At 73.2% G+C, this 55,445-nt stretch carries 54 protein-coding genes and 1 pseudogene; 19 read left to right on the forward strand and 36 right to left on the reverse strand.

Translation table 11 applies throughout. The features are described 5' to 3' along the window. Both ABZ861_RS28300 and ABZ861_RS28305 read right to left on the reverse strand, forming a co-directional pair. The coding region (locus tag ABZ861_RS28300; protein WP_361635784.1) for a maltotransferase domain-containing protein at positions 1-686 on the reverse strand (686 nt) is incomplete at its 3' end. A 201-nt stretch (positions 687-887) separates the two neighbouring features. Then, positions 888-1,193, reverse strand: a complete 306-nt coding sequence (locus tag ABZ861_RS28305; protein WP_361635787.1) for a DUF5133 domain-containing protein — start codon at positions 1,191-1,193, stop codon at positions 888-890. Between the two features lie 351 nt (positions 1,194-1,544). Between ABZ861_RS28305 and ABZ861_RS28310 the strand changes: the two genes are divergently transcribed. The 3 genes from ABZ861_RS28310 to ABZ861_RS28320 all read left to right on the forward strand — a co-directional run bounded on the left by ABZ861_RS28310 (position 1,545) and on the right by ABZ861_RS28320 (position 5,660). Next, positions 1,545-2,054, forward strand: a complete 510-nt coding sequence (locus ABZ861_RS28310; protein ID WP_361635790.1) for a pep a2 — start codon at positions 1,545-1,547, stop codon at positions 2,052-2,054. Continuing rightward, on the forward strand, positions 2,051-4,237 hold the full coding sequence (gene glgX / locus ABZ861_RS28315; protein ID WP_361635792.1) for a glycogen debranching protein GlgX: 2,187 nt from the start codon (positions 2,051-2,053) through the stop codon (positions 4,235-4,237). The genes ABZ861_RS28310 and glgX overlap by 4 nt, the downstream gene beginning before the upstream one ends. A gap of 235 nt (positions 4,238-4,472) precedes the next feature. Continuing rightward, positions 4,473-5,660: a DUF4158 domain-containing protein gene (locus ABZ861_RS28320; RefSeq protein ID WP_361635795.1), complete on the forward strand. Its 1,188-nt coding sequence runs from the start codon at positions 4,473-4,475 to the stop codon at positions 5,658-5,660. 118 nt (positions 5,661-5,778) lie between these two features. Here ABZ861_RS28320 and ABZ861_RS28325 read toward each other — a convergent pair. The 9 genes and pseudogenes from ABZ861_RS28325 to ABZ861_RS28365 form a co-directional block, all read right to left on the reverse strand. Continuing rightward, a pseudogene (locus ABZ861_RS28325) lies at positions 5,779-5,976 on the reverse strand (recombinase family protein); the annotation flags it as partial. Positions 5,977-6,261: 285 nt separating this feature from the next. Further along, entirely contained in the window at positions 6,262-7,425 is a 1,164-nt protein-coding gene (locus ABZ861_RS28330; protein WP_361635798.1) for a GNAT family N-acetyltransferase, read from the reverse strand. A 9-nt stretch (positions 7,426-7,434) separates the two neighbouring features. After that, positions 7,435-7,965, reverse strand: coding sequence for a MaoC family dehydratase (locus ABZ861_RS28335; RefSeq protein WP_361635800.1), 531 nt, complete (start codon positions 7,963-7,965; stop codon positions 7,435-7,437). Beyond that, complete coding sequence (locus ABZ861_RS28340) at positions 7,962-8,807, reverse strand: CoA ester lyase (RefSeq protein ID WP_361635803.1); 846 nt, start codon at positions 8,805-8,807, stop codon at positions 7,962-7,964. The genes ABZ861_RS28335 and ABZ861_RS28340 overlap by 4 nt, the downstream gene beginning before the upstream one ends. Before the next feature lie 8 nt (positions 8,808-8,815). After that, positions 8,816-9,046: an acyl carrier protein gene (locus tag ABZ861_RS28345; protein ID WP_361635806.1), complete on the reverse strand. Its 231-nt coding sequence runs from the start codon at positions 9,044-9,046 to the stop codon at positions 8,816-8,818. Next, positions 9,036-10,043, reverse strand: a complete 1,008-nt coding sequence (locus ABZ861_RS28350) for a beta-ketoacyl-ACP synthase 3 (RefSeq protein ID WP_361635809.1) — start codon at positions 10,041-10,043, stop codon at positions 9,036-9,038. The genes ABZ861_RS28345 and ABZ861_RS28350 overlap by 11 nt, the downstream gene beginning before the upstream one ends. Beyond that, complete coding sequence (gene dmpG, locus ABZ861_RS28355) at positions 10,040-11,065, reverse strand: 4-hydroxy-2-oxovalerate aldolase (protein ID WP_361635812.1); 1,026 nt, start codon at positions 11,063-11,065, stop codon at positions 10,040-10,042. The genes ABZ861_RS28350 and dmpG overlap by 4 nt, the downstream gene beginning before the upstream one ends. A 14-nt stretch (positions 11,066-11,079) precedes the next feature. Further along, positions 11,080-11,949: an acetaldehyde dehydrogenase (acetylating) gene (locus ABZ861_RS28360; protein WP_361635815.1), complete on the reverse strand. Its 870-nt coding sequence runs from the start codon at positions 11,947-11,949 to the stop codon at positions 11,080-11,082. Positions 11,950-12,025: 76 nt separating this feature from the next. Then, positions 12,026-12,817 carry a fumarylacetoacetate hydrolase family protein gene (locus ABZ861_RS28365; RefSeq protein ID WP_361635818.1) on the reverse strand — a complete coding sequence of 264 codons (792 nt, stop codon included), beginning with the start codon at positions 12,815-12,817 and terminating at the stop codon, positions 12,026-12,028. A gap of 191 nt (positions 12,818-13,008) precedes the next feature. Between ABZ861_RS28365 and ABZ861_RS28370 the strand changes: the two genes are divergently transcribed. Continuing rightward, positions 13,009-14,382 (forward strand): hypothetical protein, encoded by a 1,374-nt coding sequence (locus ABZ861_RS28370; protein WP_361635821.1) that lies wholly within the window; start codon positions 13,009-13,011, stop codon positions 14,380-14,382. Positions 14,383-14,384: 2 nt separating this feature from the next. Here the strand turns inward: ABZ861_RS28370 and ABZ861_RS28375 are convergent, their stop codons facing one another. From ABZ861_RS28375 to ABZ861_RS28385, 3 genes are all read right to left on the reverse strand, one after another. Next, positions 14,385-15,125, reverse strand: a complete 741-nt coding sequence (locus ABZ861_RS28375) for an NUDIX domain-containing protein (RefSeq protein WP_361635824.1) — start codon at positions 15,123-15,125, stop codon at positions 14,385-14,387. A gap of 212 nt (positions 15,126-15,337) precedes the next feature. Next, complete coding sequence (locus tag ABZ861_RS28380; protein WP_361635826.1) at positions 15,338-16,141, reverse strand: VOC family protein; 804 nt, start codon at positions 16,139-16,141, stop codon at positions 15,338-15,340. Positions 16,142-16,294: 153 nt separating this feature from the next. Beyond that, a complete protein-coding gene (locus ABZ861_RS28385) occupies positions 16,295-17,086 on the reverse strand; it encodes a SigB/SigF/SigG family RNA polymerase sigma factor (RefSeq protein WP_361635829.1) in 792 nt (263 codons plus the stop codon). A 1,341-nt stretch (positions 17,087-18,427) separates the two neighbouring features. On the opposite strand from ABZ861_RS28385, the gene ABZ861_RS28390 reads away from it, so the two are divergent. Beyond that, positions 18,428-18,955, forward strand: a complete 528-nt coding sequence (locus ABZ861_RS28390; RefSeq protein WP_361635832.1) for a hypothetical protein — start codon at positions 18,428-18,430, stop codon at positions 18,953-18,955. Positions 18,956-19,016: 61 nt separating this feature from the next. Here ABZ861_RS28390 and hemC read toward each other — a convergent pair whose 3' ends face one another. Together hemC and ABZ861_RS28400 are read right to left on the reverse strand one after the other, a co-directional pair. Then, on the reverse strand, positions 19,017-19,952 hold the full coding sequence (hemC, locus tag ABZ861_RS28395; protein WP_361635834.1) for a hydroxymethylbilane synthase: 936 nt from the start codon (positions 19,950-19,952) through the stop codon (positions 19,017-19,019). A gap of 43 nt (positions 19,953-19,995) precedes the next feature. Continuing rightward, on the reverse strand, positions 19,996-20,979 hold the full coding sequence (locus ABZ861_RS28400; protein WP_361635837.1) for an ATP-dependent DNA ligase: 984 nt from the start codon (positions 20,977-20,979) through the stop codon (positions 19,996-19,998). A 160-nt stretch (positions 20,980-21,139) separates the two neighbouring features. On the opposite strand from ABZ861_RS28400, the gene ABZ861_RS28405 reads away from it, so the two are divergent. From ABZ861_RS28405 to ABZ861_RS28415, 3 genes are all read left to right on the forward strand, one after another. Beyond that, positions 21,140-21,520: a hypothetical protein gene (locus tag ABZ861_RS28405; protein ID WP_361635840.1), complete on the forward strand. Its 381-nt coding sequence runs from the start codon at positions 21,140-21,142 to the stop codon at positions 21,518-21,520. Then, positions 21,517-21,981 carry a peroxiredoxin gene (locus tag ABZ861_RS28410; RefSeq protein WP_361635843.1) on the forward strand — a complete coding sequence of 155 codons (465 nt, stop codon included), beginning with the start codon at positions 21,517-21,519 and terminating at the stop codon, positions 21,979-21,981. The genes ABZ861_RS28405 and ABZ861_RS28410 overlap by 4 nt, the downstream gene beginning before the upstream one ends. 626 nt (positions 21,982-22,607) lie before the next feature. Next, positions 22,608-23,585, forward strand: coding sequence for a TauD/TfdA family dioxygenase (locus tag ABZ861_RS28415; RefSeq protein WP_361635846.1), 978 nt, complete (start codon positions 22,608-22,610; stop codon positions 23,583-23,585). A 59-nt stretch (positions 23,586-23,644) separates the two neighbouring features. Here ABZ861_RS28415 and ABZ861_RS28420 read toward each other — a convergent pair whose 3' ends face one another. The 3 genes from ABZ861_RS28420 to ABZ861_RS28430 all read right to left on the reverse strand — a co-directional run bounded on the left by ABZ861_RS28420 (position 23,645) and on the right by ABZ861_RS28430 (position 26,807). Continuing rightward, positions 23,645-25,147, reverse strand: coding sequence for a metallophosphoesterase (locus ABZ861_RS28420; RefSeq protein WP_361635849.1), 1,503 nt, complete (start codon positions 25,145-25,147; stop codon positions 23,645-23,647). A 138-nt stretch (positions 25,148-25,285) separates the two neighbouring features. Next, on the reverse strand, positions 25,286-26,041 hold the full coding sequence (locus ABZ861_RS28425; protein ID WP_361635852.1) for a dienelactone hydrolase family protein: 756 nt from the start codon (positions 26,039-26,041) through the stop codon (positions 25,286-25,288). A 145-nt stretch (positions 26,042-26,186) separates the two neighbouring features. Then, complete coding sequence (locus ABZ861_RS28430) at positions 26,187-26,807, reverse strand: L-threonylcarbamoyladenylate synthase (protein ID WP_361635855.1); 621 nt, start codon at positions 26,805-26,807, stop codon at positions 26,187-26,189. Between the two features lie 1,007 nt (positions 26,808-27,814). Between ABZ861_RS28430 and ABZ861_RS28435 the strand changes: the two genes are divergently transcribed. Beyond that, entirely contained in the window at positions 27,815-29,353 is a 1,539-nt protein-coding gene (locus ABZ861_RS28435; protein WP_361635980.1) for an MFS transporter, read from the forward strand. Between the two features lie 246 nt (positions 29,354-29,599). Here the strand turns inward: ABZ861_RS28435 and ABZ861_RS28440 are convergent, their stop codons facing one another. The 3 genes from ABZ861_RS28440 to ABZ861_RS28450 all read right to left on the reverse strand — a co-directional run bounded on the left by ABZ861_RS28440 (position 29,600) and on the right by ABZ861_RS28450 (position 32,730). Then, entirely contained in the window at positions 29,600-30,715 is a 1,116-nt protein-coding gene (locus tag ABZ861_RS28440; RefSeq protein WP_361635857.1) for a PP2C family protein-serine/threonine phosphatase, read from the reverse strand. 233 nt (positions 30,716-30,948) lie between these two features. Beyond that, positions 30,949-32,142, reverse strand: coding sequence for a glycoside hydrolase family 64 protein (locus ABZ861_RS28445; protein ID WP_361635860.1), 1,194 nt, complete (start codon positions 32,140-32,142; stop codon positions 30,949-30,951). 369 nt (positions 32,143-32,511) lie between these two features. Further along, positions 32,512-32,730: a hypothetical protein gene (locus ABZ861_RS28450; RefSeq protein ID WP_361635863.1), complete on the reverse strand. Its 219-nt coding sequence runs from the start codon at positions 32,728-32,730 to the stop codon at positions 32,512-32,514. A gap of 217 nt (positions 32,731-32,947) precedes the next feature. On the opposite strand from ABZ861_RS28450, the gene ABZ861_RS28455 reads away from it, so the two are divergent. Continuing rightward, complete coding sequence (locus tag ABZ861_RS28455; RefSeq protein ID WP_361635866.1) at positions 32,948-33,766, forward strand: SAM-dependent methyltransferase; 819 nt, start codon at positions 32,948-32,950, stop codon at positions 33,764-33,766. A gap of 196 nt (positions 33,767-33,962) precedes the next feature. Here the strand turns inward: ABZ861_RS28455 and ABZ861_RS28460 are convergent, their stop codons facing one another. Together ABZ861_RS28460 and ABZ861_RS28465 are read right to left on the reverse strand one after the other, a co-directional pair. Continuing rightward, positions 33,963-34,880, reverse strand: a complete 918-nt coding sequence (locus ABZ861_RS28460) for a helix-turn-helix transcriptional regulator (RefSeq protein ID WP_361635868.1) — start codon at positions 34,878-34,880, stop codon at positions 33,963-33,965. Positions 34,881-34,996: 116 nt separating this feature from the next. Then, complete coding sequence (locus ABZ861_RS28465) at positions 34,997-35,227, reverse strand: DUF397 domain-containing protein (RefSeq protein ID WP_361635871.1); 231 nt, start codon at positions 35,225-35,227, stop codon at positions 34,997-34,999. Between the two features lie 261 nt (positions 35,228-35,488). Here ABZ861_RS28465 and ABZ861_RS28470 point away from each other — a divergent pair, with 261 nt between their 5' ends. Both ABZ861_RS28470 and ABZ861_RS28475 read left to right on the forward strand, forming a co-directional pair. Beyond that, entirely contained in the window at positions 35,489-36,028 is a 540-nt protein-coding gene (locus ABZ861_RS28470) for a hypothetical protein (RefSeq protein ID WP_361635874.1), read from the forward strand. 681 nt (positions 36,029-36,709) lie between these two features. Then, positions 36,710-36,970 carry a DUF5133 domain-containing protein gene (locus tag ABZ861_RS28475; RefSeq protein ID WP_361635877.1) on the forward strand — a complete coding sequence of 87 codons (261 nt, stop codon included), beginning with the start codon at positions 36,710-36,712 and terminating at the stop codon, positions 36,968-36,970. A 78-nt stretch (positions 36,971-37,048) separates the two neighbouring features. Here the strand turns inward: ABZ861_RS28475 and tgmB are convergent, their stop codons facing one another. From tgmB to ABZ861_RS28490, 3 genes are all read right to left on the reverse strand, one after another. Further along, a complete protein-coding gene (gene tgmB, locus ABZ861_RS28480; protein ID WP_361635879.1) occupies positions 37,049-38,032 on the reverse strand; it encodes an ATP-grasp ribosomal peptide maturase in 984 nt (327 codons plus the stop codon). 15 nt (positions 38,033-38,047) lie between these two features. Further along, positions 38,048-38,239, reverse strand: a complete 192-nt coding sequence (gene tgmA / locus ABZ861_RS28485) for a putative ATP-grasp-modified RiPP (protein WP_361635882.1) — start codon at positions 38,237-38,239, stop codon at positions 38,048-38,050. 121 nt (positions 38,240-38,360) lie between these two features. Continuing rightward, the gene (locus tag ABZ861_RS28490) at positions 38,361-38,702 is read right to left on the reverse strand and encodes a YkvA family protein (RefSeq protein ID WP_361635983.1); all 342 of its coding nucleotides are present in this window, start codon (positions 38,700-38,702) and stop codon (positions 38,361-38,363) included. A gap of 159 nt (positions 38,703-38,861) precedes the next feature. On the opposite strand from ABZ861_RS28490, the gene ABZ861_RS28495 reads away from it, so the two are divergent. Next, the gene (locus tag ABZ861_RS28495) at positions 38,862-40,529 is read left to right on the forward strand and encodes a hypothetical protein (RefSeq protein ID WP_361635885.1); all 1,668 of its coding nucleotides are present in this window, start codon (positions 38,862-38,864) and stop codon (positions 40,527-40,529) included. Positions 40,530-40,881: 352 nt separating this feature from the next. Here ABZ861_RS28495 and ABZ861_RS28500 read toward each other — a convergent pair whose 3' ends face one another. Together ABZ861_RS28500 and ABZ861_RS28505 are read right to left on the reverse strand one after the other, a co-directional pair. Then, a complete protein-coding gene (locus tag ABZ861_RS28500; protein WP_361635888.1) occupies positions 40,882-42,255 on the reverse strand; it encodes a hypothetical protein in 1,374 nt (457 codons plus the stop codon). 143 nt (positions 42,256-42,398) lie between these two features. After that, on the reverse strand, positions 42,399-43,301 hold the full coding sequence (locus tag ABZ861_RS28505; RefSeq protein ID WP_361635891.1) for a hypothetical protein: 903 nt from the start codon (positions 43,299-43,301) through the stop codon (positions 42,399-42,401). 188 nt (positions 43,302-43,489) lie between these two features. Here ABZ861_RS28505 and ABZ861_RS28510 point away from each other — a divergent pair, with 188 nt between their 5' ends. Further along, the gene (locus ABZ861_RS28510; protein WP_361635894.1) at positions 43,490-43,723 is read left to right on the forward strand and encodes a chaplin; all 234 of its coding nucleotides are present in this window, start codon (positions 43,490-43,492) and stop codon (positions 43,721-43,723) included. Positions 43,724-43,840: 117 nt separating this feature from the next. On the opposite strand, the gene ABZ861_RS28515 is transcribed toward ABZ861_RS28510, so the two are convergent. Further along, complete coding sequence (locus ABZ861_RS28515; protein ID WP_361635896.1) at positions 43,841-45,013, reverse strand: YihY/virulence factor BrkB family protein; 1,173 nt, start codon at positions 45,011-45,013, stop codon at positions 43,841-43,843. 162 nt (positions 45,014-45,175) lie between these two features. Continuing rightward, positions 45,176-46,540, reverse strand: coding sequence for an FAD-dependent oxidoreductase (locus ABZ861_RS28520; protein ID WP_361635899.1), 1,365 nt, complete (start codon positions 46,538-46,540; stop codon positions 45,176-45,178). Positions 46,541-46,767: 227 nt separating this feature from the next. On the opposite strand from ABZ861_RS28520, the gene ABZ861_RS28525 reads away from it, so the two are divergent. Then, positions 46,768-47,694, forward strand: a complete 927-nt coding sequence (locus tag ABZ861_RS28525) for a DMT family transporter (RefSeq protein WP_361635902.1) — start codon at positions 46,768-46,770, stop codon at positions 47,692-47,694. A gap of 227 nt (positions 47,695-47,921) precedes the next feature. On the opposite strand, the gene ABZ861_RS28530 is transcribed toward ABZ861_RS28525, so the two are convergent. Then, positions 47,922-48,767, reverse strand: coding sequence for an RNA polymerase sigma factor SigF (locus tag ABZ861_RS28530; protein WP_361635905.1), 846 nt, complete (start codon positions 48,765-48,767; stop codon positions 47,922-47,924). A gap of 237 nt (positions 48,768-49,004) precedes the next feature. Beyond that, entirely contained in the window at positions 49,005-49,550 is a 546-nt protein-coding gene (locus ABZ861_RS28535) for an ATP-binding protein (RefSeq protein WP_361635908.1), read from the reverse strand. 401 nt (positions 49,551-49,951) lie between these two features. On the opposite strand from ABZ861_RS28535, the gene ABZ861_RS28540 reads away from it, so the two are divergent. Beyond that, positions 49,952-51,466: an MFS transporter gene (locus tag ABZ861_RS28540; RefSeq protein WP_361635910.1), complete on the forward strand. Its 1,515-nt coding sequence runs from the start codon at positions 49,952-49,954 to the stop codon at positions 51,464-51,466. Positions 51,467-51,573: 107 nt separating this feature from the next. Further along, on the forward strand, positions 51,574-51,747 hold the full coding sequence (locus ABZ861_RS28545; protein ID WP_361635913.1) for a CsbD family protein: 174 nt from the start codon (positions 51,574-51,576) through the stop codon (positions 51,745-51,747). Between the two features lie 145 nt (positions 51,748-51,892). Here the strand turns inward: ABZ861_RS28545 and ABZ861_RS28550 are convergent, their stop codons facing one another. After that, positions 51,893-52,429 carry a hypothetical protein gene (locus ABZ861_RS28550; protein ID WP_361635915.1) on the reverse strand — a complete coding sequence of 179 codons (537 nt, stop codon included), beginning with the start codon at positions 52,427-52,429 and terminating at the stop codon, positions 51,893-51,895. A 147-nt stretch (positions 52,430-52,576) separates the two neighbouring features. Then, a complete protein-coding gene (locus tag ABZ861_RS28555) occupies positions 52,577-53,113 on the reverse strand; it encodes a DoxX family protein (protein WP_361635918.1) in 537 nt (178 codons plus the stop codon). A gap of 312 nt (positions 53,114-53,425) precedes the next feature. Here ABZ861_RS28555 and ABZ861_RS28560 point away from each other — a divergent pair, with 312 nt between their 5' ends. Continuing rightward, positions 53,426-53,995 carry a hypothetical protein gene (locus tag ABZ861_RS28560; RefSeq protein ID WP_361635921.1) on the forward strand — a complete coding sequence of 190 codons (570 nt, stop codon included), beginning with the start codon at positions 53,426-53,428 and terminating at the stop codon, positions 53,993-53,995. 243 nt (positions 53,996-54,238) lie between these two features. Further along, entirely contained in the window at positions 54,239-54,802 is a 564-nt protein-coding gene (locus ABZ861_RS28565; RefSeq protein WP_361635924.1) for a hemerythrin domain-containing protein, read from the forward strand. Positions 54,803-54,889: 87 nt separating this feature from the next. On the opposite strand, the gene ABZ861_RS28570 is transcribed toward ABZ861_RS28565, so the two are convergent. Beyond that, positions 54,890-55,282 (reverse strand): STAS domain-containing protein, encoded by a 393-nt coding sequence (locus ABZ861_RS28570; protein ID WP_361635926.1) that lies wholly within the window; start codon positions 55,280-55,282, stop codon positions 54,890-54,892. Positions 55,283-55,445: the final 163 nt, after the last annotated feature.

The raw sequence follows: 55,445 nt of genomic DNA on the forward strand, positions 1-55,445 counted from the left end.
GCGGTGGCGAACGTGCCGTGCGGCACCTGATCGGTGCCCTCGGAGCGGGGGAAGAACTCATACCACGCCCCGTACAGGGCCCGCTCCCGCTCGACAAGGAGGGGCAGCGGCGCGGAGGCGGTGACCAGCTCCCGCAGCGGATGCGCGGCCAGCGCCGCGTCCGCCTCCGGCGTCAACGCCCCCGCCCACCGCGACGTCACGGGCAGCGCGTCGTCGCGCAGCACCCCGGCCGCGGCCAGCACGGCGTCGCGCCCCGCGCCCTCCGGGACCCCGGCCGCCGCCCGCTCGTACAGCTCGCCGCCCTCCTCCAGGACCAGCCCGGCGTCGATCCCCGCCGGGATCTTGATCTGGGCGGTGTGCCGCCAGGTGGCGACCGGGTCGCTCCACGCCTCCACGTGGTACGTCCACCGTCCGGGCGCCCCGGGCGTGACCTCCGCGCCCCAGCGGTCGGTGCCCGGCGCCAGCTCGTGCATCGGCGTCCACGGACCGGGCCGGCCCTCCGGGTCCACGAGCACGACGTTCGCGGCCACCGCGTCATGCCCCTCACGGAACACGGTGGCGCTGACCTGGAACGACTCACCGGTCACCGCCTTGGCCGGGCGCTTGCCGCACTCCACGGCCGGGCGGACGTCCCGCACCGGAACGCGGCCGATGACCGGGGCGGTCGTCCTCGGGGTCGAACTCATGGTGTCACCTCCACCGTGTGTGAGGCCGGGCTCGCGCCCGGCCGGGATTCCGTGTCCTTCTCGGAGTCCTCCGCGTCCTTCTCGGAGTCCTTCCGAGACCTCCTCCGACGTCCCGGCGGGCGCTCCCCTCGTTCTGCCAGGGAGGGGAGCGGGCGTGCCTGCTGGGGGAGAGGGGCCATGCCCGCTGGGCGGACGCGGCGCCTAGGTGGCGGCGCGGGAGCGCCGGATCTCCACCGCGCGTCGGCCCCGCAGGGCGATGGAGCCGCCGTCCTGCGGCCGCCCGCTCCGGCCGCCCGCGGAGGCCACGCGCCCGGTGCGCAGATAGCGCTCCGCCGCGTCCGCCGCCTCCCGCGCGCAGCGCTTGCCCATCAGCACGCACAGCGTGTAGCCGGAGTCCTCGAACGCGGTCCGCTTCCTGCGGTCGTCGGGGGAGGCGAGCGTCGCGCGTTCCCATGCCCGGTAGCGCCGCAGATGCCGTGCGACTTCGGCCTTGGCAGGTAGCAGCATGGCGCCGTTCCCCTTTCGGAAGCGCTCGATGGGCTCGACTCCCCGACGACCGGGGCGGTGAGCGCGCACGCGGAGGCACCCGGTGCCGCTCCCGGCGCTTGAGACTTTCACTCATGGTGCACGCTCGACGACGCATCGTCTTGTTGGAGCTTCAACCAGTTCAGATCCGTGTGCGAGCCCGCTCGCCGCCGCCCGGCCGCCGCCCGCTTCCGGCCTCCGGTTGCACGAATGGCGTAGCGCACGCAGGGTGGGATGTGACTCAGAGGCAAACTACGCTCACGCTCCGCACTCGGGGGCTGTGCCCAGCCAGGGCCGCGGAGCGTGGACCTCGCCGGTGAGGAGCGAACGACGATGAAGACCGCAGTGCCCTGCTACTACCACCTCGACGTGGAAGTCAGCCCGGAACGGGTCGGACGGGTCAGGCGCATCCTGGCCGCTCACCTCCGGTTCTGGGACCTGGAGGACCTCGTCGACGCTGTGTGCGGCGGCGCCGAGCTGCTGCTCAAGGCCATCGACGAGCACGCGAGGGACAAGCACACGTCCATCGAGATGTGGTGGACCGGCCAGCACCTCATCACCGCCGTCGGGGAGAACAACCACGACCTGCGCCCCGACCAGGACCTGCGGAGCTGCCTGGCCCGCATCGCGGCGACGAGCGACGGCTGGGGGTGCTGCGCCTCCGAGACCGGGGGCAAGATCATCTGGTTCTCGCAGCGGGCCCGCGCCGGTGTGCGCGTCCCGCTGGTCCCGAAGCCGCCGGCCCCGACCCTGCGCGAGGGCCTGACGCCGCCCCGCGCGCCGCGGGTGTCCGCGCTGGCCGCTCCCGCCGCCCCCGACGCCGTTCTGGAGGGAGCCCGGTGACGGCGCGCAGGCGCCGCACGCCGGGAACGCCCGTCTGGAGCGGCCGCCCCTATCCGCTGGGCGCCTCCTACGACGGCGAGGGAACCAACTTCGCGCTCTTCAGCGAGGTCGCCGAACGCGTCGAACTCGTCCTCGTGGACGAGTCCGGCGGCCACCGCGCCGTCCAGCTCACCGAGGCCGACGGCTTCGTGTGGCACGGCTACCTGCCCGGCGTCGCCCCGGGCCAGCGCTACGGCTACCGGGTGCACGGCCCCTGGCACCCGTCGGCCGGCCACCGCTGCAACCCCAAGAAGCTGCTCCTGGACCCCTATGCCAGGGCGGTGGACGGCCAGATCGTGGAGCACCCCTCGCTCTACGAGCGCTCCCCGGACGGCCCGGACCCGGCCGACAGCGCCGGGCACACCATGCTCGGCGTGGTCACCGACCCGGCCTTCGACTGGGGCGACGACCGGCCGCCCCGGCTGTCCTACTCCGACACGGTGGTCTATGAGGCGCACGTGCGCGGCCTGACCCGCACCCACCCCGCGGTGCCGCCGGATCTGCGCGGCACCTACGCCGGCCTGGGACACCCCGCGGTGATCGAGCACCTGACCTCGCTGGGCGTGACGGCCGTCGAGCTGATGCCGGTCCACCAGTTCGTGCAGGACGGGGTGCTCCAGGGCCGGGGCCTGTCCAACTACTGGGGCTACAACACCATCGGCTTCTTCGCGCCGCACAACGGCTACGCCGCCCACGGCACGCGCGGCCAGCAGGTCGCCGAGTTCAAGTCGATGGTGAAGGCGCTGCACGCGGCCGGCCTCGAAGTCATCCTCGACGTGGTCTACAACCACACCGCGGAGGGCAACGAGCAGGGCCCCACGCTGTCCTTCCGGGGCATCGACAACTCGTCGTACTACCGCCTCGTGGACGGCGACTGGTCGCACTACTACGACACCACCGGCACCGGCAACAGCCTGCTGATGCGCAACCCCTACGTGCTCCAGCTCATCATGGACTCGCTGCGCTACTGGGTCACCGAGATGCACGTCGACGGCTTCCGCTTCGACCTCGCGGCCACCCTGGCACGGCAGTTCCACGAGGTGGACCGGCTGTCGGCGTTCTTCGACCTGATCCAGCAGGACCCCGTGATCAGCCGCGTCAAGCTGATCGCCGAGCCCTGGGACGTGGGCGAGGGCGGCTACCAGGTCGGCAACTTCCCACCGCTGTGGTCGGAGTGGAACGGCCTGTACCGGGACGCCGTACGCGACTTCTGGCGCGGGGAGGAGTACACGCTCGGCGACTTCGCGTCCCGGCTGACCGGCTCCGCCGACCTGTACGCCCACAACCGCCGCCGCCCGCGCGCCAGCGTCAACTTCGTGACCGCGCACGACGGTTTCACGCTGCGCGACCTGGTGTCGTACAACGACAAGCACAACGAGGCCAACGGCGAGGAGAACGCGGACGGCGAGAGCGCCAACCGGTCCTGGAACTGCGGGGCCGAGGGCGACTGCGACGACCCGGACGTCCTCGAACTGCGCGCCCGCCAGCAGCGCAACCTGCTGGCCACGCTGCTGCTCTCGCAGGGCATTCCGATGCTCTGCCACGGCGACGAGCTGGGCCGCACCCAGGGCGGCAACAACAACGCCTACTGCCAGGACAACGAGGTCTCCTGGATCGACTGGCGGCTGACCGACGAGCAGCGCGACCTGGTGGACTTCACCCGCCACGTCATCGGGCTGCGCGCCGGCCACCCCGTGCTGCGCCGGCGCCGCTTCTTCCAGGGCGAGACGGCCACCCGGGACGACCAGCCGCTGCCGGACCTCATGTGGATGCTGCCGGACGGCCGCGAGATGGGCGAGGAGGACTGGCGGCGCTCGGACGGCCACTCCGTCATGGTCTTCCTCAACGGCGACGCCATCGCCGAACCCGACCCGCAGGGCCGGCGCGTGGTCGACGACTCCTTCCTGCTGCTGCTCAACGGCTACTGGGAACCGGTCGACTTCGCTCTGCCCGACGCCTCCTACGGCGACCGGTGGACCACCGTCATCGACACCGCCGAGCCGCTGGGCGTGCCGGACGAGGCGGAGCACAAGCCCTGCGGCGACCTCCGGCTGGCGCCCCGCAGCCTGGTCCTGCTGAGCCGCCCGCCGCGCACCGCCGCCTCGGATACAGCCAAGGTAAGTCCAAAAGCCGCCACGAGATGATCTTGAAGCCGTGATCCCCTGTCGCTCCTCTATCACCGTGTCCTGGTGGGTGTGCTGGGTTCCGCGGTTCTGATCTTCCCGGCCTTGTCGCACCAGTCATGATCGCGCGGGCGTGTGTGGCACCCCTGTATGGCTGGGCGTCGAGTGGGGTGGGGATGACCTCGATCGAGCGGACCGCGTATCCGCGGTTTAAGCGGCTGATCACCGCGCGTGAGCTGCATGTGTTCGGTACGACGTGCCGGACGAGGTGGTGGAGTTCGTGCACCGGGCGGCGGAGCTGCCGGAGAGCACGCTGCCGGTGTATGTCTCCGGTCGCACGGCGGAACGGCACCGGTCGCTGGCGCGTGAGCGGTGCGGAGTCCGCTACGACGGCCAGGCCGCCCGCGCTCTCGCGGAGGAGACGATGCGGGTGGCGGCGGCGTCGAAGAACAACCCGGCGGACCTGGTCAACATCTCGCTGGAGAAGTTGGTCGAGGCCAACTTGGAGATAACCCGGTTCTCCACGCTGGACGCGATGGCCTCCACGGTGCGGGGCCAGGTAAGCGGGGAGATCCTGGCCGGGGTCCGGGGCCGGATGACCCTGGCCAAGATGTTCTGCAAGCGTATGGCGGCGAAGGCGAAGAAGGCCCGCGAGGAGCTGGCCGAGATCCACCGCCAGCAGCAAGAGATCGTCGTAGCGCTGATCGGCAACTACCGCACCCTGCTCCAACAGGTCGACAAGGAGGGTCCCGCGCAGACGGCCCGGTCGAAGGCGGCGGCGCTGACCAAGGATGCCTTGGACGCGCTGGAGGGCCTGGACGAGGAGTCCAGCCCGGCCGAGGTCGCCGAGCGGCTGGAGGGGAAGGTCTCGCTCGCCTTCCTGTTGCTGGCCGAGGGGCTGATGGTGCAGTCAAACGGGCTGGGCTCGCTGCTGTCCGCGGTGGACAAGCTGGGCGGGTTCGAGGCCCAGTACGCGCAGATCGAGAAGGTCTCCGCCCACCACGGCGACGACTGGGAGGTGCTGCTGCACGGCCATTTGAAGGCCGACCGGCCGGTGATGTTCGACCTGACCGATGTCATCGAGCTGAAGGCCACCAGCGAAGACGTCAGCGTTCTGCACGCGCTCGCGCACGCCAAGGTCCACCGCACCCCGGCTCGCGACTACATCCCCGACCGCGACGCGGACGGAGAGGACGACCGTAAGCTCCGAAGCCGGGGTGTCCGGGGCGGCGGCTGTGTGCTCGGGCAGGAGGTCGGCGACGGCGGTGCGGATGGCGCCGCGGCTGACGTCGTGGTCACGGACGAGACCGGCGATGGACCGGCCCTCCAGGTACGCGGCGCGCACAGCGTCGGTCTTGGCGGCCTGGATGGCCGGGCGGTACCCGCCCTTGTTCCCCTTGGCTTCGGCGGCCCGCAGGCCGTCGTACGTCAGCTCCCCCTGTAGGTCGCGCTGGAGTTTCGCCGGCGGCGGCGAGGGTCTGCACCATGAACTTCACCATGGACAGCAGTTCTCCGGTGCGCGGGTGGCGGGCGGTGATGTCCATCGCGGAGAACGCGCCGTCGTGGATGCGCAGAGCGAGACGGTCGCGGTGCAGGACTTCGAGCACGTCGAGGATGTGCCCGGTGCCGCGTACGAGGCGGAACATCTCGGAGATATGCACGACGTCGCCCGGCCGCGCATACGTGAGCAGCTCGCCGAACTTCGGGCGCTCAAACGGGTGGAGGCGGCTTGAGGTGCCGCCCTCCTCTTCGAACGTCACCGGCTACGCGATCCCGGCCTCGGTAAGGACGAGGTTCTGACGGTCGGTCGACTGCTTGTCGGTCGACACCCTCTTGTAGGCCAGGTTGGCCATGCCGCTCCCCGTTCTCGTGGTCGCATTCGACCCCAGCTTTCAGCAAGCCCTGTCATCAGCCGCCATCGGATCTAGTTGGATCCGAGCCATCGTCAGGCCCCGAAAAAGCCCGGTTCATTGGACGCATCTGCCTCCTGTCGTCAATCGTTCGTTTGCCGACAGGACAGTGGCACAGGGAAACACCTGTGGTCGCTAGAAGTGGTCGGGCAGCCAGGGCTCGAACTGTGTCGTGCTGCGGAGGAGGGTTGCGAGCGTCTTCTCCGATTCGGCGTGGACTCCGGCCATGCGTGCCGAGGTGGTCGACCGGTAGCCGCCGGCGTACCAGACGGCGAGTTGGCGTCGTGTGAAGGTCGCCTGTCCCTGGACCTGGGTGGGGACGATCTCGGCCGTTCCGTCCTTGATCTGGAGCATCCACCTGCTCCGGTCGCCGTTCTCGATCTCGATCGGTACGGCGGTGGTCAGGTCGTCCGGCCAGCCGCGGAGCCGGATGGCCTCGGGGATGTCGAGGATGCGGAGCATCCAGGGGTGCCAGGCTTCGGCGGTGGTGCGGTGGTGGCGGAGTCCGTGGAGGAGGGTCGGGTAAGGGGGGAGGGCGCCGCGCCGGAAGGTGATGGTGCGGGCGCGGGTGTTGTGGTGGCCGAGGAAGGCGAGCATGGCGGCGGCGGTGGGCTGGTCGGCGGCCCAGAAGTCGTGGACGGTCAGGCTCGTGCCGTGGCGCTCGTGCCGTTTGGTGGTGAGGCTGAGCAGGCCGGTGGTGGGGTGGGCGGGCCGGGCGAAGCGGTAGGTGGTGAGGTTGCTCTTGTCCCGCTTCCACCGGGTCCACCAGGTGGGCCGGTAGACGGGGCCGTTCCACCGTCTGGCGAGGTCGCGTTGGAGGGCTTCGGCTTCGTCGGTCAGTCCGTGCTCGGCCTCGAAGTCCTCAGTAGTGAAGGAGCGCTTGAGGTCGTCGGTGGCCACCGCCCAGGCGAGAACGTCGGTGGGGGCTTCCCATCCGAGGCGTCGGGCGTAGCCGGTGGAGGAAGTGCTGATCGTGGAGATCACGGCTCCGCGCTCGGTCAGGGGGCGCAGTCGCTCGGCCGTCATGGTGGCGGCCAGGTGCCCGCCGCGTTCCTCGGGGGCCACGCAGCCGTCGCCGAGGCAGGCGCTGGGAACGGGAGTGCCGCCGAAGAACTGGTCGACGAGGAGGCCGAGGCCGCCGGCGACGACCCGGCCGCCGCGGACGGCGACCTGGAGGGCGGCGTGTTCGCGCAGGTGGGTGATGTCGCCGATCGGGTGGCCGTAGGCGCGGGTGGCGAGTTGGCCGTACTGCTCCCACAGGCGGTCATCGGCTGGGGCGAAGGTCAGTTGCTGGTTCATAGTCCGCTTTCAGTAGTGGGTGGCATCGCGAGCTGTGTCGGCGTCCAAAGGGAGGAGGAAGGTGCGGGTGAAGGTCAGGACGCTGGTGCCTGCCTGGTTGTGGGCGGTGGTGTGGCAGGTAACGACCCCGGTGTCGGGACGGCTCTCGCAGGTCCGGCGGGTGAGGATCTGCGTTTCGGCGTACAGGGTGTCGCCGATGTGGACGGGTGCGGTGAAGCGCACGTGGTCGACGGCGAGGTTGGCCGTGGTCAGGCCGCTGATGCTGCGGGCGGTCATGCCGGCCACGAGGTTGAGGGTGACGCCGGAGCAGACCAGAATGCGGCCCCACTGGGTCTGGCTGGCGTGGTGGGCGTCGGTGTGGAGGGGGGCGACGTTGCCGCTCAGGGCGGCGCCGAGGAGGTTGTCGAGCTCGGTGACGGTCCGTCCGGGCCGGTGCTCGATGACCAGGCCGGGGGCAAGTTCGGGGTAGGAGAGGCCGACGCTCTCTCGGAGCCGGTCCTCGCCGATCTGGCGGTAACCGTGGGGCAGACCGGTGCTCATGGCGTGCGGTCCACTTCGGCGACGAGCGCGCGGGCGGCGTTGAAGAAGGGGGTACCGCGCATCCGCCCGCCCACGGTGGTCACCGTTCCGCCGCTGGCGTCGGCGGCTGCGACGATGGCGCGGGCCTGGGTGATCTCCTCGGCGGTGGGCGTGAAGACATCGTTGATCACCTTCACGTGGCGGGGGTGGACACAGCCCTTGCCGTGGAAACCGAGTTCCTTGGCCCGCTCGGCGTCGCGTCGCAGGATTCCGGGGTCGTCGAGTTCCCAGGTGGGGGCGTCGATCGCGGGGATGTTCGCGGCGGTGGCCGCGTTGATGAGGGCCGAGCGGGCGTAGCGAAGGGTGTCCCAGCCAAGACCGCAGCGGACGGTGGCGGCGTAGTCGGCGGAGCCGAAGATGACGCCGCCGAGCCGGGCCGCGCGCATGATCGCGGGGAGGGTGTCGAAGGCACGGGGGCTTTCGATCAGCGCCCAGATGTCGGGGGTGTAGCCGTCGGTGTCGAGTGCGGCGGCGACGAGTTCGATGTCGCGGGGGGATTCGACCTTGGGGACCACGATGAGGTCGGGCCGGGTGGTGTAGGCGGTAAGGGCGACGAGGTCCTTGATGCCGTCGATCGTCGTGAGGCTGTTCATCCGGATGCCGAGGGTGCACGGCGGGGCGGGGAGGGCGAAGAACGCTTCGGAGGCGGTGCGGGCGGTCTGCTTGTCGGGGAGGGCGACAGAGTCCTCGATGTCGACGACGGTGACCGCCGCGCCGGACCTCTGTGCGCTGGCGAAGCGGTCTCGGTGCAGGCCGGGGGTGATGATCCAGGCCCGTCCGGGCCGGAGGCTGGTGCTGGTCATGGGGGTGGTCACCTTCCGCTGCGCTTGCTGGTGATGAGGAGGTCGAGCCTGCCGAGGGTGGCGGCGTCCTTGATGTCGCTGTCGCTGATGTCGATGCCGCAGCGGTCGGTCAGGAGGACGGACAGTTCGACGACGGCCAGGGAGTCGAATCCGGCGTGGTCGAGGCTGGCGTCGTCGGTGAGCCTGTGGGCGGGCAGCTTGAGGTCGTCGGTCAGGATGCGGACGAGATCACCGGTCATGCCCGGCTCCTTCCGGAAGGCGGGTGAGGGAGAGGTCGGGCCAGGTGAGGGTGGTGGCGCCCCAGGTCAGTCCGGCGCCGAACGCGGTGAGCAGGGTGCGGTGTCCGGGCCCCAGTCGGCCGTCGGCGGCGCAGCGGGCCAGGAGCAGAGGGATGGACGCGGCGCCGGTGTTGCCGACCCCGCCCACGTTGCCGAGCCGACGGTCGTCGGGGACACCGAGCTGCCGGGCAACGAACGAGGTGATCCGGCTGTTGGCCTGGTGCGGGACCAAACGGTCGATGTCCATGACGTCCCACCCGGCGGCGGTGGCAGCCTGGCGGGAGGCGGTAGACATGCGGTCGACCGCATGCCGGAAGACGTCGGCTCCTTCCACGTGAAGGGCGCCGGGGCGAGAGGCCCGGATCAGGTCGGCGCCGGTTCCGTCGCTGCCCAGCACCACCGGCCCGAGCGCTCCGGCCTCGTCCGCGCCGCCGCGGCGCAGCACCACGGCTCCGGCAGCGTCACCGAACAGCGGGACGGTCGCACGGTCCTGGGGGTCGGGAAGGGTGGCGAGGCGGTCGGCACCGACGACCAGGACGGTTCGCGTGATGTCGGCGGCGATGAACCCGGCCGCGGTGGCGAGGGCGTAAAGGAATCCGGTGCAGCCGGCCGCGAGGTCGTAGGCGGGAACGCCGGTCAGCCCGAGCCGGGTGGCCACTGCAGGTGCGGTGGCCGGACAACAACGGTCCGGGGTGGTCGTGGCCACTACCACGGCCCCCACCGTGACCGGTTCACTGTCGGCGAGGGCCTGGGCCGCCGCCTGGACGGCAAGGTCGGTCGTGGACAGGTCCACTCCGGCGACATGCCGTTGGGCGATGCCGGTCCGTGAGCGGATCCACTCGTCCGTGGTGTCCAGACGCGCGGTCAGTTCGGCGTTCGTGACGATGTGCGGGGGCAGCGCCGCGCCGACTCCGCAGACGACGGCCGCCCTTGCGGCGGCTTGGGACGCGGCGGTCATCGGGTGGCCGCCTTGAGCTGCCGGGCGACGTCATCGATCAGGTCCTCCTGCCCGGCAACGGCCTGCCGCTCGCCTAGGGCGAGGAACAGGTCGACCGGGTCGACGCCTTCGGCGCGGGCGATCTGCTGAACAGGCCGCCTGAAGCCGGAGAACACCCCGGCCAGCCCACTGGCCACGGCGATCGAGTCGATGGACGGCGGAGCCTTCATCAGGCGCTCGGCCGCGATGTCGGCGGCGGCCAGAACCGCGCGCAGACCGATACCGGTCTCGACGCCATGGCGTTCGAGAACGGCCACAAGGACTTCGAGCTGGGTGTTTCCGGCCCCGGCACCGAACCCGCGGGCAGTCGCGTCGATGACGGACGCCCCGGCGTCCACGGCGGCAAGGCTGTTCGCCACAGCCAGGCCCAGGTTGTTGTGGCCGTGGAAGATGACCGGCACGTCGACGGCGTCGGCGATGGCGCGCACCCGCTCGGTGACGTCGGCCGGGAGGTAGTGGCCCGCCGAGTCCATGATGCCGACCGCCCGGGCGCCGAACGTCACCATCAGGGCACACTGTTCGGCGAGGCGGCCGGGGCCGGTCATGTGGCTCATGAGCAGGACGCCCTGGGCTTCGGCGCCGAGGTCGCGGACAACGCCGAGGTGGCGTTCGGTGACGTCGGCCTCGGTGCAGTGCGCGGCGATCCGTACGACGTCGGCGCCGTGGCGGACGGCGGACACCAGGTCATGGGAGGTGCCCCAGCCGGGGGCCATGAAGACGCCCATCCGGGACGAGGTGAGGGCCTCGCGGACGGTGGTGAGCATCGTGGCGTCGTCGAGAGCGGCGCGGCCGATCTGAAGGCTGGAGGCGCCTAGGCCGTTGCCGTGGCCGACCTCCACCACCGGCACGTTGGCGGCGTTCGCGGCGGCGGCGTAGGCGCGGAGCTGGCCGGCGTCGAGCTGGTGGCCGACCGCGTGGTGGCCGTCGCGCAGGGTCGGGTCGTGCAGGAGGATCCAGGGCCGCTCGTGCGGGGTTGTGTCCATAGACGGGGTTCCCTTCATCGGGAGACGGCGGCCGACCGCTCGGCGAGCAGGACGGCGGCGGCGTTGATGATGTCGACGCTTCCGGCGTGGCGGGGCAGGCGGCCCCCGGAGGCAGTCACCTCCACCGCGACCGAGATCCGGCCCGGGGTCACGGCAAGGGAGGTCACCTTGTACCCGGGCATGTAGGCGCACACGGCCTGGGCGGCGGTCGCGATGCTCGTGCGGACCGGTTCGGGGCGGATGCCGTCCGCGAGGACGGTCATGGCCACCCGGAACGGCGGGGCGGGCCGGGCCGGGCTGAGGTTGACCATCACCTTCGCCTCCGGGGCGTGGGTGAAGGTCCGGATCGCGGCGGAAGTGGTGGCGATGTACTGGTCCAGGTTCAGGCGGGTGGCCCGGCCGGCGCTCGCGCTCGCCCCGGTACAGACCACCTCGATGTAGGCGGGGGTGCAGCGCTGGGCGATGGCGTGCAGGACCGGAATGGCCGCCTGCCCGCCGCAGCTGACGAGGTTCAGGTGCCGGTCGGCCGTCGCCCGGTGGCCGTTGACGCCCGGGACGATGACCGTGCCGAGTCCCGTGGGGGTCAGGTCGATCAGCGTGGTGCCGGTCGGGCGCAGCGCGGCCCAGTGCTCGGCGTGGCTGTCGGCGTTGGTAGCGTCGAAGACCGCGTCGAAGGGGCCGCCCTCCGCCACGGCGTGAATCCCGCCATCGGTGGTCGGGTGGCCCATGTCGGCCGCCCGGCGCCGTCCCAGACTGTCCCGGTCACGGGCCGCCACCAAGGCCAGTTCCAGCTTCTTTGACCGGCGGATCCTGTCGGCGAGGTCGATCCCGATCAGGCCCGCGCCGAGTACGGCGACACGCAGACGCTGTTCATCCGTGGCCATCGGCCGCTCCTTCGTCCAAAGGGGAGGGGTGGTGCATGAGGGGTGCGGTGCAGGGGCGGGAGCCGGGCGTCGCGGATCAGCGCACGTGCAGCTCGACCGGCGGCAGATGCGGTGAGCGGGCGCGTACCGTGCTTCGGGCTTCCAGAGGGAGGCTGGCGTGCACGGCCCCGGCCAGGACCAGATGCCCGGCACGCAGGCCGTCGCCGCAGTGGTGGAGCCGTCCGGCGAGCCAGACCAGGGCGCGGAGCGGGTTCCCGAGGACGGCGCGGCCCGTTCCGGTGACCACTGCGGTGCCGTTGACGCTGACGACCAGTGCCTCGGCGGCCAGGTCCATCTCCGCCCTCAGATCCACCATGGGCCCGGTGACGACCCGGGCGCACGAGGCGTTGTCGGCGATGCTGTCCGCGACCGTGATCCGCCAGCTGGCGAACCGGGTGTCGATCACCTCCAGGGCGAGGAACACCTCCTTCACCGCCGCCCGCGCCTCGTCCTCGCTCACGTCCGGGCCCGCCAGATCACAGCCGAGCCGGAACGCGATCTCGGCCTCCACCCGCGGCTGCACCAGCACCGACCGGGCCACCACGCCGCCGGTAGGCAGCAGCATGTAGTCCAGCAGAACGCCCGAGTCCGGCTCGTCGACGCCCATCTGCTCCTGCATGGCCCTGGAGGTCACCCCGGCCTTGTGGCCGACGACGCGGGCGCCGACCGCGATCCTCCGGGCGAGTGCCGCCTTCTGCACCCGGTAGGCCGTCGCCAAGGGCAGCCCCGGCCGCCGGGCGGTCAGCGCCTCGATCGGCACCTGCTCGTGCTCCGCCGCCAGCAGAGCCGACGCCGAAGCGGCGATCCACCGATCCTCCTGCTCGTCCATGGCAATCCCTCCTCAAGGGCATGGGGCATCACATGCAGTTCGCGGATGTGGGCACAGGAGCAGATCCGGGGGCGGGCACTGGTACCGGCCGCCGGGATCTGGCCTGATGAAGAGTCAACCGGCGCTCGCCGCACCGCGGTACGGTGTCGGGCAGGCCAAGCGGTATATCGCGTATATCCGGACAGGTGCCCATGACCACCCGTATGCCGAACAATCAGCTCAGCGCCCTTGTCGCCGAATCCGGCCTCACCTACGAGGCACTGGCCAGGGCGGTCTGCGCGGTCGCCGCCGAATGCGGCACACACCTGCGCACGAACAAGTCCAACGTCGAGCATTGGCTCAGCGGATCCATGCCCCGAAGCGACACACCCCGCTACCTCACGGTCGTGCTCTCCCGGCGCTTGGGCCGCCTACTGACCCCCGCCGACCTCGGCCTGCCCGCCCCGCCAGAACTCGAAAATGACAGCATCGGACTGTCCCTCGGGAGCGACCCGCTGGATGTCCTGCTGCCGATGTGGAGGTACGAGTTGGACCGCCGCCGCTTCCTGACGGCCTCCGCCTATTCCGCGGCAGCCGCAGCCGTCCCCCTCAGCCAGCTCCAGGACATCGCCTCCCGCACCCAGGCCGCCCGCACCAGCCACATGGTCGGCATGGCCGAAGTCGCCGCCGTCCGCGACATGATCCACGCGTTCTCCGAGATGGACGAACGCCACGGCGGGCAGCATGGCCGCAGCGCCCTGGTCACCTACCTCCGCGACGACGTCGCCCCACTGTGCCGGGCCCGGTTCCGCACCGACGAAGCCCGTCGGCAGATGCTCTCCGCCGCCAGCCGAGGCGTCCACCTGCTGGGCTGGAAAAGCTACGACGCGGGTCAGCAGGGACTCGCCCAGCGCTACTACCTCCAGTCCTACGCCCTGGCCGCCGAATCCGGCCTGCGCGGACACGACGGATTCGTAATGCGCACGATGGCCATGCAGGGCCTCAAGCTCCACCGCCCCGAGCACTGCCTGGGCCTTGCCGAGACCGGCCTGAACCGCGCCAAGGGGCGGGTCGACGCCCGGACCGAAGCCCTCTTCCGCGTCGTCCACGCCCACACCCTGGCCAAGAGCGGCAAACGCCGCGCAGCCCTGGCTGAAGCCGAACGCGCCCGCACCCTGCTGACCGCCTCTCCCGGCGACGAGGTGCCGTTCTGGGCGCTGGCCTGGGGCCCGCCGGCCGCGTCGGTGTACTCCCGCACCGCCAAGGTCCACGAGACCCTGGGAGATCACCGGGCCGCCGCCGAACAGTACGCGCTGGCCGCCACGGCCCGCCCGGCGGACACCTACGCGCGGATCGTCGCCCTGGACCTGGTCGCGGGCGCCGAGATGCACCTCAAACGCGGCAGCATCGAGCAGGCGTGCGCCACCTGGCACCGGGCCATCGACCACATGGACGGTGTCCGCTCCGTCCGCACCCGCAAGGCGGTCTCCCGCATGCGCGGCGACCTCGCACGCTTCCGGGCCCGCGGCCTACGGTGCGTGACCGAACTCGACGAACGGGGACGCGACTTCCTCTCCGGCGTCTGACCTCAGCGGCACCCAGAGAAACGGCGGACGACCGGCTCCAGGTAGTCCGCGTGCGGACCGGACAGAACGGCCAGTTCGTCCGGCGAGCGCACCAGGGCGATGCCGTCGAGTTCAGGTTCACGGCCCTGGGCGCGCTCGGCTGCCGCAGTAGCCGTGAAGTCCGCGCGCAGCGTTGCCTCGGGCAGGGCCGGTGCCAGGTAGGTCAGGCCGACGCTGCCGTTATCGCCGCGGGTGACCACCCACAGCTTCAGGTCTTCAGGAGCCGCGCTGACCCCCAACTCCTCGGCGAGTTCCCGCGCGGCCTGGCCGGCGAGCGCCGACTCGTCCAGCACCGCCCCGCCCTCGGGAGGCTCCACGGACCCTCCTGGCAGCTGCCAGCGGCCCGGGGCGGCAGTAGAAGGCGACATCCTCGCCACCAGCACACGGCCGTCGTCAGCCGGCTGGACAACGTTCACGAACAACGAGGGCAGCGCGGTGGCACCGGGAACACGACGCAAAGCGTAGTGCCGGTACGTCACACACACCCACCACAGGCGCAGGACTCGCGGGGCCGTCCACTCCAGTCCCCCACACGCCACCACCGGCCCGTCGAAGAGAGCGGGGTTGGCCCGTACCGCCATGTCCCACACCCGGTTCCGGGCCTCAGCATCCCGGGGCGGCACCGGCGGCTCCGCAGCTTCGGCCAGTAAGACCCGTTCAGCCTCGAAGAGGTGAATGCCCACGGGGGGCAGCGTGTCGGTCACCGGCCCATCGTAGAACCCACCCCCGGCTCGCGTCCCTCACCGCCCTGCGCGACTGGCCGACCACCTGGGAGAACGCGGGGTATCCCGGGCCCTCGCCCCCTCAAGATCATCTCGTGGCGGCTTTTGGGCTCACCTTGGCGGGGCCCTCGCACGCGCGGTGCGACTCCGCCGACCGACTCGTCCGTGCCGTGCCCCCGCGAGCGCGCGGGACCTCAGCCCTCGCGGTGGGACGTCACCGTGAACTGGGCCCCGTCGAGGTCGCGCAGCACCGCCTCGTCGGGACCCTCGCGCAGGACGCTGCCGCCGTGGGTCTCGGCGGCCCTGGCGCAGGCGGCCACATCGGGGACGCGGAAGTGGATCTGCCAGTGCGGCCGGATCGTCGGGTCGGGCGCCGCCTCCAGCGCCCCCGACTCGATCCGGGCCACGACCTCGCCGTGGCTGCGCAGCACCACCTCGTTGCCCTCGTAGCGGACCTCGCAGCAGCCCGGCCGCTCCGAGGCCCAGTCCAGCACCTCGCCGTAGAAGATCGCGGCGTCGAAGGCGTCGCGCGTGTGCAGCCGGATGAAGGCCGGTGCCGACTTGCGCCAGCTCTCCCAGTCGGTGAACAGCTCGCCCTCCCAGACCCCGAACGTCGCGCCGTCCCGGTCGGCGAGCAGGGCGGTCCGTCCGGGCGGCAGCGAGATCGGGCCGACCGCCGCGGTGCCGCCGCGCTCCTGGGCGCGGGAGACGGCGATGTCGGCGCTGGGGACGGCGAAGTACGGGGTCCAGGCGACCGCCATCTGCCACATCGAGGCGACCGCGCCGATGCCCGCGACCGGAGAGCCGTCGGCGAGCGCGATGCGGAAGTGCTCGCCGAGCTTGGCGTCCCGCCACTCCCAGCCGAGCACCGCCCGGTAGAAGTCCTCCGCGGCCGTCAGGTCCCGGCTGGTCAGGCTGACCCAGCAGGGAGCGCCGCACACGGAGTGCGTGGAGAGGGCGCCGGGTTCTGGGTCGCAAGGTGTCGCGTCGTGGTTCATGGCACGTCCTGGTCTCGTAGGCCGGTGGCCACCGGTCTCATCCCAGTGTCGGACCGGAACCTCCGAGGGCGCCTGCCGAGTACCCTCCGGACGCCGCCGAAACGGGAGGTGAGCGGCCGCTCCGGGCGATGGAGGGCGATCGTCCGCTTGTGCTCAGCCGGTCTCGGCGAGCAGCTCTTCGCGCAACTGTGCGAAGCAGCCGCTCAGCAGACGGGAGACGTGCATCTGCGAGATCCCGAGCTGCTGCGCGATCCGGCTCTGGGTCATGCCGCGGAAGAAGCGCAGATAGAGGATCATGCGCTCGCGTTCGGGCAGCGCCTCCAGGCACGGCCGCACGGCCACCCTGTCCACCACCAGGTCGAAGCGCGGATCGGGCTCGCCCAGGCCGTCGCCGAGGGCGTAACCCTCCGTGCCCGGGACCTCCGCCTCCAGCGACAGCGCCGCGAAGCAGTCCAGCGCCTCCATGCCGGTGTGCACGTCGCTCACGCTCAGGTGGGTGTAGGCGGCGATCTCGCCCACGGTCGGGGCCCGGCCCGGCGTCGTCTGCGCCAGCTCCTTGGCGGCGCGGCGCACCCGGTTGCGCAGGTCCTGCACCCGGCGCGGCACATGCAGGGTCCACATGTGGTCGCGGAAGTGCCGCTTGATCTCACCGGTGACGGTGGGCACCGCGTACGCCTCGAAGGCGTAGCCGCGCGCCGGGTCGTAGTGGTCGACGGCCTTGACCAGGCCGAGGGCCGCCACCTGGTACAGATCCTCCAGCGCCTCTCCGCGTCCGCGGAAGCGCACCGCGATGCGCTCGGCCATGGGCAGCCACACCTGGACCAGATCATCCCGGAGCGCCTTGCGCTCGGGTCCGTCGGGCAGTCGCGCCAGCCGCTCGAACGCCGCCGCCGTGTCGGGGGCGTCGTCGTGCGGGTGGCTCTTGGTTCTGCCGGTGGTACGCATACGCTGCGCCTCCCTCAGCAGGTGCGGGATGGACGGGACGCCGCGGGAGGCGCGGGCGCGGACGCGGGCGGGCGGCGAGGCCCGGCGCGCCGGCTCCCCACGGGCGAGCCTCCTGTCCGGCGCACTCGAATGCAGATTCCCGAGGCGGGCGGCGGAAAAACAAATTCCCGAATAATGAGGTGACGTTAAGCGACCGGGTGATTCTGAATTGTTGACCAGTGGTTTCGGAATTCCGCCGCGTTAAATTATGCGCATTTCCATCGGTGGTCGCATCCCGACCGGTGTGGGCCCTGTGCGATCGGGGGCGCGGTGTCTTGCGCTGCCTGGTCTCTCCCGACGCCGGTGGGGCCTTGCGGCCGTGACTGCCGGGCGCCGTGTCCGCCGCCTGCCGAGGACGCCGGGGCGTGGCGGGGCGCCGGGTGTGGGCGGCGGGGCGCGTCTGGGCGACGGGCAAGGGCGTACGGGGCGCGTACGGGCGGGCGGCCGTCTCCGCCGGACTGCCCTGGCCCGCGACCGGGCGCGGCGTCGCGCGGGCCGCCAGCCGGGGAACGAGGCGCCGCGGTGCGGCCGGCCTGCACGCGTCGCGGGCGGTGATCGCAGCCCTGTGCCGGCCGGGTCCCCGGTGGGTGGCGTCTCCCGTGTGCGACCGATGCGAACGCCCTCGACGCCTCGGGAGTGCTCCGGGAGTCCCCGCGGCCTTCTGGGGGCCTTGTGGCGTCGCCCAGCGGGTCGCCTGACCGGCTCTGCGGCCGCTGTGGCCGCAGGGAGCGGCCGTCGGCCCGGTCGGTCGACTCCGGCTGCGGAGCCGCCGAGCCCGCACCGCTGCTGCGGCGACCTTCCCCCCCAGCCGCACGCCCCGCCAGGTGGGCCGCTGATCCCCGATCAGGGGCCCCGTCGCGCGGCGCCGACGCCCTGCGTCCGGGGCGGCTCGCTCCGTGAGTCCGAATGGGGCGCGCCGCTCAGCCGCCCGGTGCCTCTCGCGCGGACCGCGCCCCGCCCTCCCCGCGGCCGTACGCCCGCACCCGCGCCCCGGCGCTCACCGCGCAGCCTCCCTCCCGGCTGTCGCCGGACCGCTGCCGTCCCGACTGCCCCCGTCGCGTCGCCCCGCGCGGCCCCCTCGCTCAGCATGCGAGCCGTCTGGGTGACGGGGTGCGCCGAATGGCGTGATGTGCGGCACGCTCGCCGCGGCGGCCGGAACCGCCGGATCCGGGATACCTCCAGCGCACGGCTTGATCACCGATCAACCACCGCTCATTTCCCGGCAACACGCCATTCCGTTCGTTTGACAGTGCAGTCGGCGCACAGATAGGAAGCTGCTCTTGGAATGGCGAGAGGTGCAGCGTGTACGAGCCGAATGTGGTCGGTGACTGGCAGGAGTACGAGGGCCATGCCGGCCTGCGCGTCCGCGTGCACCGTCTGGAGCAGGCGGAGCCGCCGCGCGGGCGCGACGACGCCGCCGAGGGGCTGACGTACTTCCGTATGCGGATCACGGTCGAGAACCGCGGCCCGCGGCGCTTCGGCATCCATCTGGAGGACGGGCAGATCGACGTGCGGATCGGCCCCGAGGGGGAAGGCGCCTTCGTGGACTGGCGCAACTCGCAGTTCATCGAGGGCTACGACGTCTACCCGCTGCGCCGGGCCACCGCGGTGCTGTACGCGGCCGGACCCGAGGCGTCCCTGTCACAGGTCGACGTCCAGGTCCAGGTGCGGGTCGACGAGGAGTGGGCCGACCGCCGGCTGTGGAGCGGCGGCGTCGGCGTGCAGGAGGCGCCCGTCGCGGCGGGCCCGGCCTGCGCCGGACAGGGCGGACTGGCGCACCAGATCAGCACGTTCCTGCGCGACCAGGCAGGACCGGGCGGCGCCGCCTGACGCACCGCCTGCCCGCGCCCGGCGTCACGGGCGGGCGCCCGCACGTCCGCGGGCGCTCACGTCAGTGGGCGATGCCGTCGATGACCTCGCGGGCGCCCTGGCGCAGCAGGGCCACGGCGACCGAAGTGCCGAGCGTGACGGCGTCCAGCCTGCCCGCCCACTCGTGGGCGTTCAGCCGCGTCTTGCCGTCGGGGGTGAACACGCAGGCGCGCAGCGAGAGTTCCCCGGCGCGGTCGACCTGCGCGTACCCGGCGATCGGGCTGTTGCAGTGGCCCTGGAGCACGTGCAGGAACATGCGCTCCGCGCTGGCCGCGCGGTAGGTGTCCTGGTCGCCGATGAGGCTGACGGCTTCGATCAGCTCGGCGTCGCCCTCGCGGCACTGCAAGGCGAGGACGCCCGCGCCGATCGACGGCATCATCGTCTCCGTCGACAGCACCTCGCTGATCACGTCGGTCCGCCCGATGCGCTCCAGCCCGGCCGCGGCGAGCAGCAGGGCGTCCGCCTCCCCGGCCGCCAGCTTCTCCAGGCGCCGGTTGGCGTTGCCGCGGAACGGCACGCAGGTCAGATGCGGGTGGGAGGCGGCCAGTTGCGCGGTCCGGCGCACCGCGGACGTGCCGATCCTGGTCCCCGGCGGCAGCTCGTCGAGGGTGAGCCCGCCGGGGTGCACCAGGGCGTCGCGGACGTCGTCCCGCTTCAGGAAGGCGGCGAACACGGTGCCCGCGGGCAGCGGCCGGTCGGCGGGCACGTCCTTCAGGCAGTGCACCGCGAGATCCGCCCGCCCGGTCAGCAGCGCGGCGTCGACCTCCTTGGTGAAGGCGCCCTTGCCCTCGACCTGCGCCAGATCGCCCAGCCACTTGTCGCCGGTGGTCCTCACCGGCACCACCTCGGTGCGCCCCCCGGGGTGCGCGGCCGCCAACTCGTTCCGCACACGCTCTACTTGAGCCAACGCCATGGGCGAGTCGCGGGAGACGACACGGATCAGTTCGGGCACGGACATGCGGGACACGATAGACCTCCGCGCCGCCGTCCCGGTGCACAGCTCATCCGTTCGGGCTCTCTGGAAGGTCCGCCGCCGCGTCCTCGGGCGCCAGGTCCGGGCGCAGCCGCACCCACGACGGCTGGCGCAGCAGGCCCGACCGGGTGCGGACGCTGTAGCGCACCTCGCCGACCAGCCGCGGCAGCACCCAGTGGGCGCCGCGCACCGCAGGCGCCGGGTCGAAGGGGCACACGTCGGTCGCCAGGCCCGCGAGCAGCGCGGCGAGTGCGGAGCGCTCCCCGGCGCTCCAGCCGGTCCCCACGCCGCCGACGTACGTCAGCGCGCCACCCGCGCGCTGGCCCGTCAGCACGGCCCCGGGCAGGCCCGACAGGCGCCCCCTGCCGGGCAGCCAGCCGCCCACGATCACGTCCTCGGTGCGCATGTTGCGGATCTTGATCCAGGCCCGGGAGCGCACCCCCGGCTCGTACACCGAGTCCAGCCGTTTGCAGACCAGCCCCTCCAGGCCATGCGCGCGGGTGGCGGCCAGCGCCTGGGCGCCGTGGCCGACGACGGCCCCCGGCACCGACCAATACGGCCCGTCGAGCCCCAGCGACTCCAGCAGTTCGCGCCGCCGCGCGTAGGGCAGTCCCAGCAGCGACCGCGTGCCCAGGCGCAGCGCGTCGAACAGCACGGCGTGGACGGGGGTCTGCGCCGCCCGCCGTGCCGCCGTCCCCGGCGCGTGGGCCAAGCCCATGCGGTTCTGGAGCAGTTGAAAGCTGGCCCGGCCCGTCTCGTCCAGCGCCAGCACCTCGCCGTCCAGCACGGCCGCGGTGGCGCCGAGGGCCCGGCCGAGCGGGCGCAGCTCCGGATAGGCGGCCGTGATGTCCTCGCCGGAGCGGGCCCGCAGCAGCACGGAGCCGTCCCCCGGCAGATACGCCACCACGCGCTGGCCGTCCTGCTTCGTCTCGTACGCCCAGCGCGCGTCCTGTGCGGGGGAGGGCAGCGTGCCGGGGGTGGCGAGCATGGGCGGGATCAGCGGCAGGGTCACGGCTGAGGTGTCGACGAGCCCGCCCGGCGTCAAGCACGGCGCCGGGCACATTCGCCCGAACGAGGTCAGGCCGCAGGGCGCGGGCGCCTTGCCGACCGCCGCCCTCGGCATCTGCTTACCGACCAGTAAGATTGCGCGGCAGACAGTCAGAGGAGGAACCGTGTCCCGGTCAGAACGTTCGCCCCTGCTGCTCGCCGGCCTACTGGCTACGGCGGGCGCCGCCCACTTCGTCTCCCCACGGCAGTTCGACGCGATCGTCCCGCGCGCCCTGCCCGGCAGCCCCCGCACCTGGACCTACGCCAGCGGCGCCGCCGAACTCGCGCTCGCCGCGGGCCTGGCGCTGCCGCGCACGCGCAGGACGAGCGCGCTCGCCACGGCCGCCTTCTTCGTCGGGGTGTTCCCCGCCAACGTGAAGATGGCCGTGGACTGGCGCCGCCGCCCCGCCCGGCAGAAGGCGGCGGCGTTCGGACGGCTGCCCCTCCAGGCGCCCCTCGTGCTCTGGGCCCGCGCGGTCGCCAAGGGCGCGGAGGCGGCGTCGTGACGGCGGTGAAGCCCGGCGACCGGGTCGACGACTTCACGCTGCCGGACGAGACGGGTACGGCCCGGACCCTGTCCGAACTGCTCGCCGACGGGCCGGTGGTGCTCTTCTTCTACCCGGCCGCCCTCACGGCCGGCTGCACCGCCGAGGCGTGCCACTTCCGCGACCTGGCCGCCGAGTTCGCCGCCGTCGGCGCGCGGGCCGTCGGGGTCAGCGGCGACCCGGTGGAGCGCCAGCAGGAGTTCAGCGGACAGCACCGGCTGGACATGCCCCTGCTGTCCGACGCCGACGGCGCCGTGCGCGAACGGTTCGGCGTGCGACGCGGCTTCCAGCTCGCCCCCACCAAGCGCGCCACGTTCGTCATCGGCCAGGACCGCACGGTGCTGGAGGTCGTCCGCAGCGAGCTGCGCATGAACGCCCACGCGGACCGCGCCCTCGCGGCGCTGCGCGCGCAGCGCGGCTGACTCCCGCGCCGGGCGGGCGCCGCGGACCGCACCGGGCCGCCGCCCACGGGCGTGCCGCGCGGACGGGCGCGCCGCCCGGAGGGGCGTGCGCCGCCTGCCGGAGGGGCGTGCGCCTAACGGGCCCGCGCTGCCCGTTGGAGGGGCCCCGCGCCGGACGGGCCCTCGCCACCCACCGGACGGGCTCGCGCCGAACTGCCCTGCGCTGCCCGCTGGAGGGGCCCCGCGCCGAACGGCCCCGCGCCGCCTGCCGGACGGGCTCGCGCCGAACTGCCCCGCGCCGCCTGCCGAAGGGGTCAGCGCCTAACGGGCCCGCGCTGCCCGCTGGTGGGGCTGCGCGCCTAACGGGCCCGCGCCACTTACCGGACGGGCTCGCGTCGAACTGCCCTGCGCCGCCAGCCGGGTGGGGCTGCGTGCCGGAGGGGCCCGCGCCGCCCGCCGGACGGGTCTCCCCGCCCGCCGGGTTCCCTCGTCGCGTCCCGTCGCCGACCAAGTGCCCGGCGGCCGGGGCGCGGCGTCGCTCTCCCCGGCGGTGGGGAGCGTCGCCCCAGGGCCGAGGCACTGTCGCCGCGCGCCCGAAAGCCTGCCACGATCTGCTGGGAGCGTGACGGACGAGCAGCGGAGCGCAGATGGCGAACGGCACGGGAGCAGGCGCGGGCGCTGAGGCGGGGGCGGGCGGCATCGAGGTGAGGCCGGTCGCCGGGCACATCGGCGCCGAGATCACCGGGGTGGACCTCGCCGGGCGTCTCGACGACGCCGCGGTCGCGGAGATCCGCGCGGCGCTGCTGCGCTGGAAGGCGGTGTTCTTCCGCGAGCAGAAGCTGGACCACGCCTCGCACGTGGCGCTGGCCCGCCGGTTCGGCGAGCCGGTGGTGCTGCCCCGGCGCGGCGGCGCGTCCCCGCGGGACGTTCCCGAGGTGGAGACCACCGCGGACCGCCTGGAGCTGGGCGGCCGGTTCGGCATGGACCACGAGGAATGGCTCCGGCGGCGCCGGCACACCCTGCTGCGCGGCTGGCACTGCGACCACGGCGCCCGGGTCGACCCGCCCGCCGCGACCATCCTGCGGGCCGAGACGGTCCCGCCCTACGGCGGCGACACCACCTGGTCCAACCTCGCGGCCGCCTACGCCGGACTGTCGGGCCCCGTGCGCGCCTTCGTCGACGGGCTGCGCGCCGAGCACCGGCTCGGCGTCGGCTACCAGCCCCGCCCGGGGGACGACGCCTACCTGCGTCACCTGATGGATCATCAAGTAGCTACCCTGCACCCGCTGGTGCGCGTCCACCCGGAGACGGGGGAGCGGGTGCTGTTCGTCAACGGCTACTACGTGGAGCAGATCGCCGGCCTCTCCCGCGCCGAGAGCGTGGCGATCCTGTCGATGCTGCTGGAGCAGGCGGTCCGCCCCGAGTACACGGTCCGCTTCCGCTGGGAGCCGGGCAGCGTGGCGTTCTGGGACAACCGGGCCGCCATGCACCTGGCGCCCGGCGACACCGCGCACCTGGACCATCCGAGGATCATGCACCGGGTGATGCTGGCCGGTGACGTGCCGGTCGGGGCGGACGGCAGGGCCTCGCAGCCGCTGACCGGCAGCGAGCCCGGCCGCTGGTGACCTGACCTGACCTGCGCCGGCGGCTCGGGCGGCCACAGCACTGGCCGACGGCCGGGCGGTCAGGGCAGCGGGATCGTCACCTCGTCCTCGACCGGCGGATCGATCTCCTGGGCGCGGTTGCCGGTCGCCGCGAAGCAGCGCAGCCGTATCGCCTCCGGGGTGACGTCCAGGCGCAGGAAGCTCTTGAAGAACGGCGGGCTGTAGGTGGCCGAGCTGGGGGAGAAGAGCTGGGTGTAGATCTTGCGCACAGGCAGCCGGAGCCGTGACGTGCGGTCGGGGCGCCCGCCCGCGCCCAGCAGGCTCGCCACCAGTCGCGCCCGCAGGGTGATCCGCGCGTCCGGGCCGGGCGGGCGGCTGGGCTCGATCCCGAGCCGATCGGCCACCACGGCCGTCGCCTCGGCCTCGCTGAGGGTGAAGAGGCGGCGCATCCGCAGCCGACGGCCGTACAGGCGGCTGTAGAAGGCCAGCGAGTCGCCGCGCAGCGGATAGCAGCGGAAGTCCCGCTCGGTGACGTTCGCGATCGACACCCGGGGGATGGTGTGCGTGGCGTGCATGAACGCGCCGCCGCCGCCCGAGACCACGTACTGGACGGTGCGGCCGTCCACGTCGACCGGATAGCGCTGGTAGTTGTGGATGTCGCCGCCGATCGCGGCCACATAGCGGTGCTCCGGGTCGCGCACGATGTCGTCGACCGTGCCGCCGCCCTCGATGGCGCACGGGTGGTGCTCGCCGTCCACGTACAGCGGCGAGCCGGTGACCAGGATCTTCGGCCTCGGCCCCCGGGAGACCTCCCGCAGCCACGCGCCCTGTTCGGCGTCGATCGTGCCGAGCAGCCCGGTGTCGATGCCGACGATCCGCAGGGGACCCGCGTCGAGCGCCCAGTACGGACCCGGCTGCACCGCCTGCTGCCCCGGCGCGGACCGCAGTTCCCGTGCCGCGGCGAGGCGTTGCTCGTCCACGGGCCGCGGCCGGTGCCAGAGCAGCCCGCGCCACCAGGCGCGGCTGAGCGGGCGGGCCGGGGCCTCGGGGTCGAGCGGCCGGTCCTCGGCGCAGAACACCCGCATGAACCCGCCGAGACCCTCGTACCAGTCGTGATTGCCCGGGACCGCGTAGACGGGCCCCGGGTAATCCCGGTACGGCCGGAAGAACTTGGGGCCGTAGTCGTCCGTATTCCCGACGGGGTAGATCACATCGCTCGCGATCACCGCGAACTCCGTGCCCGCGCCCTCCTTCAACAGGCCGGGCACCACGGCGAACTGGGGGTCGTCGCCCTCACCGGTGTCCCCGACGACCAGGAACGAGAACCGCTCCGGCGTCTCGCGCCGGATCACCTTGTCCGCGGGCGCCCCGGCCGCGGCCCGGCGCGCGGTCCACCGCTCGCGGGTGCGGCCCGTGGGGTCGCCGAACCAGGACGCCAGCACGCCGTTGCGGGCCGCCCACAGGGTCCCGGGGTTCAGCCACGACAGCTTCTCCACCTGCTCGGGCATCAACTGCCGGTAGAGGCCGCGCTCGGCCGCGCCCCAGCCGGCGCCCTGTGCGGTATCGCGTGAGGACTCAGACACGCCGAGCACCGTAACAACGGCCCCCTGCCGCAGGTGCGGTGGGGGGCCGTTGACGTCGACATCTGTCTTACGGGGAGCAGTTGGCGCCGGTCACGGTCCGAGGAGTGGCCGAACGTGCCCGGAGCCGGCCTCGGGGGTTCAGAAGGTGCGCTCCAGCAGGTCGAGCAGGGCCGCCCAGTGCCGCTCGTCGGCCTTCTGGTCGTAGGAGGCGGTGTCGGCCTGGGTGAAGCCGTGCTCCGCGCCCTCGTAGACCTCGCAGCGGTGGCGGACGCCCGCCTCGGTGAGCGCCCGCTCCAGACGCTCCATCTGCTCGGGCGGCATCGAGGAGTCGTGGTCGGCGTGGCCGAAGTACACCTCGGCGGTGACGTCCCCGGCGACCAGGTGCGGGCTGTCAGGGCCGTCGACGGCCAGCCGGCCCCCGTGGAACCCGGCCGCGGCGGCCACCCGTTCGGGGTGGAGACCGGCGGTCTGGAGCGCCATGCGGGCGCCCATGCAGTAGCCGGTCACGGCGACCGGGCCGTCGGCGACCAGGGGGCTCTCCTCCATCGCGCGCAGATACGCGCCGGAGTCCCGCCGGACCACGTCGGGGGTCAGGGACTGGAGCAGCGGTCCCAGCTTCTCGAAGATCTCCGGGCGCTCGGACAGGTCGATGAACTCCGGCAACTCCACCACGGGAGCGCGTCCGGCGCGGTAGAACGCGTTGGGCACGAGCACCGTGTAACCGGCTTCGGCGAGCCGGTCGCCCATCGCCTTCAGGTGGGGCCGCAGCCCGAACGCGTCCTGGTAGAGCAGGACGCCAGGATGCGGGCGCCCGTCAGCGGGGTGGACCAGGTAGGCGTCGGCGGTGCCGTCCTCGGTCGGGATGTCGACGCTCTGTCCCTGTACGTCGGTCATGGCGCAGTGCCTCTCTGCTCGGCGCCGGCGGCCGGCCCTAACGGCGGCGCGGGGCGGCGCCGGGCGGAGCCGAGCCACCGGGGAGGGGTGGATCACGGCCATGGTGGCACGCGTCCGCCCGGGGCCCGCGCCGCCCCCGCCGCCGTCACTCGAATCGCGAGACGTCTCCTGCGCCCCGCCGCACGATCTCGGCCTCCCCGCTGGAGAAGTCCACCACCGTGGTCGGCTCGGTGCCGCACTCACCGCAGTCCACCACCGCGTCCACCGCGTGGTCGAGCCGGTCCTTGATCTCCCAGCCCTGCGTCATCGGCTCCTCCTCGTCCGGCAGCAGCAGCGTGCTGGACAGCAGCGGCTCACCCAGCTCCGCCAGCAGCGCCTGCGTGACGGTGTGGTCGGGGATGCGCACCCCGACCGTCTTCTTCCGCGGATGCTGGAGCATCTTCGGCACCTCGCGGGTGGCGGGCAGGATGAAGGTGTACCGGCCCGGGGTGGACGCCTTGAGCGCGCGGAACACGTCGTTGTCGATGCGCACGAACTGGCCGAGCTGCGCGAACTCCTGGCACACCAGCGTGAAGTGGTGCCGGTCGTCCAGACGGCGGATCGAGCGGATCCGCTCGATGCCGTCGCGGCTGCCCAGCCGGCAGCCGAGGGCGTAGCAGGAGTCGGTCGGATACGCGATCAGCGCCCCCTCGCGCACAGCGTCGGCGACCTGCCGGACGGCGCGTGGCTGGGGGTTGTCCGGATGCACGTCGAAGTACTTGGCCATCCGCCGAGCTTATGCCGTGTCCCGAACGGCCGCCGCGCAGCCGGTCCCCGGAACGCCCGGCGCGGCGCGCGAGACGGCGGGGCGGGGACCGGGAGGCGGTTGTACGAGGGCCGGGAGAAGGCTGGACGGGGGCCCGCGGAAGGCTGGGCGGGGACCTGCGGAAGGCTGGGCGGGGACCTGCGGAAGGCTGGGCGGGGACCTGCGGAAGGCTGGGCGGGGACCTGCGGAAGGCTGGACGGGGACCTGCGGAAGGCGGGGCGACGGCGACGGCGCCGGTGGGCGTCGCGTCGTGCATGGCGCGCTGCTGCCGGGGAACCAGGTCCTTGCGCGGTCCGAGGCCGTCCCCCTGTCTCGGGCACGCGGCCCCGCCGGCTGTGCGTCTCCCCCCCCCGTGACGGGCCGGCGGGGCCGCTGCGCTTCTACGCCCCGAGCGACTGGGCCCCGCCGGACGGCGGCCGCCAGGAGTCGGCGTCTGGGCCGTGCGGCCCGTGAGACCCTCGGTGTGAGCCGCGACACCGTCCCGCGCTCGGACGCGTCTTGGGATGCGCCCGGGGACGCCGAGGCGCCCACATGAGGACTTTCTGGGCTCACCTGCGCAGGGGAGAGGCCGCCGACCGGAGCGGACGCGGCCATGGCCTCCCGCGGTATGCAGGGGCGGGGGCGGAGGGAGGCGGGGAGCCGCGCGTGAGGCGGGGGCCTGAGGGAGAGGGCGCCGACACCGCCGCCACCCGCGCGCAAGACGCCTGTGAGGAACGCCACCGGGCTGTGAACGGCCGGGCAGCGCGTCCGAGTTGAGGCAGGCGCCCACCGCGTTCCGGCGTCGCGCCGGCCGACTTCCCCCCGCCCTCTGTGATGATGGGGATCTGCCGTGCCCGGCCCCGCTCACCGTCGAGCTGCCCCCCCGGCGGCGCAGCACGGCACGTCGACCGGCCCCTCACCCAAAGCGTCTGTCTGTGGCTTCTTCCTCCTCCGCCTCTTCGCCCCTGCCCGCGACCGCACTGCGACGAATCGTCCTTCCCGCACCCCTGCGTCCCGGCCGCCGCACCGCGCCCGGCGAGGACCGCTCCCCTTGGCGGGCACTGCGCCACCGCAGCATGCGCTGGTGGTCGGCCGCCAACCTGGTGTCCAACGCGGGCACCTGGATGCAGTTGACCGCGCAGAACCTGCTGGTGCTCCATCTCACCGGCTCCGCCGCGGCGACCGGGCTGTCCCTGTCCGCGCAGGCCGCGCCGGGGCTGCTGCTCGGCCTGCTCGGCGGCGCCGCCGTCGACGCCTGGCCGCGCCGGCTCACCGCCTCGGTCAGCCAGGCCCTGCTCGCCCTGGTCGGACTGCTCACCGCGGGACTCGTCGCCGCCGGCCTGCTCACGGTTCCGGTCCTCATGGCCCTCGCGGCCGTCACCGGCCTGCTCGCCACCGTCGACGCACCCGCCTGCGCCCTCCTCGGCAACGACCTTGTGCCTCCCGAGGACCTGCCCTCCTCGATCGCGCTGGGCTCGGTGGTGAGCGGGGCCGGACGGGTGGGCGGCACGGCGCTGGCGGGCGTCGTGGTCGGCTGCTGGGGACCGGCGGCGGCGTACGCCGCCAACGGGGTGTCCTTCCTGGCCGTCGCCGCCGTGATCCCGTTCCTGCGTCCGCACTCCGAGGCGGGACGCGCGGCCGCCGCGCCCCATAAGGCGCCCGCACCCCGCAGGGCGCCCGCACCCCGTACGGCGCGCGTGACCGGGCCGCCGGCTCGGCGGGGCACCGGCGCCCGCGACGGCCTCGGCTTCTTCCTGCGCCGCCCGCGCCTGGTCGCCCTGGCCTGCATCACCGCGCTGAGCAGCGTCTTCGGCCGGAACTACGCGCTCACCCTCGCCGTGCTGGTCACCGGACCGCTGGGCGGCGCCGCCGGGGCCTTCGGCACCGTCTCCACCGTCCTGGCCGTGGGCGGAGTAGCCGGCGCGGTGCTCGCGGGGCGGCTGCGCAGCCCTTCGGTGCGACTGGTGGGCGCGTTGGCCGCCGCGGGCGCTCTGCTCCAGATCGCCGCCGGACTCTCCCCGACCCTGTGGGTCCTGCTGCTGCTCGTGGCCCCGATGGCCGTAGCGGAGTCGATCTCCGACACGGCCGGCACGACGGTGCTCCAGACCGACCCCCCGGCGCACCTGCGCGGCCGAGTCCTCGGCGTGTGGCGCACCGCGAGCACCGGCTGGAGCCTCGTGGGCCCGCCGCTGCTCGGGCTGCTCATGCAGGCCGCGGGCGCCAGGGGCGCCCTGGTGATCGGCGGCGTCGTCATCGCGGGCGCGATCGGCGCGGGCGCGCTGCTGCGGGACCGCCGCGCCCGCCGTGCCCCGGCGCAGGCCACGGCCGCCGCGGAGCCCGACGCATACCCGGCCGCGGACGCCCGCCCCGTACTGCCCGACCCGCGCACGCCACTGCCCGACCCGCGCACGCCGGACTCCCGGCCGGTCTCCGGCGTCCCCACGCAGGTCCTCCGGCCGCTCACTGACGCCTGCGCCCGCCCCGGGCACCCCGGACTCTGCGCCGCGCCCTGCGCTGCGGCCGCCTGAGAGGGCCGGGAGGCCGCCGGGGCCGCCGTGCGGGTCCCTACGGATCCACACGGATCCACACGGATCCGCGTGAGTCCGCGTGAGTCCGCGCGGCCCGTGTGATCCGCGGGGGCGCCCCGGGGCGCGAACGGCAGAGGCCGCATCCGGGCGGCGGCCTCGGGACGCGCCGTGCTCGCGCCCCGGGGCCGCATCGGCCCGACGCGCAGAGCGGTGCCGAGGGGGACGGGCGACGGGCCCCGCGCCCGGTCAGGGCTCGTCTGGCGGGCAGGGAGTCAGGATGAGCATCGTCACGTCGTCCTGGACGTTCCCGCAGCACGCGAGGAGATCGGCGAGCACCCGCTGCGCGAGGGCGGCGGGATCACCGGCGCCGCCGAGCAGCGGCAGGCGGTCGAGCAGCGGATAGAAGGCGCCGCGGGCGTCGCGGGCCTCCGAGACGCCGTCCGAGGCGAGGAACAGCGCGTCGCCCGGTTGCAGCAGCACGCTCTTCCCGTCCTGGCACGGCGCCGACCCGGGCAGACCCAGCCCGAGGGGCGTCCACGGCGCGGCCTCGATCTCCGTCGCCTTGCCGTCCCGCAGCAGGATCGGCGGCGGCTGGCCGCAGGTGATCACCCGCACCGAGCGCGCGTCGTCGGAGAACTCCAGCAGCGCGGCCGTGGCGAACAGCTCCGCGTGCCGCGTCTGCGCCGAGTCCAGCACCAGCCGCCGGTCGAGGGCCGCCGCCACCGCCGTCAGGTCCGGCCGGTCGAGCACCGCCTCGCGGAAGCTGCCCAGCAGCGCGGCGACCGTGGCCACCGCCGCCAGACCGTGCCCCTGCACATCGCCCATCACGGCCCGTACGCCCGCAGGGCTCGGCCGCACGTCGAAGAAGTCCCCGCCGACCAGCGTGCCGCGCTGCGCGGCCCGGTACAGACCGGCGCAGCGCACCGGCCCGACCCGCGCGGGCAGCGGGGGCATCACGGCCCGCTGCGCCGCCTCGGCGACCGTGCGCTCCAGGTCGAGCTGCGTGTCGCGGCGGCTGCGCACGAACGACAGGAACACGCTGAGCGCGGCGACGAAGCAGACGGTCTCCAGATCGGTGTCGCCCGGTTGGTTGAGCTGGAAGAACGGCAGGGTCAGCAGGACCACCGCCAGGCCGCCGAACAACGCGGTCGTCAGCGGCCCGTAGGACAGCACGGCCAGCGGCGGGATCGCGCCCAGCAGGAACCCGACGTCCAGGGGGCCGGGGCTGAGCAGCGTGGCCGCGCACACCGCGAGGATCAGCGCGACGGGGAGCGCCCGGACCCAGCGGGGCGGCGGCGCGCCGCGCAGCCAGCCCCGCTGCTCCGGGTCCCGGCGGGGCGCCAGTACGGGCAGCTTCAGCACACTGCCACGCTGCTACGGCGGAACCCGTCCCGCATTCCGGGGTTCGCCGTAGCGGCGTGGGACGGCGGCCCGCGCCGTCAGGGGGACCGGAGCGGCGCGGTCAGGGGCCTGGTCGGGCCGTGTCCGCACCTTCCCGCCGGGCGGCCGGCGCCCCGGCGCGGCGCCTCGGGGCGTCGTCGGATCACCCGGTCACGTCCCGTGCGCGGGTGATCCTCCGCTGTGCGACGTACTGCCTAGAACGGCGTCAGGGTCAGGCGGATGCCCGAGGGGGCCGTGTCCTGGACGTACGAGGCGAAGTTCGCCACGTCGTCGAAGGCGAAGCCGTACGCCTTGCCGTCCGTGGTGGCCGCGTGCATCGCGGCGGCGTAGTGGTTGGTCACCGCGTTCTGGTAGAACGAGGCGGCGTCGGTCACCGGCTGCGCCGCCGAGGACAGCAGCGTGGAGCGGTTGAAACCGGCGCCGAGCACCGCGGCGACCGGACCGGTCGTCCCGTCGTTGGGCGCGGCCAGCGCACCGTCGCAGAACAGCACGTCGCGGGTGGACGGCTTGTCGAAGGAGACGGCGCCGGGGCCCGTGAAGGCGAGCTTCCCTCCGTTCACCCGGCCGGTGAACGCTCCCGCGTTGGTGGTGACGGTCAGGTCCTTGCCGGAGTAGGCGTTCCACACGTCGTCGATGTACGAGGCGAAGTAGTCGCCGGCGAACAGCCCGGCGTCCAGGCCGTGGCCCGGCGCGATCACGCGGGTGTCGTCCACCACCAGCCGGTCGAACCCCGCGGACTGCCGCACGGCGTCGAACGCCGCCGCCCGGCCGCCGTCGCGCACGGTGCCGGTCGTCTGGTCCTGGGCGCCGGTCAGGCGGATGCTCAGCGGCACGCTGAACATGTCGACCATGGTCGTGTTGCAGAACATGCCCGAGGCGTTGTACGTGAACTCGGCGCAGTCGTGCAGGATCGGGTAGTTGGGGTCCGACGACACCCAGCCCGCCGGATACTGGAGCGCGGCGTTGCCGTTGCCGTCGGTGACGGCCTTGAACTTGAGCTTCTGCCCGAGGGACACGTAGATCCGCCCGGACATGAACGGCAGGGAGATCTGCGTCTCGCCGCTGCCCGCCAGGGATATGGCGTAGTCGGTGAAGCCGTCGCCGCCGTTGTCCGAGACGGCGATCGGCGCGAGCGTCCCGTCGGGCGTCACCCGGACCTGACGGCCGTCCTGGTTGCCCACGATGTACACGTGGACCGATCCGTTGTCGTAGGCGCCGCTGTTGTTGACGATCGTCAGCGGAAGCGCGCCCGCGGCCTTGGTCCGCGGGGGAGTGTCGGCCAGGGCGTACGGAGCGATGGCGGCGATGGCGGGCGCGGCCACCGCGGCGCCGCCGAGCGCGAAGAGGAACTTCCTGCGGCCGAGAGCGCGCTGGTGACGAGGGGCCATGGGGGGATGCCTCCTTGGTGCGGACGTGCGTGGGGGGAAGGACGTCGGCAGGCGGACGAAAGCCATCGAGGGCCGCCGAGGGCTGCCGAGGGCAGCCGAGGGCAGCCGAGAGGATGAGAGCGCTCTCACCGCCGCCGGGCCCCGATGCTACGCAGTCCGGCCGGAGCCGCCAACCGTCGCACCGTCCCATCAAATTGCCATGATCCGCCCTTAGTTGAGCAAGCACGAGCCGGAACCGTCGATGCTTAACCGCGACTTAAGGACTGTTTAAGGGACTGGCAGGGCGCGCCGTGGCCTTCGCGGGGCTCTCGGTGCACGCAGGGCACATGCCGGACGACGCTCAGTCCAAGTCGCATGCCGCCGGGCCGTTCAGGCGGCCGACTCCTGCGCCGGGGCGTCGTCGTCCGGCATGCCCTCTGCGGAGGGCGGCGTGTCCTGGCGGCCGCCGGGGATCAGCCGCAGATGCCGGCGGCGTCCGGCGTGCCGGGCCCGCGCGGAATCCGGGTCGAGGACACGGTCCTCGATGCGGTCCATGACCATCAGCATGCCCGACAGCAGCGGCAGCAGCAGAACAGCGGTCAAAAGCACGACGCCCCCTAGTCCGAGACACCTCTGCGGATGCTCCCCGAGGGCCCGATGATGGGTCTCGCGACGTGAAGAGTTCGTGACGATCGGACTGTCCGGGCGCCGGCGCGCGCCCCGCAGCCGTGCGCCGTCTGGTTCGGCCGTACGGGGGATCCCTAGGATGTAATCTCCGTCGCGCCCGTCCCGGTGGCGCGGCGGATTCGGCGATTCTGGGGGAGCGATGCCTGCGGAGAACCAGTTGTCCACGACGATCGACGAGAACGTGCCCACCGCCGCGCGCATGTACGACCACTATCTGGGCGGCAAGGACAACTACGCCGCGGACCGCGCGGCGTGCGAGGCACTGGACGAGGTCGTCCCCAGCACCCGCCGACTCGCCCTGAACAACCGGCGCTTCCTCCAGCGGGCGGTCCGGGTGATGGCCGAGCGTCACGGCATCCGCCAGTTCCTCGACCACGGATCAGGTCTGCCCACCCTGGACAACGTCCACCAGGTCGCCCAGCGCGTCGACCCGGACAGCCGCGTGATCTACGTGGACAACGACCCGATGGTTCTGGTGCACGGCAGGGCGCTGCTCCAGCAGGACGAGCGCACCGCGGTCATCCACGCCGACATGCGCGGCACGGACGAGATCTTCTCGCACCCCGACACCCAGCGTCTGATCGACTTGTCCCAGCCGGTGGCCGTGCTGTTCAACTCCGTGTTCCACTGCATCCCGGACAGCGACTCCGACGGTCCGCTCGCCGTGGTCGAGCGGGTCCGGGAGCGACTCGCCCCCGGCAGCATCATGCTGATGTGCCAACTGGTCAGCGAGGACCCCGAAGTCCGCGACTTCGTCACCGGCTTCATGGACCAGGCCACCCAGGGCCACTGGGGTCGCGTGCGGCAGGAGAAGGACGTCGCCGAGTGGTTCGAGGGGCTGGAGATCCTGGATCCGGGCCTGGTGGAGGTGTCCACCTGGCGGCCCGACACCGAGGTGGCGCCCCGTCAGCTCACGCATGAGTGGGTGGAGTTCGGCGGTCTCGGCCTGCTGCGTTAGGCGAGGCGCACCGGAGACGGCGACGCCCCTGCGGACCGGCTGAGACGGTCGGCAGGGGCGTTCCTCTTCACGGTCGGCCGGGGTGCTTCGCGGTGGGTCGGCGTGCTCGGCCGTTCGGGCGGTGCGCTTCGCGGCCGGTGCGCCGTCGGCCGCGTGCGCGCCGCGTGACCGCTCAAGCCCCGTAGCGCGTGACCGCTCAGTCCCCGTAACGTCCGTCCCTCGTCGCGCGCAGCAGCGCCAGGGACTTCTGGGGCGTCAGCGCCTCGTCGGCCAGCCGGTCCAGCGCGATCCGGTACTCCTCCGTCTCGTCGCGGTCCTCAAGGAAGTTGGCGCTGCGGATGTGCTCGAGGTAGACGACGTCGGGCAGGTCGAGACCGCCGAAGCGGAGATAGGTGATCGGGACGTTGGGCGCGGACGCGTGCGTCACGTCCAACGGCACGATCTGCACGGTCACATTGCCGCGCTGGGCCGTCTCGACCAGATGGGAGAGCTGCTCCCGCATGACCTCGCGGCTGCCGAGCACGCGCAGCAGCACCGACTCGTCGAGCACCGCCCACAGCCGCGGGGCGTCGGAACGGGTCAGCAACTCCGTGCGCCGGGTGCGCAGTTCCACGCGCCGCTGCACCTCGCCGGCGGACGCGGTCGGCAGTCCCCGCTCCACCACCGCCCGAGCGTAGGCGGGCGTCTGGAGCAGACCGGGAACGTACTGGATCTCGAAGGTGCGGATCGCGGCGGCGGCCTCCTGGAGGCCGACCAGCCGGTCGAACCACTCGGGCATCAGCCGCTTGTCGTAGCGCTGCCACCAGCCGGGCTCGCCCGCGCGCCGCAGCAGTTTGAGCAGCACCGAGGACTCGTAGGCGTCGGTTCCGTAGATCCGCAGCAGGGCGCGGACGTCGCTCTCCGCCGGAGGACGGCGTCCCTTGCCCGACTCGATGCGGGACAGCTTGGCCGCGCTGAAGCCGAGTTCGCGGGCCGCCTGGTCCTGAGAGAGGCCGGCGTCCTCGCGGAACCCGGCCAGTTGGACGCCCACCAGCATCTTCAGCAGCGTCGGCGCGGGCTTGGCGCGGTCGAGATACGGTTCGAGGCGGGAGAGGCGATGAGGCTCGGCGGACATCGTGACTCCCCAGGGGCCGGAAGATGGTCAGTCACACTATCGCACCGTCGCGCCACGAAACGTACCCGTCAGTACAAGCCGACGCGTCCCCTCGTTTCACCGCACGCGGGCGCCGTTCACATCAGGTGGTCGAACTCGCCGTCCTTGGCGCCGGCGAGGAACGCGGCCACCTCGGCGGGCGTGTAGACGAGAGCGGGACCGTCGGGATCGCGCGAGTTGCGCACCGCTATGTCCCCGCCGGCCAGGGCGGCGACCTCCACGCAGTTGCCCTCCGCGTTGCTGTGCCTGCTCTTGATCCAGCGGGCGCCCAGCGAACTGGCCCGCACTCCGTTCCGCACTGGTGCCACCGCACTCTCCTAGCTGTTCGCGTCCGACCGGAACCTTCCCGTTGGCGCGCAGTTTCACGCGGAATTTCGCGTGCAATTGCACGAGGACGCCCTCAGCGGGATAATAGCCAAGGCGTCAACCGGCTTGCTACCGCTTGTGGTTGACGTTCTTTCAGAAACGGTTCGGCACGTCTCGGCCGCGCGAACGGCCCGGACGGAGCCGTCGCCCACGCGCGCTGAACGCCCTTCGCTCATACGACCGCCGCGGAAAGGCCCGACATCATGCCCACCGCACCGATGGAGCAGCCGAGCGCACCACGCACCGACCAGGCCGTGCCTCCGACCGGCGCCGTCGCGCCCCTGTCGGCGCTGGGGCAGGTGCCCTGGAGCGACATAAGGGACTCCACCGGATCGGCGGCCGCCATCCCGCAGTTGCTGCGCAGCGTGGCCCGGGGCGACGCCGACACCGCCCACGGCGCGCTGGAGGACCTGCGCGCCCGCATCTGCCAGTACGGCTTCGTCGTCGAGCAGGCGACCGCCGCCACGGTGCCCTTCCTGTGGGAGCTGGCCCAACTGCCGCACGTGACCTGCCGTCCGCAGATCCTTCAGCTCCTGAAGAACATCGTCCGCGCCCGGCAGTGGGAGAGCGTCGCGGCCGTCTACCCCAAAGTCCTCAACCACCGCGAGAACCCCGTGGTGTGGGAGCGTCGGGCCCGGCAGGCGGTGCGCGCCCGACGCGGCGCCCTGCCCTCGCTGCTGGCGGAGCAGGACCGGGAGATCACCAGGGCCACCAGCGAACTGGCCGACGCCCTGGGCGTCTGAGCCGGCGCCTCGGGCGCCTGGGCCGACGGCATGGGCCCCGGGACCGACGGGCCGCCGGTCGGCGCCGCCCGCCCTGGAGCGCCGGTCGGCCGGAGGAGGGGCGAAGCGCTCGGACGACGACGGCTGACGGCCCGTCACCGGTGTGTAAGTCTGCCGTCGTCATCCGTGGTTCGCCGCAAGCCGTCCGCTCTGTCGGGCTGATGACAGCTCGTTCTGTTGTGCCCATACTCTCAACCGCTCACCCTGTCTTGGCCGAAGAGCCCCAAAGCCCCTATATTGCGTATACCTCTGCCGGGTCCTGCGGCGCTCAGTAGCCGTATACGGGAGCTGCCCGGACACACGCGGCCGAGTGTTCAGCGGAGGTCCCGGTGAGCGTCATCCAGCGAATCGAGCATGGTGCGCGGCCCGGCCGCGGCGGTGTCAGTGCCGGTCGGCGCCGCATCCCGTCCACGGTCCATCCGCCCGAGCGCGGGGGCGCCCCGCGCCGCGAGGTCCGTCAGGGCTGGGAGGCGCGGTCGTCGGGGAGAGGGCGCCCCATGTGGTGGTCGGCGGCCGGCCCCACGGTGGGCGCGTGGTCGAAAAACGACTGAATCAGGACAATCACACGCTACTGGGCGGCCCACGTGCATGGCACGGCGTGCCTGGGGCATACGCAAGGGAAATTCGAGAGAGGGGTGCTCTGTGCTGGTTCCGGACCCGAAGGTCGTCAGGACGTTGCTGACTCGGTACGCATCGCTGAAGATCGCGCAGGCGGAGAGGGAGCGGGCCGAGACGGCTCGGGAGTTGGAGGACGTCACTTACACGCTGTGCGTCATGACCGGCACCACCGGCATCCACGACGCGATCGTCCAGGCGGACGCGCTGCTGCTGCTGGCCACGGGCCGGGCGGAGGAAGCCGCCCCGGACGCCGACGGCGACAACGGCCTGTCCCTGGCCGTCTGAACTCCCGCCCACGGCCCGGACAAGGGAGCGTCCGCGGCACGATGTGGCACTGCGTGCCGAGAGGGCGCGCGTCCTTGGTCAGGCCGGTGTGCCGTGCCGGTCGTCAGAGCTTCCCGAATCCTCCGGTGCGGGGAGGGCCAGCCAGTCCGCGATGCTGCGGGCGATCGGCTGCCCCGTCTCCACCTCCACGAACCCGAACTGCCCTGACTGGTTGCACTCCAGGAACCACCACGTCCCGTCGGCGTCCTCGGCGAAGTCAAAGGCGCCGTAAGCCAGTTCCGCCTGCACCAGGTAGTCCCGCACCGCCGCTTCGACGCGCGGGGGGACCGGGACGGCCAGCCACGGCGTGTCAGACGACGCGAAGCGCACGTCCACCTCGTCGGGATGCGCGTCCGCCGGGGTCGCCTTGCGAGCCGCCAGCAGCGTGCCGCCGACCGCGGTCAGCCGGATGTCGGCCCGCTTGGCGATCCTGCGCTGAAGCAGCGTGGGGCCGAAGGCGACCGCCGTGAAGTCGGCGTCCGGGGCCACGCGGCTGGTCGGCACCGCCCGCGGCGGCTCCTGCGGATGCGCGCCCGAGACGGGTTTGACCACCAGGTCGGGAAACCGCGCGGCGAACTCCCGCGCCGCTTGCGGGAGAGTCGTGATCAGGGTGGCCGGCACCGGCAGCCCGCAGCGCTGCGCGAGCCGGAGCTGCCATGGCTTGTGCCGGGCCCGCTGGGCCGCGTCGGGATGGTTCATCCAGCGCGCCGCCGAGCTGCGCAGCAGACCGTAGAGGGCCTGCGCGGCCTCCTGCGAGAGCCAGGCGGAGGCGTGCGCGGCGCGGCCCGCGGGCACGCCCGGACGGCGCACCCAGACGGACCGCAGGTCGCTCACGCTCACCGTCCGCCCCCCGGCGGAGAGCCGGCCGCGGAAGGAGCCGTGCGCGAACTCGCCCGAGAGGGCGACACCGGAGGTCAGATCGGCCGGATCCAGCCGGACCACCGGGACCGAAGCGGCGTTCAGGTGGAGCACCACCATGTCCGCCGTCACGTCCTCCTCGCCAGTGAGGATCAGCACGGTCATCGACGCCGGCCGCGCTCAGTCGTCGAAGTGCGTCTTGGAGCCCGCCGTGGACGTGGTGGTGCCCAGCTCCCTCAGCAGCGCCATGTCGCACGCGGCGATCCGGCCGTCGAGCAGCACGTTGAGCTGGAGTCCGCTGTCGTAGACGTACGGGGCGCCGGTCTCGCACTGCGCGGCCGGACGTGCGTAGTTGAGCGCGAACGGTTGCATCGTCTCTCCCCTGTCGGTGCAGCCGCGATCAAGCGGTGATCATCTTGGCGGTGTCGCTTGGCCCGCTGACTTTGTTTCGGGTTCCCGAGACTTATACGAATCGAACGGGTGATTGGTTTCCTTACGGTGCGTCATCGTCGGCGCCGGAGAGCCTGCGGAGACCCGAGCGGCCCGGCCGGCGCGCCGGGCGCAACCCCGCGTCCCCTGCGGCGCTCTGCAGCGTGCGCAGGGCGAAGAAGAGGACGCCTATGTCGTCGAGGTACACCGGGTCGGGCAACAGGTCGAACGGCAGCACCAGGTAGGCAACGGCGCCCCAGAAGACCCAGCGCGGTCCCGTGGGCAGTCCGGCACGGCGCAGGTCCTTCCGAGTGCGGACCAGTCGTACCAGCAGCCCGACGGCCGCCGCGAACAGCACTGCGGCGAGGACTCCGGCGACGAGCAGTGTCTTGGCGCTGAAGTCCACGTCCCGCTCCTCCTTCTTCTTCCCGTTCAAAGGTGCGCTCACCCCTGTGGCCCACCCCGGTGGCGAGTCCTCGGGATCCGCTTCTGTAATGGTCAGGGTAAGTCGCGGGTCGCACTCCGGGGGCGCGGCAGCGGTCCGCCCTCCTTCCCTGGAGCCCAGATGATCACCCGCTCTTCAGCACCGCAGTCGCAGCCGACCGCCGCCGCCCTCCCCGACCACGTCTGCCCGGCCTCCCCGCCCGTCAGTCCGGCCGCGGGCATGGACGGCACGGGCGCGGACGGCGAGTCGGCGTCCGACCCGGAGCGGGCCGCGATCGGACGACTGCCCCTTGAGGAGGTCGTTCGGCTCATCGCCCTGCGCCAGGAGTCGCCGGAGCGCGCGCGGGGCGCGGGGCGCGTTCTGCGGGCGGCGGCGCTGGACCGCCCGGTGGACGACGTCGCCCGCCTGGTCGCCGAGTTGACCCGGCCGCCGCGTTCCGCCGACAGCGCGGACGAGGCGATCAAGGCCGCCGTCGTGCACCGTAGTGTCGCGGACGTCACACGCCTGCTGGTCCTGCTGCACCAGGCGCCGCTGCCGCCGCACTGCGGCCGCGCGGCGGTCCGGGCGGCGACCGCCGCACGGACTCCCGAGGAACTGGAGCAGCTCATCGGTCGCCTCGCCGTCGACCCCGGACGGCCCGGCGGTGCCGCTCCCGGACCGCAGATCCCCGGGGAGGCGCCGACGATCCCGGCGACCGTCCCCGCCGCCCCCTCCGGCGGGCCGCCGCACGCGGCCGCCTCCCCTCAGATGGCCGTCCTGGACCGGACACTCGCCCGGGACCAAGCGCCCGCACCAGACCAGGCACCCGCCTTGGACCAGCCCGTCGCGCCTGACCAGGCACCCGCCTCGGACCAGCCCGTCGCGCTGGGCCAGACGCCCGCGCCTGACCAGCCCGCCGCGCCGGACCAGACGCCCGCGCCGGACCACACGCTCGTCTTGGACAGGAAGGCCGCCCTGGACCAGACGCCCGCCCTGGGCCAAGCGGCTGTCCTGGAGCAGACGGTCGCCCCGGACCGGACGCCTGCCCCGAACCGGGCGGTTGCCCCAGGCCAGACGCTTGCCATGGACCCGACGGTCGCCCCGGACCGGACGCCTGACTCGAACCGGGCGGCTGCCCCAGGCCAGATGCTCGCCATGGATCCGACGGTCGCCCCGGACCGGACGCCTGCCCCGAACCAGGCGGCTGCCCCAGGCCAGACGCTCGCCATGGACCCGACGGTCGCCCCGGGCCAGACGGCGGTCTCGGGCCGGAGGCTCGCGCCGGACGACGCGCCCGGGGCCGCGGAGGCCCGGATCGACGGGACCGACGGGACCGACGTGACGGAGGCCGACGCTGCCGCCGCCTGCGTGGCCGGGGCGGAGGCCGGGCCGCTCAGACCGCTCGGGCGGCCGGTCTTCTGGCCGGGCTGGCTCGCCGCGGCGGCGCTCGTGGTGTGCGCGGCCGCGCACTTCCCCCTGCGTCGGGAGGGCGCGCCCCTCCTCGCCTACGGACTCGCCCTCGCCGTCTCCTGCCTGTGCGGAGCGCTGGCCCTCGCGCTCGCCCTGCGCGCCGGGGTGGCCGTGCTCGTCGCGGGGGCGGTGGTGCCGGGCGTGCTGGCGGCCCTGGGCTACGTGGAGAGCCGGTTCGCCTCGGCGGGCCTGGCCCGGACGCTGGCGATCACGGTGGCGCCGCCGACGAGCGCCGGTCTCACCGCGGCGTGCGCGTCGCTGGCGTCACTGGCCGCGCTGTCCCTGCTGCTGATGGTGCAGATGGCCGAGCGGCATCCGGCGCCGCGGCCCGTCGACTGACCGACGGCCGTGTCAGGGCGCTCGGCAGACCGCCTGCCGGGCGCCCGTACGGTGTCGCCAGGCGGCCCAGGACGGTGTCTCAGGACAGCGGCCCACGCCGGACGGGCGCGGCATCGCCCCTCTGCCCCGCACCGCCGTGCGCCCGGCCTACGACCGCCCGGCAGCCCCACCACGGCCGCCGCCGTGCGGTGCATCCGCGGGAACGGGGACACCAACTCTCCAGCGCCCGAGGAGAATCGTGCAAGCGGCAGCATGCGCCCTGCGGGACGGCCTGCGAGCGTGCGGCACGGGCACGGGCAACGGGGACGCGCGGCGTGAGCCTGCCGTGCGGCCGCGTGCGACACGGCACCGCTCAGTCCCGCGACTCGCCCGTCCGGCGTACGGGGAGGTCAGACGCCGCCGAGGCGTCCTCGTCCGACGCGCCCTCGTCCGAGGCAGCCTCGCCCACGGTGGCGGCCCTGCCAGAGCCGTCACCCCGCGCCGCCGTAGACCGTTCCGCCGCCGCGGACGGCGCCTGCGGCGCGAACGGCTCCGGCGACACCGACAGTTCCAGCGGCGCCGCCGCCGGACCGGCAGGCGGCGCCACCAGCGCGTCCCGCGGCCCCGGCGCCTGAGCGCCGCCGGGGCGCCGCGACAGCGCCGTGCCCCGGAGCCGGTCGAATCCGCGGGCCAACTGCTGCAAGGGCGACCCGGCTGACGGGCGGCCCGGCTTGCGCGCGGACGGGAGACCGGCCGCCTCCGCTCCGCCCTCGCGGTACACGGCGAGCGCCTCGTGGGCGCGTTCGGCCGCCTCGCGGTACAGGTCGCGGGACCGGGTCATCGCCTCCAGCGCCTCCGAGTACATGGTCACCAGCTCGCGGGCGCGGGCCAGTTCCTCTTCCTGCGTCAGCAGGCGCCACTGCTCGCGCAGAGCGGTCAGGGCGGTGGCGGCGCCGTCCGGCAGCGGCCGGGGCAGCGCGGCGCAGCGGGTGATCACACCGAGCAGCTCCGCCGGGTCGCTGCCGTCCAGGAAGACGCTGCGGACGGCGAAGTCCTGAGTGTCGTGCCCGGCGGCCGCGAGGCCGCCGGGCAGGACGACGGCGCCGCCCCGTGGGACCCGGGCGCCGAAGTCGTCCAGCACCCAGTTGACCGCCCGGAGCCGGTGCGGCGCGGCGCGGTGCTCCACCACCCGGTGGCGCAGGCTCTCGGGAAGCAGCCGGACCACCGCCCGGCGGCCCCGCTCGTCGGGCGTCATGGCCTCGTGCACGACGACGTGCACGCACCAGGTGTCGCGCGCCGCGTGCCGCAGGACGCGCCGCAGCTCCTTGTCGTCCTCCGGGAGCGCGTTGGCGTCGCCGAGGCGCAGTCCGGTGACGGCCTCGCGATCCCACTCGGCGTCGGGCGGCTGCGGCCAGAACATCGCCGCGGGCGACGGCCAGCGCGGGTCCCAGGGCCGCTCGGCCTCCGCGACCAGCACCCACTGCCGCCCGGCGTCCTCGGCGTACGGGGAGAGGGCGAGCCGCGCCCGTACCGTCACCTCGCCGTCGGCCAGCCAGCGGGCCTGGAAGACGTGCTCGGGGGCGGGGTCGGCGCCGCCTTCTTCGAGATGGCTGTGCAGGACGCCGTCGGCCTTGAGCCGGTCCAGGCGGCGACGGACGGCGTCGGCCGCGGCGGGACCGGAGTGGCGGCCACGCGCCGACCACACCGTGGTCGGGGCCGCGGGACGGGGGGAGGACGAGTTCGACATAAGCCAATCTGCGGGCGGGGGCGGCGGGCGGACCCCAGTATCGCCGCAGTGGACCATGATCGGTCGACCGGGGGCCGCGCCGGCGGGGCGCGTGTCGCGAGCGATGCGAGCGCCGGGCCCCGCGCGGCGGGCTTCGTGCCAGGTCAGCGTCCCTGTGTCGGGTCCTGTCCGCTCTTGATCACCTGGAGGGTCTTGTCCGTGATGTCCACGGTGTCCGCGGCGGACGGCGGCGTGACGTTGACGGCGGCGCCGAAGTCGGACAACTTCAGCAGCGTGGTGCTCGTCACCTCGGTGTCCTGCTTCTGGGGCGTGCGCTGCCGCAGCGGGTGGAGCACCAGGCGCACCCGTTCCTGGCGCAGCCGGCCGTCGCCGTCCAGCCACAGGTCCACCGGCAGCGACGACACGCCCAACTGCCGCTTCAGCTCCTCAGCCGATCCGCCGTGGCCCCCGGCCAGAGCGGTCACGGGCACCGAGACCCGGTAGTGCGTGACGGCCGTGCCGTCCACGGTCTCCTGGCCGACGCGGCTGGCGTTGCGGGCCAGTACCTCCTTGACGTACTGGAGCGTCTCGGCCGGGTCGCTGGCGCGTGAACCGCCGCCGGACCGGGCCAGGCGGCCGAGGTCGATCTTCATCCACGACTTGCCGTCGAGCAGGCCGGAGCGCCCGGAACCGGCGGACGGCTTCTCGTACAGGATGCCGTCCACCACTCGCTGCTCTATCGCGTTGCCCTGCGAGGTCAGCGTCATCTGGCTGGCGCCGTCGTGGAGGTCGATCACTCCGCTGCCGCTCGCCTGGATCCGGTTGCCCTCGGTCAGCGCCTCGGTGGTGACGGTCATCCGCGCGCTGTTCGCGTCCACCGTCTTGCGGTAGGCGTCCTGGACGGCTTGGGTCGTGGAGGCGCCGCCGGCGCCCGAAGGGGCGGCACTCGTCGCCGACGGCGCGTCAGACCCGCTCGCCGCGGGCTTCGAGTCGCCGGCGCGGGCGCCCCCGCAGCCGGCCGTTCCCAGTGCTACCGCCAGCGTGGCGACGGCAGTTGCGATCCGCACTCGCGACACAGTGCATTCCTCCCACATACGGTTGGCCGGGGCATGTCGGTCCCGCCTTCCCCGTTCGGCCCGCCTCACGCCCGACGAGGCCGACACGGCGCCTCCGTTCGGCCGCGCCGTGGTGGCCCGCGCCGGTGAGTCCGCTCACTGTGGAGGGCACGTGCTGCTTCGAGTGACAGGAGTGCTCCATGAGGATCCGCATGACGGCCGCCGCGGTGCTGGCGGGTACGGCTCTGTTGACGTGCGCGGGCACGGCCGCCGCCGACGCTGGCGCCAGCGGTGTGGCCACCGGCAGCCCCGGGGTCCTCTCCGGCAACGTCGTCCAGATCCCGATCGACCTCGGCCTGAACCTGTGCGGCGACTCGGTCGGCGTGCTGGGCGCGCTCAACCCCGCCGCGGAGAACGCCTGCGCGAACCAGTGACGACACGCCCGGCGAGACGGCGCTCGCCGGGTCCTCCAGCCGAACGGGCCGTGCCTCCCCTGGGAGGCACGGCCCGTTCGCGCGGTTCGTGCGAGGCGGCTGGAGCGTACGGGGCTCTCAGTCGTCCGTGCTCATGCGCCGCTGGTCCGCCTCGTTCCAGGTACGGGTGTCCCGGGGCTCCACATAGGGCTCCTCGTCCGCCGGGTGACCGCCGTCGATCACCCGCTGGCGCGCCATCTCGGCGTCGAACTCCAACCCGAGCAGAATGGCCAGATTGGTCACCCACAGCCAGACGAGGAAGACGATGACACCGGCCAGCGTGCCGTACGTCTTGTTGTAGGAACCGAAGTTGGCCACGTAGAAGGCGAAGCCCGCCGAGGCCGCCATCCAGACCAGCAGGGCGAGCACGCTGCCGGGGGTGATCCAGACGAAGCCGCGGACCCGCGCGTTGGGCGTGGCCCAGTACAGCAGCGCGATCATCATCGTGACCAGGACGACGAGGACGGGCCACTTCGCGATCGACCACGCCGTCAGGCCCGCGTCGCCCAGGCCGAGCAGGCTGCCCGCCTCGCGGGCCAGGCCGCCGGTGAAGACGACGATCAGGCCGCTGGCGGCGGCGAGCACCATCAGGGCCACGGTCAGCGCGACGCGCAGCGGCAGCACCTTCCACACCGGCCGCCCCTCGGGGACGTCGTAGACGGCGTTCGCGGCCCGGATGAACGCGGCCACGTACCCGGAGGCCGACCACACCGCGCCCAGCAGGCCCACCACCGCCAGGACGGACCCGACGCCGGAGTTGTCCTGCAACTGCCGGACCGCGTTGGAGATGATGGTCCGCGCCGACCCCGGGGCGAGCCGCTGCATGGTGTCCAGCACCTGCTGGGTCGCCGACCCGCCCGCGATGCCCAGCAGGGACACCAGCACGAGCAGCGCCGGGAACATCGCCAGCACCCCGTAGTAGGTCAGCGCCGCGGCACGGTCGCTCAGCTCGTCGTCCTGGAACTCCGCGCCCACCCGGCGCAGCAGCGCCAGCCAGGAGCGTCCCGGAAGGTCGACGGGGGAGTCCGGCGCGTTGCTCTCGGCCGACGCGTCCGGCCCGAACCGCACCTCGCCGGGCTCGTCCGGGCGCGCCTCCGGCTCAGTGCCCTGCGCGGCGTCCGGCGCCTGGCCGCCGTCCTCGTCGGGGCTCACGGCGTTCTTGTCGGCCTGATCGGCCTGATCGGCCTGATCGGCCTGATCGGCCTTCTCGGCGGTGCGTTCCCGGTGACCGGGACGGTGCAGACGGTTCATATCGTTCGGGTGTCCCGACAGCCGGTGAACACGCCTGACGTTCGGCGCCGTTGCGGATTCGTCCGCTGAACGCCGGGCCGCGGGCTCGTGGAGCCGGGGCGCCCGCGTGACGCGTCGCGCGTCCACGCCCCGTGCGGGCGCGGACGCGCGACGGCCACCGCCCTAGGCGCCGCTGGCCCCGAGCATGTCCTCGCGCTCGACGATCTTCACGCGCTCGCGGCCCTGCGGCTCGCCCAGCGCCTTCTCCGCGGCGTCCAGGCGGTGCCAGCCGTCCCAGGTGGTGAAGCGGACGCCGCGCTCGGCCAGGAAGGCGGGCACGGCCTCCGGGGCGGGCGACGCCGGGGTGTGCAGGCGGTCGTTGCCGAAGTCGTCCAGCAGGTTGGCGACCGTCTCGTTGGCGTCGCCCTTGGTGTGGCCGATGAGACCCACCGGTCCGCGCCGGATCCAGCCGGTGACGTAGGCGGACTGCACCGGTTCGCCGCTCTCCGCGATGACCCGGCCGCCCTCGTCGGGGACCGTGCCCGACTCCACGTCCCAGGGCAGCTTCGGCAGCCGGTCGGAGAGGTAGCCCACGGCGCGGTAGACGGACGTGACGTCCCAGTCGGTGAAGGCGCCGGCGCCCTTGACGTTCCCCGATCCGTCGAGTTCCGTGCGCTCGGTGCGCAGGCCGACCACCTTGCCGTCCTCGCCCAGGATCTCCACGGGGGACTCGAAGAAGTGCAGGAACAGCTTGTGCGGCCGGCTCCCCACGTCGCGGATCGCCCAGTTCTCCAGCGTCTTGGCGACCATGTCGGCCTGCTTGTTCGCGCGCCGCGCGGCGATGGAGCCCTCGTCGTAGTCGATGTCCTCGGGGTCGACGATGACCTCGATGGTGGGGGAGTGGTCAAGCTCCCGCAGCTCCATCGGGCTGAACTTCGCCTGCGCCGGACCGCGCCGGCCGAACACGTGGATCTCCTGCGCCTGGTTGGTCTGGAGGCCCTCGTACACGTTCGGCGGGATCTCGGTCGGCAGCAGTTCGTCGGCGGTCTTCGCCAGGATCCGCGCCACGTCGAGGGCCACGTTGCCGACGCCGAGCACGGCGACCTTGCGGGCCTCCAGCGGCCAGGTGCGCGGGACGTCGGGGTGTCCGTCGTACCAGGAGACGAAGTCGGCGGCGCCGTACGAGCCGTCCAGGCCGATGCCGGGCAAGGCCATCGCGCGGTCGGCGGTGGCGCCGGTGGAGAAGATCACGGCGTCGTAGAAGGCGCGCAGATCGTCCAGGGTGATGTCACTCGGATAGTCGACGTTGCCGAACAGGCGGATCTGGGGCTTGTCGAGCACCTGGTGCAGGGCGGTGACGATGCCCTTGATCCGCGGATGGTCGGGGGCGACGCCGTAGCGGATGAGGCCGAACGGGGCGGGCATCCGCTCGAAGAGGTCGATGGACACGCCCGGCTCGGCGGCCACCCCGGACTTGAGCAGGGCGTCGGCTGCGTAGATGCCGGCGGGGCCGGCACCGATGATGGCTACCCGCAGGGGGCGGGGCATGATCAGGTTCCCTTCGAGCGGTGACAGAGACGACTCGGAGGTAACCCTAAACAAAGGCAAGCCTAAGTTGCCACGCGGGTCCTTCCTATGACCCCATAAGGCACATTGATGGGACACCCCGGTTTGACGCGACACCCGGGGGGAGAGCGGCCCGACTCCACGGCGGGGGACGGCGTACGGCGGCCGCGTGGCAGGACGGAACGCCCGGAATCGGGCATGGTGGACCTGTGATCGGGTTGGCCGCGAGCTTCGCCGTCCTGGGGGCGGCCAGCAACGCCCTGGGCACCGCCTTCCAGCGGAAGGCCGCATCCACCGTCGCCGAGGGCGGCGGCCTGCGGCTGCTGCTCTCCCTGGCCCGCCGTCCGATCTGGCTGGCGGGCATCTGCGGCGTGCTCGCCAGCGCCACGTTCCAGGCGCTGGCGCTGGTCAACGGCCCGATGGCACTGGTGCAGCCCCTGTTCATCATGGAACTGCCGTTCGCCCTGTTCATCGGCACGCGCCTGATGCGCCGCCGGCTCCCGGGCGCGGGCTGGCAGGCCGTCGCGGGAGTCGTGTGCGGCCTGGCCCTGGTCCTGGTCGCGGCCTCGCCGTCCGGATCCGCGGACCAGGCGTCCATGACGCGGTGGCTGCCCGCGCTGGTGCTGTGCCTGGGGGTGATGGGCGTTGCCGTGGTCGCCGGGCGTCCCGGGCGGCCTCCCCTGTTCCGTGCCGCCGTGCTGGCGGCGGCCGCCGCCACCGGCAACGCTCTGACCGCCGCCATGCTGAAGTCCGCGAGCGGCGTCCTCGACGACGAAGGCCTCGGCGCCTTCCTCACCACATGGCAGACCTACGGGTTCGCCATCCTCGGCTTCTGCTCGCTCCTGCTGCTGGAGAACGCCTTGCAGGCCGGATCGCTGGCCGCCTCCCAGCCCGCGCTGACCGTGGGCGACGCGACGGTGAGCCTGCTGCTGGGCGTGATGCTGTTCCGGGAGCACATCCGCACGGGGGTGTGGCTGCTCCCGGAACTGGTGGGGGCGGGACTGATCGTGTGGGGCGTGCTGCGCCTGACCCGCGTGGTGCCGCACGCCCTCGAGGCCCTGGTGGGCGACGTTCCGGCCGCCGAGCGTCCCGCCGAGCGCGCGGACCGTCCCGCCGACGACCGGACGGGCGGTTGAGCGGGGCCGCCGGGACGGCGGGGACACGGGCTCACGCCGAGGAGTGACGGGTCCGCGGAGACGGCGACGGGCCCACCCACGTCGAGAGCATGACGCGCCCACGGAGACGGCGACGAGCCCACGCCGAGAAGACGACGCACCCCGGAGACAGCAACGGGCCGGACGCCGTCCACCTCCCCAGGACGACGGCGCCCGGCCCGTGCGTTCGGGGTCCCGCCCCGCGGGGCTCAGCTCGTGGTCAGCAGCCCCTGCCGCAGCCGGGCGAGCAGCCGGTTGAGCAGGCGGGAGACGTGCATCTGGGAGATGCCGAGACGCTCACCGATCTGCGCCTGGGTGAGTTCCTCGACGAACCGCATGTGGATGATCTGCCGGTCCCGCTCCTCCAGTTCGGCGAGCAGCGGGGCGAGGCTGTGGACGTCCTCCACCAGCTCCATGGCCATGTCCTCGGCGCCGATGAAGTCGGCCAGGATGCTCTCGCCGTCCTCGCTGCTGCTGACGGCGGCGTCCAGCGAGGCCGAGGTGTAGCCGTTGGAGGCCACCATCGCGTCGACGACCTCCTGCTCCGGGAGGTTCATCAGCGCTGCCAGCTCCCGCGTGGTGGGCTTGCGCCCGAGCCGGCTGCTCAGCTCCTCGGTGGCCTTGGCCAGCTCCACCCGGGCTTCCTGGAGTCTTCGGGGCACATGGACCGCCCACGAGGTGTCGCGGAAGAACCGCTTGATCTCGCCGACGATGTACGGCACCGCGAAGGAGGTGAACTCCACCTCGCGCGACAGCTCGAAGCGGTCGATCGCCTTGATCAGACCGATCATGCCGACCTGGACGATGTCCTCCATCTCCTGCGGGCCGCGGCTGCGGAAACGCCCGGCCGCGTAGCGAACCAGAGACATGTTCATCTCGATCAGCGTGTTGCGAGCGTACTGGTGCTCGTGCGTGCCCTCTTCGAGGGTCGTCAGCCGTTCGAAGAAGAGGCGGGACAGCGCCCGCGCGTCGCTCGGCGCGACCTGGGAGGGGTCGGCCACCTCCGGCAGCTCCGTCCGAGCCCCAGTCGCCTTGCCCTCTGTGGTCACCGCCATCGTGCGGCCCTCCCTGTCAGCCGATGTTTCTCTCCGTGCCGCGCCCGTCCATGTGATCACGGACGGACGCCGCAGCGTGTACCCCTGTCCGCTGTACTCACACACATTATTTCGCAGGGAATTCCGCGGCGCGCCGTGAAGCGGGAAAACCGTCCACGGCGTGCCGTGCGTCCCCAGGGTGCGGGGCGGTCCGAAGGCGGACGGCGCGGGCGCGGAGGCGTCCGGTCGGAGAGGAGCCTACAGGGCCACTTCGGCGATGATCTCCTTGCCCACGGGCCGGAGGGCGGCGCCCAGTGCCCGGCTGCACGCCCGCACCAGGTAGAGGCCGTGGCCGCCCACGCGCGCCCCGTCCCGCTCGTGCACGAGCGGGAGAGCGGGCGAGGTGTCCCAGACGCCGATGCCCAGCACGGAGCGCTGGGAGTCGTCGGGAGCCTCGCGGTCGTCGCCGCCCGTGACGCCGACGCGGCCGGCGTCCTGGGCGTGGCCGGCGGCTTCGGCCTGATCGGCGGCGTACAGCTCCAGGACCAGGCCGCACGGGCCCGGCGCGTGCCGCAGCGCGTTGCCCACCAGCTCGCTCGCGATGAGCAGCGCGTCCTGCTCGGCGCGCGCGGAGAAGCGAGTCCCGGCGGAAGCGGCCGCACGGGCCAGGAAGGCCTGCACGGAGCGCCGCGCGTCGGCGGTGCGGGCTGCGCCGCTCACCCAGGCCGTGCCGTAGCGCAACTGGGCGGCGGCCCGGCGAGGTACCCACCGGTCCGGCGCCCACATCCCCAGCGCGATGATCATAGAAACCCCGTTTATGTAGTCGTAAGCGTCGTTCTCTGCGGTCTCTGCGCTCTCAGCGGTCTTGCTCGGCTGTCCTGGCGGACCCGGCGCCACGGGTGTCTTTGGCGTCGGATCACACGGTTCATTCCTTCTGTGGAGCTACGCATACCCGGAGTTCGCGGTCCGACGCCGTATCCGGGGTCCACGCCCCCGATCACAGGCCCGACCAGCCCCGGTCGCCCCCCGACCGGCCCCGGCCGCCCCCCGTCCGGCCGAGCAGACCCGCGCAGCGGTGGCCCCGCCCGGCGGATGCGGTGATGGTGAGCACGAGGTGTTCCGCTTCGGGCCACCCGGGAACGCGTCACGGGGCGTGCCGGGCCGCGACGGCCGGCGCGTGGGTGCCGCAACCGGGAGGAGCGTTCGTGAACAGGGATGCACGGTCGGGCCGACACGGCGCCGAGCCGTCGTGCGGGGACGATCCCAGACGCTGGAAGGCTCTGTGGGTCACCCTGGCCACCGGCTTCATGAGCCTGCTCGACGTGACGATCGTGGCCGTGGCGCTGCCCTCGATCCAACGCGACCTGAGCGCCTCGGCGGCCTCCGTGCAGTGGGTGGTCTCCGGCTACGCGCTGACGTTCGCCCTCGTCTTGGTCCCCGCCGGACGGCTGGGCGACGCGATGGGCCGGCGCCGTATCTTCCTGACCGCCCTGGCCGGTTTCGTGGTGTGCAGCGCCGGTGCGGGGGCCGCCCCCACGATCACCTGGCTGGTCGTGGCCCGGCTCGCTCAGGGCGCCTGCGCGGGCTGCATCGCCCCGCAGAACTCCGCGCTGATCCAGCAGATGTTCCGCGGCGCCGAACGCGGCCGGGCCTTCGGCCTCTTCGGCGCCGTCGTGGGCGTCTCCAGCGCGGTCGGGCCGATCACCGGCGGGCTGATCCTGGCCTTGGCGCAGGGCATGCAGGGCTGGCGCTGGATCTTCTACGTCAACGTGCCGTTCGGCGTCGTGGCGTTCCTGCTGGGACTGCGGCTGCTGCCCCGCGGGAGGCCCGGCCGGCGCGAACACCTCGACCTGGCCGGAGTCGGCCTGCTCGGCGCCGGGGTGCTGGCCCTGATGCTGCCCCTGGTGTTCGCCGAGAGCGGGGGAGTGCACCGGATGTGGTGGCTGTTCCCGCTGGGGCTGGCCCTGCTGGTCTGGTTCATCCGCTGGGAGGTGCGGGTGGCCGTCCGCGACGGCGGCCCGCTGCTCGATCCGCGCCTGCTCGTCAGCACGCGCGGCTACGGTCTGGGCACCGCGCTCGGCGCCCTCTACTTTGTGGGGTTCAGCGGGGTGTGGCTGGTGTTCGCCCTGTTCTTCCAGGACGGCCTGGGCTACGAGCCGCTCAGCTCCGGTCTGGCGGTGACGCCGTTCGCGATCGGCTCGGCGCTCGCGGCCGTGGTGTCCGGCCGGCTGGTGGAGCGGCTGGGGCGGCTGATGACCGTCTGCGGGCTGGTGGCGGTGATCGTCGGCATGGGCGCGGCGGCGCTGATCCTGCGCTCCGCCCCGCTGGACGCCATGACCTGGCTGGCCGCACCGGCGCTGTTCCTCGCCGGAATGGGCAGCGGCTGCGTCATCACACCGAACATCACCATGACGCTGCGCGATGTGCCGGTGCGCATGGCCGGCGCGGCTGGCGGCGCCCTCCAGACGGGGCAGCGGCTCGGCGGCGCCGTGGGGACCGCGGCCCTGCCGGGGCTGTTCTACATGGTGCTCGGTGCGAGCGGACGGGACTACCGGGAGGCGGTGGCGCTCACGGTCGGCTCCGCGCTCGTGGCGATGCTGGCGTCTTTGGCGGTCGCCGTCGTCGACTGGCGCCGCGACCGCGACACGCTGGCCCCGCGGCAGCCGCATCAGGCCGCCGACCGGCCCGCCCAGGCCTGCGGGGACGGCGGCCGCGCATGACCGGGCGCACCGGCGGCCGCCCGGACGAAACGGGAGGTTTGCCCGGCGGCTCGCCGGACACCCGACGTGCCGACACCCACGACTAACGTGACTGGGAGTGAGTGACTGTGGCTGGTGACCAGAAGGCCAAGGGCAAGAAGGAAGAGCTGAAGGGCAAGGCCAAGGAGGCGATCGGCCGCGCGGTGGGCAACGAGCGGATGACCGCCGAGGGCCGGGCCGAGAAGTCGAAGGGCAGCGCCCGGCAGGCCAAGGAGAAGACGAAGGACACCTTCAAGCCCTGACCCGTCCGACACTCAGGCCCTGACCCGTCCGAAGCCCCACCTCGGACGACAGGCGGCAGCACACTAGAGGGATCCCCGGTCCTCGACCGGGGATCCCTTCCGTGCACGTCCGGTCCGTGTGCGTCCGGGGCGGAGTCCGGCCGGATCAGAGGCCGCCGAAGGTCCGTGCCGCCTGGCGCTCCCGCAACTCCTCGACCGTGCGGAGCTGAGCCTGGGCGCGCTCCAGCAGCTCGTCCAGCTCCGCCGCGTCGAGGCGCCGCTCGCGGTCGGCCAGGCTGCGCAGCACCTCCCAGAGGCACTGCTTGCCCCGGACGCCGATCTGCAACAGCTCCAGCTCGAGAAGCGTGCTCAGGGGCGAGCGCCGCACGAGCGAGCCGTTGGCCTTCAGCCGCCCCACCCGCTCGCCGAGGAGACCCGCGATCACCTTGTAGCGGCGTATCGGCTGGTCGAGCCGCCGCATGATCGCCACCAGGGTCCGGCGGTCCTCCGCGATGGCGCCGGCCAGCCCGGCCGACGCGGCGCCGAGGTCGGACCCCCGGCACGCGGCGGCCAGTTGGCGCGACCGCTCGGAGCCCACCGTCGCGCCCGCCAGATGGTCGTTGAGGTAGATGCCGAGCAGCGAGCGGGCGTCCCGCCCGGTGAGTCCCGGCAGGACTTGCCGCTGGCGTCCCTTACGGTCCATGACGCGTCCTCCCGTCGCCGCCCGCCCGCATCCCTCTGCATCCCTCTGCGCTCGCCGCCGTTCGACGGCGCCCGTCTGCGCCTCACGCGCCCGGGTGCACCCACCGCACCCGTCGGCGCCCTTCTGCGCCGACGGGCCGGGCCCGGGTCAGTTGCCGGGCAGCTTGGTCCGCAGGCCGCCGACCGTGGCGGCCGGACCTGCCGTGGCGCGGACCGACCGGCGCACCAGGCGGGCCTCGCGCCGCAGCTCCCGTGCCGTGTGCCGGCCGCGCCAGAGCACGGACGGCGCGGCACCGGTGTCGTCGGCGGTGATCAGCAGGCCGCCCAGCATGGAGAGGTTCTTCAGGAAACTGATCCGCTGCCCGGCGCGCTCGGCGGGGTCCTTCTCCTGCCAGAACGGGTGGCCGGCGACCGTGGTCGGCACCAGCGAGACCGCGAGCACCGCGGCGGAGAGCCGGGGCATCCGCCCCAGCGCCAGCAGCACCCCGGCGGCGACCTGCACGCCGCCGTTGAGCCGTACCACCTGCTCGGTGCTGTCCGGCAGTACCGGCACGCGCTTGCGGATCGCCTGGACGACGGGCTCGGCGACGGGGCTGAGGGGCTCGGGCTTGCGGACGGTGCTCAGCCCTCCGGCGACGAACATCGACGCGAGCAGGGGCCGGCCGGCCAGGCGCAGCAGACTCATGGACCTCTCCAAGGAGTGAGGGGGTGCGGCGTCTGTCCGGGTTCCCCGAGGCGGCCCCCGGCAATCGAGGGCGGTACGGGGACGGTCGGAACACGGCCGTCTGCCCGCCGCGCACTCGTGCATACGAAGGAACAAGCGCACTCTTCCGGCCGACGCTCCGGAAAAGTGACCGAAATGCAGCACAACCTTTCACGTCTTTCCGGACAGGCGCATTCTTCCGGGACATTACGGAACCAGTCGGCGTCCGCCGCTTGTCTCAGCCGCCGAAGCCGGCACGGGATCCGCCCGTCCGGCCAGCAACGGGGGATCACCATGTCCACGCCTACGCGCGCTCGCAACCGCCGCCTGACCGCCGCCGCCCTCACCGCCGCGGCCCTCGCCCTGGTCGCCGTCACGCCCGCCCTCGCCGGAACCGCCGCCGCGCACACGACGGCCGGAACCGCCGCCGCGCACACGGCCGCCGACGGCGCCCGCACCGCCCGGACCGCCGCCCGCGCGGCCGCCGCGCCCGTCGCCCAAGGCGACGCGCGCGACGTCACCCAGCGGGTCGCGGACTTCTACGGCGCCTACATCGACACCGTCTGGGACGGCGAGGACCCGGCCGCCGCCGGCAACCTCGAGGGGCTGAAGTCCTTCTACCTGTCCGCCGCGGCGCGCGGGAAGGTCGCCGCCTACGAGGCCAGGGAGCACGCGGACGGCGTCCTGTTCGCCCAGAACGTGCCGGTGAAGTGGCAAGTCGCCTTCACCGGCACGGGCGCGGGGCACGCCACCAGCAGGGTCACGCTCATCTGGGGGGACCGCCGGGACGCCACGGTGACGCGGATCGACGTCGAGTCCGACCTGCGCACGCGTAAGATCACCGACCTCCGGCCGGTGGACTGACCGCACGACCGGCCGGTGAACTGACCGCGCGGGGGGACCGACCCGGTTCCCCCGTCCCGGCGCGGCGCGTCCGGCGCCCTGACCCGTCGGCCGCCGTGCCGTCCGGCGCCGCGCCAGCCGATGTCCCGCCGGCCGATGCCGCGTCACACCGCTCGCGTGCCGGGCGGTGTGACGGCGGACGTCTCGGGAACCCGCCCGCCCGTCCGCGCACCACATCGTCCGGAGCAGCGAGGAGCCCCCGTCATGGGACACGGCGGAGACGTCATCCAGGAACTGACCGTCGACCACCGCGAGGTCGAGGAGATGTTCGCGCAGATCGAGGCCCTGCCGAACGGGGACAAGCGGCGCAAGGACCTCGCGGACCAGGCGACGATCGAACTGGTGCGGCACTCCGTCGCGGAGGAGATGTACCTGTACCCGGCGGTCCGCCGGTACCTGCCCGAAGGCGACGCGATCGCCGACCGGGAGATCGAGGACCACGCGCAGGCCGAGCGGACGATGAAGGAACTGGAGGGCCTCGGCGCCGACGACCCGCTGTTCGACCAGGTCGTCGGGCGGCTGATGCGGGAGATCCGCTCGCACCTGGCGGACGAGGAGCAGAACCTCTTCCCCCGGCTGCGCCAGACCGCGACCCCCGATGACCTGGAGCGACTGGGCGAGAGGGTGCGCACGGCCAAGAAGACCGCCCCGACGAGGCCGCACCCGTCCATGCCGGACACCCCGCCCGCCAACAAGCTCCTGGGACCCGGCGCCGGAATGGTGGACCGGCTCAGGGACGCCCTGTCGGGCCGGGGAAAGACGGGATGACCGTACGGACCGGCGGACGCGGCGAGCGGGGCCGACGCGGGCGGAAACGTCCCGCCGCTCCCCTCCGCGTCAGCCTCCGGAGGCGCGTCAGCCTCCGGAGGCGCCGAACGTCCGTGACTGCGCGAGGGCCTCGTCGAGACCGGCGTGCCAGGGGATGAGCGCGTCGACGCCGACGAGCTGGAGCACCCGCAGCACCGCCCCCCGCGGCGCCGCCAGGCACAGCGGCTTGCCCGCTGACTCAGCGGCCTGGTGGGCGGTGATCAGCGCGTTGATGCCGCTGGAGTCCATGAAGGTCACCTCGCCGAGGTCGACCACCGTGGCCGGCGCGGTCTCCAGGCAGGCGAGCAGCGACTCGCGCAGCCGCGCGCTGCCGTCGATGTCGACCTCCCCGGCGAGGGCCACCACGCAGACGCGGTCCCCCGTCGTCGTCCGCGTGATCAGCAGCCGCTCGGGCATCTCCGCCCCCTCGGTCTCTGCCACACTTTTCCTCACTTAACGTCACATCGCATCAGTTTCTGGCCAGCGCCAGAGAACCGACGGCCATGATGTCAGGAGTTGGTGAAGCATTCGAGAGGGCGGCCGGGCGCGATGCCGGTCACCGGCCGTCCGCGGCGGCGCCGGCTCACGTACCGCTGTCGCCGAC

Source organism: Streptomyces sp. NPDC046985 (genome assembly GCF_040644415.1).
GTDB lineage: Bacteria > Actinomycetota > Actinomycetes > Streptomycetales > Streptomycetaceae > Streptomyces.

Bases quoted from the DNA above. Each gene is read 5' to 3' on its own strand.
- ABZ861_RS28330 (WP_361635798.1), bottom strand. From the start codon at position 7,425: ATGAACCAGCAACTGACCTTCGCCCCAGCCGATGACCGCCTGTGGGAG.
- tgmB (WP_361635879.1), bottom strand. From the start codon at position 38,032: ATGACCGTGCTGATCCTCACTGGCGAGGAGGACGTGACGGCGGACATG.
- ABZ861_RS28495 (WP_361635885.1), top strand. From the start codon at position 38,862: ATGATCACCCGCTCTTCAGCACCGCAGTCGCAGCCGACCGCCGCCGCC.
- ABZ861_RS28460 (WP_361635868.1), bottom strand. From the start codon at position 34,880: ATGTCCGCCGAGCCTCATCGCCTCTCCCGCCTCGAACCGTATCTCGAC.
- ABZ861_RS28335 (WP_361635800.1), bottom strand. From the start codon at position 7,965: ATGAGCACCGGTCTGCCCCACGGTTACCGCCAGATCGGCGAGGACCGG.
- ABZ861_RS28565 (WP_361635924.1), top strand. From the start codon at position 54,239: ATGGGACACGGCGGAGACGTCATCCAGGAACTGACCGTCGACCACCGC.
- ABZ861_RS28535 (WP_361635908.1), bottom strand. From the start codon at position 49,550: ATGATCATCGCGCTGGGGATGTGGGCGCCGGACCGGTGGGTACCTCGC.
- ABZ861_RS28360 (WP_361635815.1), bottom strand. From the start codon at position 11,949: ATGGCCACGGATGAACAGCGTCTGCGTGTCGCCGTACTCGGCGCGGGC.
- ABZ861_RS28445 (WP_361635860.1), bottom strand. From the start codon at position 32,142: ATGGCCCCTCGTCACCAGCGCGCTCTCGGCCGCAGGAAGTTCCTCTTC.
- ABZ861_RS28340 (WP_361635803.1), bottom strand. From the start codon at position 8,807: ATGACCAGCACCAGCCTCCGGCCCGGACGGGCCTGGATCATCACCCCC.
- ABZ861_RS28425 (WP_361635852.1), bottom strand. From the start codon at position 26,041: ATGACCGACGTACAGGGACAGAGCGTCGACATCCCGACCGAGGACGGC.
- dmpG (WP_361635812.1), bottom strand. From the start codon at position 11,065: ATGGACACAACCCCGCACGAGCGGCCCTGGATCCTCCTGCACGACCCG.
- ABZ861_RS28560 (WP_361635921.1), top strand. From the start codon at position 53,426: ATGTCCACGCCTACGCGCGCTCGCAACCGCCGCCTGACCGCCGCCGCC.
- ABZ861_RS28520 (WP_361635899.1), bottom strand. From the start codon at position 46,540: ATGCCCCGCCCCCTGCGGGTAGCCATCATCGGTGCCGGCCCCGCCGGC.
- ABZ861_RS28455 (WP_361635866.1), top strand. From the start codon at position 32,948: ATGCCTGCGGAGAACCAGTTGTCCACGACGATCGACGAGAACGTGCCC.
- ABZ861_RS28380 (WP_361635826.1), bottom strand. From the start codon at position 16,141: ATGAACCACGACGCGACACCTTGCGACCCAGAACCCGGCGCCCTCTCC.
- ABZ861_RS28310 (WP_361635790.1), top strand. From the start codon at position 1,545: ATGAAGACCGCAGTGCCCTGCTACTACCACCTCGACGTGGAAGTCAGC.
- ABZ861_RS28370 (WP_361635821.1), top strand. From the start codon at position 13,009: ATGACCACCCGTATGCCGAACAATCAGCTCAGCGCCCTTGTCGCCGAA.
- ABZ861_RS28470 (WP_361635874.1), top strand. From the start codon at position 35,489: ATGCCCACCGCACCGATGGAGCAGCCGAGCGCACCACGCACCGACCAG.
- ABZ861_RS28430 (WP_361635855.1), bottom strand. From the start codon at position 26,807: ATGGCCAAGTACTTCGACGTGCATCCGGACAACCCCCAGCCACGCGCC.
- tgmA (WP_361635882.1), bottom strand. From the start codon at position 38,239: ATGCAACCGTTCGCGCTCAACTACGCACGTCCGGCCGCGCAGTGCGAG.
- ABZ861_RS28350 (WP_361635809.1), bottom strand. From the start codon at position 10,043: ATGACCGCCGCGTCCCAAGCCGCCGCAAGGGCGGCCGTCGTCTGCGGA.
- ABZ861_RS28510 (WP_361635894.1), top strand. From the start codon at position 43,490: ATGAGGATCCGCATGACGGCCGCCGCGGTGCTGGCGGGTACGGCTCTG.
- ABZ861_RS28385 (WP_361635829.1), bottom strand. From the start codon at position 17,086: ATGCGTACCACCGGCAGAACCAAGAGCCACCCGCACGACGACGCCCCC.
- hemC (WP_361635834.1), bottom strand. From the start codon at position 19,952: ATGTCCGTGCCCGAACTGATCCGTGTCGTCTCCCGCGACTCGCCCATG.
- ABZ861_RS28550 (WP_361635915.1), bottom strand. From the start codon at position 52,429: ATGGACCGTAAGGGACGCCAGCGGCAAGTCCTGCCGGGACTCACCGGG.
- ABZ861_RS28555 (WP_361635918.1), bottom strand. From the start codon at position 53,113: ATGAGTCTGCTGCGCCTGGCCGGCCGGCCCCTGCTCGCGTCGATGTTC.
- ABZ861_RS28515 (WP_361635896.1), bottom strand. From the start codon at position 45,013: ATGAACCGTCTGCACCGTCCCGGTCACCGGGAACGCACCGCCGAGAAG.
- ABZ861_RS28500 (WP_361635888.1), bottom strand. From the start codon at position 42,255: ATGTCGAACTCGTCCTCCCCCCGTCCCGCGGCCCCGACCACGGTGTGG.
- ABZ861_RS28415 (WP_361635846.1), top strand. From the start codon at position 22,608: ATGGCGAACGGCACGGGAGCAGGCGCGGGCGCTGAGGCGGGGGCGGGC.
- ABZ861_RS28530 (WP_361635905.1), bottom strand. From the start codon at position 48,767: ATGGCGGTGACCACAGAGGGCAAGGCGACTGGGGCTCGGACGGAGCTG.
- ABZ861_RS28345 (WP_361635806.1), bottom strand. From the start codon at position 9,046: ATGACCGGTGATCTCGTCCGCATCCTGACCGACGACCTCAAGCTGCCC.
- ABZ861_RS28365 (WP_361635818.1), bottom strand. From the start codon at position 12,817: ATGGACGAGCAGGAGGATCGGTGGATCGCCGCTTCGGCGTCGGCTCTG.
- ABZ861_RS28305 (WP_361635787.1), bottom strand. From the start codon at position 1,193: ATGCTGCTACCTGCCAAGGCCGAAGTCGCACGGCATCTGCGGCGCTAC.